Annotated in this window: 47 protein-coding genes and 1 tRNA gene (2 of these 48 cut by a window edge); 17 read left to right on the top strand and 31 right to left on the bottom strand. The window is 71.4% G+C overall.

Going from position 1 to position 57671, the window contains the following annotated elements; translation table 11 throughout:
• The 3 genes from OJ997_RS07890 to OJ997_RS07880 form a co-directional block, all read left to right on the top strand.
• Positions 1 to 2484, top strand: the 3' portion of a protein-coding gene (locus tag OJ997_RS07890; protein WP_270024523.1) for a M12 family metallo-peptidase. It extends 954 nt beyond the left edge of the window; the window shows 2484 of its 3438 coding nt (coding positions 955–3438); its start codon lies beyond the left edge, outside the window; its stop codon occupies positions 2482 to 2484.
• Between the two features lie 67 nt (positions 2485 to 2551).
• Positions 2552 to 3382, top strand: coding sequence for a patatin-like phospholipase family protein (locus tag OJ997_RS07885; protein WP_270024522.1), 831 nt, complete (start codon positions 2552 to 2554; stop codon positions 3380 to 3382).
• Between the two features lie 64 nt (positions 3383 to 3446).
• Positions 3447 to 4430, top strand: a complete 984-nt coding sequence (locus OJ997_RS07880) for a 1-acyl-sn-glycerol-3-phosphate acyltransferase (protein ID WP_270024521.1) — start codon at positions 3447 to 3449, stop codon at positions 4428 to 4430.
• Here the strand turns inward: OJ997_RS07880 and OJ997_RS07875 are convergent.
• Positions 4420 to 4974 carry a hypothetical protein gene (locus OJ997_RS07875; protein ID WP_270024520.1) on the bottom strand — a complete coding sequence of 185 codons (555 nt, stop codon included), beginning with the start codon at positions 4972 to 4974 and terminating at the stop codon, positions 4420 to 4422. The two genes, OJ997_RS07880 and OJ997_RS07875, sit on opposite strands and share 11 nt — an antisense overlap.
• 149 nt (positions 4975 to 5123) lie before the next feature.
• Complete coding sequence (locus OJ997_RS07870) at positions 5124 to 6701, bottom strand: S8 family serine peptidase (protein WP_270024519.1); 1578 nt, start codon at positions 6699 to 6701, stop codon at positions 5124 to 5126.
• A 123-nt stretch (positions 6702 to 6824) separates the two neighbouring features.
• Between OJ997_RS07870 and OJ997_RS07865 the strand changes: the two genes are divergently transcribed.
• A complete protein-coding gene (locus OJ997_RS07865) occupies positions 6825 to 8000 on the top strand; it encodes a four-carbon acid sugar kinase family protein (RefSeq protein WP_270024518.1) in 1176 nt (391 codons plus the stop codon).
• Positions 8001 to 8825 (top strand): class II fructose-bisphosphate aldolase, encoded by an 825-nt coding sequence (locus OJ997_RS07860; protein WP_270024517.1) that lies wholly within the window; start codon positions 8001 to 8003, stop codon positions 8823 to 8825.
• Here the strand turns inward: OJ997_RS07860 and OJ997_RS07855 are convergent.
• The gene (locus OJ997_RS07855) at positions 8809 to 9108 is read right to left on the bottom strand and encodes a hypothetical protein (protein WP_270024516.1); all 300 of its coding nucleotides are present in this window, start codon (positions 9106 to 9108) and stop codon (positions 8809 to 8811) included. The two genes, OJ997_RS07860 and OJ997_RS07855, sit on opposite strands and share 17 nt — an antisense overlap.
• On the opposite strand from OJ997_RS07855, the gene OJ997_RS07850 reads away from it, so the two are divergent.
• The 3 genes from OJ997_RS07850 to OJ997_RS07840 all read left to right on the top strand — a co-directional run bounded on the left by OJ997_RS07850 (position 9091) and on the right by OJ997_RS07840 (position 12927).
• Positions 9091 to 9933 (top strand): PucR family transcriptional regulator, encoded by an 843-nt coding sequence (locus OJ997_RS07850; protein ID WP_270024515.1) that lies wholly within the window; start codon positions 9091 to 9093, stop codon positions 9931 to 9933. The genes OJ997_RS07855 and OJ997_RS07850 overlap by 18 nt on opposite strands.
• A gap of 139 nt (positions 9934 to 10072) precedes the next feature.
• Positions 10073 to 11383 carry a proline dehydrogenase family protein gene (locus tag OJ997_RS07845; protein WP_270024514.1) on the top strand — a complete coding sequence of 437 codons (1311 nt, stop codon included), beginning with the start codon at positions 10073 to 10075 and terminating at the stop codon, positions 11381 to 11383.
• A complete protein-coding gene (locus tag OJ997_RS07840; protein WP_270024513.1) occupies positions 11383 to 12927 on the top strand; it encodes an aldehyde dehydrogenase family protein in 1545 nt (514 codons plus the stop codon). The genes OJ997_RS07845 and OJ997_RS07840 overlap by 1 nt, the downstream gene beginning before the upstream one ends.
• On the opposite strand, the gene OJ997_RS07835 is transcribed toward OJ997_RS07840, so the two are convergent.
• Positions 12924 to 13826 (bottom strand): TolB-like translocation protein, encoded by a 903-nt coding sequence (locus OJ997_RS07835; RefSeq protein ID WP_270024512.1) that lies wholly within the window; start codon positions 13824 to 13826, stop codon positions 12924 to 12926. The two genes, OJ997_RS07840 and OJ997_RS07835, sit on opposite strands and share 4 nt — an antisense overlap.
• A 187-nt stretch (positions 13827 to 14013) precedes the next feature.
• Here OJ997_RS07835 and OJ997_RS07830 point away from each other — a divergent pair, with 187 nt between their 5' ends.
• Positions 14014 to 16788, top strand: a complete 2775-nt coding sequence (locus tag OJ997_RS07830; RefSeq protein ID WP_270024544.1) for a M14 family metallopeptidase — start codon at positions 14014 to 14016, stop codon at positions 16786 to 16788.
• Between the two features lie 55 nt (positions 16789 to 16843).
• Positions 16844 to 17680, top strand: coding sequence for a hypothetical protein (locus OJ997_RS07825; RefSeq protein ID WP_270024511.1), 837 nt, complete (start codon positions 16844 to 16846; stop codon positions 17678 to 17680).
• Here OJ997_RS07825 and OJ997_RS07820 read toward each other — a convergent pair.
• The 9 genes from OJ997_RS07820 to OJ997_RS07780 all read right to left on the bottom strand — a co-directional run bounded on the left by OJ997_RS07820 (position 17677) and on the right by OJ997_RS07780 (position 24676).
• Entirely contained in the window at positions 17677 to 18063 is a 387-nt protein-coding gene (locus OJ997_RS07820) for a VOC family protein (RefSeq protein WP_270024510.1), read from the bottom strand. The genes OJ997_RS07825 and OJ997_RS07820 overlap by 4 nt on opposite strands.
• Positions 18060 to 18332 (bottom strand): ArsR/SmtB family transcription factor, encoded by a 273-nt coding sequence (locus tag OJ997_RS07815; RefSeq protein WP_270024543.1) that lies wholly within the window; start codon positions 18330 to 18332, stop codon positions 18060 to 18062. The genes OJ997_RS07820 and OJ997_RS07815 overlap by 4 nt, the downstream gene beginning before the upstream one ends.
• A gap of 32 nt (positions 18333 to 18364) precedes the next feature.
• The gene (locus tag OJ997_RS07810; protein WP_270024509.1) at positions 18365 to 19111 is read right to left on the bottom strand and encodes a hypothetical protein; all 747 of its coding nucleotides are present in this window, start codon (positions 19109 to 19111) and stop codon (positions 18365 to 18367) included.
• 44 nt (positions 19112 to 19155) lie between these two features.
• On the bottom strand, positions 19156 to 19809 hold the full coding sequence (locus OJ997_RS07805) for a hypothetical protein (protein ID WP_270024508.1): 654 nt from the start codon (positions 19807 to 19809) through the stop codon (positions 19156 to 19158).
• Between the two features lie 35 nt (positions 19810 to 19844).
• Positions 19845 to 21926 (bottom strand): hypothetical protein, encoded by a 2082-nt coding sequence (locus OJ997_RS07800; protein ID WP_270024507.1) that lies wholly within the window; start codon positions 21924 to 21926, stop codon positions 19845 to 19847.
• Positions 21927 to 21950: 24 nt separating this feature from the next.
• A tRNA-Arg gene (locus OJ997_RS07795) sits at positions 21951 to 22022 on the bottom strand.
• 17 nt (positions 22023 to 22039) lie between these two features.
• The gene (locus tag OJ997_RS07790; protein WP_270024506.1) at positions 22040 to 22642 is read right to left on the bottom strand and encodes a LutC/YkgG family protein; all 603 of its coding nucleotides are present in this window, start codon (positions 22640 to 22642) and stop codon (positions 22040 to 22042) included.
• Complete coding sequence (locus tag OJ997_RS07785; protein WP_270024505.1) at positions 22623 to 23999, bottom strand: lactate utilization protein B; 1377 nt, start codon at positions 23997 to 23999, stop codon at positions 22623 to 22625. Before OJ997_RS07785 ends, OJ997_RS07790 begins: the two co-directional genes overlap by 20 nt.
• On the bottom strand, positions 23996 to 24676 hold the full coding sequence (locus tag OJ997_RS07780; protein WP_270024504.1) for a (Fe-S)-binding protein: 681 nt from the start codon (positions 24674 to 24676) through the stop codon (positions 23996 to 23998). Before OJ997_RS07780 ends, OJ997_RS07785 begins: the two co-directional genes overlap by 4 nt.
• 78 nt (positions 24677 to 24754) lie before the next feature.
• Between OJ997_RS07780 and OJ997_RS07775 the strand changes: the two genes are divergently transcribed.
• Positions 24755 to 25519: a DeoR/GlpR family DNA-binding transcription regulator gene (locus OJ997_RS07775; RefSeq protein WP_270024503.1), complete on the top strand. Its 765-nt coding sequence runs from the start codon at positions 24755 to 24757 to the stop codon at positions 25517 to 25519.
• On the opposite strand, the gene OJ997_RS07770 is transcribed toward OJ997_RS07775, so the two are convergent.
• The 8 genes from OJ997_RS07770 to OJ997_RS07735 form a co-directional block, all read right to left on the bottom strand.
• On the bottom strand, positions 25516 to 27558 hold the full coding sequence (locus OJ997_RS07770; RefSeq protein ID WP_270024502.1) for a bifunctional aldolase/short-chain dehydrogenase: 2043 nt from the start codon (positions 27556 to 27558) through the stop codon (positions 25516 to 25518). The genes OJ997_RS07775 and OJ997_RS07770 overlap by 4 nt on opposite strands.
• Entirely contained in the window at positions 27555 to 28679 is a 1125-nt protein-coding gene (gene rhaI / locus OJ997_RS07765; protein ID WP_270024501.1) for an L-rhamnose isomerase, read from the bottom strand. Before rhaI ends, OJ997_RS07770 begins: the two co-directional genes overlap by 4 nt.
• Positions 28672 to 30003 (bottom strand): rhamnulokinase, encoded by a 1332-nt coding sequence (locus OJ997_RS07760; protein WP_270024500.1) that lies wholly within the window; start codon positions 30001 to 30003, stop codon positions 28672 to 28674. Before OJ997_RS07760 ends, rhaI begins: the two co-directional genes overlap by 8 nt.
• Positions 29996 to 30298 carry an L-rhamnose mutarotase gene (locus tag OJ997_RS07755; protein ID WP_272599477.1) on the bottom strand — a complete coding sequence of 101 codons (303 nt, stop codon included), beginning with the start codon at positions 30296 to 30298 and terminating at the stop codon, positions 29996 to 29998. Before OJ997_RS07755 ends, OJ997_RS07760 begins: the two co-directional genes overlap by 8 nt.
• Before the next feature lie 24 nt (positions 30299 to 30322).
• Entirely contained in the window at positions 30323 to 31402 is a 1080-nt protein-coding gene (rhaS, locus tag OJ997_RS07750; RefSeq protein ID WP_270024498.1) for a rhamnose ABC transporter substrate-binding protein, read from the bottom strand.
• A 16-nt stretch (positions 31403 to 31418) separates the two neighbouring features.
• Complete coding sequence (locus OJ997_RS07745) at positions 31419 to 32363, bottom strand: ABC transporter permease (RefSeq protein ID WP_272599497.1); 945 nt, start codon at positions 32361 to 32363, stop codon at positions 31419 to 31421.
• A 103-nt stretch (positions 32364 to 32466) separates the two neighbouring features.
• The gene (locus OJ997_RS07740) at positions 32467 to 33510 is read right to left on the bottom strand and encodes an ABC transporter permease (protein WP_270024496.1); all 1044 of its coding nucleotides are present in this window, start codon (positions 33508 to 33510) and stop codon (positions 32467 to 32469) included.
• A gap of 70 nt (positions 33511 to 33580) precedes the next feature.
• A complete protein-coding gene (locus OJ997_RS07735; protein WP_372517880.1) occupies positions 33581 to 35110 on the bottom strand; it encodes a sugar ABC transporter ATP-binding protein in 1530 nt (509 codons plus the stop codon).
• Positions 35111 to 35308: 198 nt separating this feature from the next.
• Here OJ997_RS07735 and OJ997_RS07730 point away from each other — a divergent pair, with 198 nt between their 5' ends.
• On the top strand, positions 35309 to 36085 hold the full coding sequence (locus tag OJ997_RS07730; RefSeq protein ID WP_270024494.1) for a DeoR/GlpR family DNA-binding transcription regulator: 777 nt from the start codon (positions 35309 to 35311) through the stop codon (positions 36083 to 36085).
• 3 nt (positions 36086 to 36088) lie between these two features.
• Here the strand turns inward: OJ997_RS07730 and OJ997_RS07725 are convergent, their stop codons facing one another.
• Positions 36089 to 36937: an MBL fold metallo-hydrolase gene (locus tag OJ997_RS07725; protein WP_270024493.1), complete on the bottom strand. Its 849-nt coding sequence runs from the start codon at positions 36935 to 36937 to the stop codon at positions 36089 to 36091.
• A 71-nt stretch (positions 36938 to 37008) separates the two neighbouring features.
• Between OJ997_RS07725 and OJ997_RS07720 the strand changes: the two genes are divergently transcribed.
• Entirely contained in the window at positions 37009 to 40692 is a 3684-nt protein-coding gene (locus tag OJ997_RS07720; protein WP_443732121.1) for an alpha-L-rhamnosidase-related protein, read from the top strand.
• Here OJ997_RS07720 and zwf read toward each other — a convergent pair.
• On the bottom strand, positions 40689 to 42107 hold the full coding sequence (gene zwf, locus OJ997_RS07715; RefSeq protein ID WP_270024491.1) for a glucose-6-phosphate dehydrogenase: 1419 nt from the start codon (positions 42105 to 42107) through the stop codon (positions 40689 to 40691). The genes OJ997_RS07720 and zwf overlap by 4 nt on opposite strands.
• A gap of 171 nt (positions 42108 to 42278) precedes the next feature.
• On the opposite strand from zwf, the gene OJ997_RS07710 reads away from it, so the two are divergent.
• On the top strand, positions 42279 to 44543 hold the full coding sequence (locus OJ997_RS07710) for an LVIVD repeat-containing protein (RefSeq protein WP_270024490.1): 2265 nt from the start codon (positions 42279 to 42281) through the stop codon (positions 44541 to 44543).
• A 28-nt stretch (positions 44544 to 44571) separates the two neighbouring features.
• On the opposite strand, the gene OJ997_RS07705 is transcribed toward OJ997_RS07710, so the two are convergent.
• From OJ997_RS07705 to OJ997_RS07675, 7 genes are all read right to left on the bottom strand, one after another.
• On the bottom strand, positions 44572 to 45819 hold the full coding sequence (locus OJ997_RS07705; RefSeq protein WP_270024489.1) for an ABC transporter substrate-binding protein: 1248 nt from the start codon (positions 45817 to 45819) through the stop codon (positions 44572 to 44574).
• The gene (locus tag OJ997_RS07700) at positions 45755 to 46768 is read right to left on the bottom strand and encodes a branched-chain amino acid ABC transporter permease (RefSeq protein ID WP_270024488.1); all 1014 of its coding nucleotides are present in this window, start codon (positions 46766 to 46768) and stop codon (positions 45755 to 45757) included. The genes OJ997_RS07705 and OJ997_RS07700 overlap by 65 nt, the downstream gene beginning before the upstream one ends.
• Positions 46765 to 47646 carry a branched-chain amino acid ABC transporter permease gene (locus OJ997_RS07695; protein WP_270024487.1) on the bottom strand — a complete coding sequence of 294 codons (882 nt, stop codon included), beginning with the start codon at positions 47644 to 47646 and terminating at the stop codon, positions 46765 to 46767. The genes OJ997_RS07700 and OJ997_RS07695 overlap by 4 nt, the downstream gene beginning before the upstream one ends.
• Position 47647: 1 nt before the next feature.
• Positions 47648 to 48352, bottom strand: coding sequence for an ABC transporter ATP-binding protein (locus OJ997_RS07690; protein WP_270024486.1), 705 nt, complete (start codon positions 48350 to 48352; stop codon positions 47648 to 47650).
• Positions 48349 to 49107: an ABC transporter ATP-binding protein gene (locus tag OJ997_RS07685; protein ID WP_270024485.1), complete on the bottom strand. Its 759-nt coding sequence runs from the start codon at positions 49105 to 49107 to the stop codon at positions 48349 to 48351. Before OJ997_RS07685 ends, OJ997_RS07690 begins: the two co-directional genes overlap by 4 nt.
• 39 nt (positions 49108 to 49146) lie before the next feature.
• The gene (locus tag OJ997_RS07680; protein ID WP_270024484.1) at positions 49147 to 50865 is read right to left on the bottom strand and encodes a putative bifunctional diguanylate cyclase/phosphodiesterase; all 1719 of its coding nucleotides are present in this window, start codon (positions 50863 to 50865) and stop codon (positions 49147 to 49149) included.
• A 73-nt stretch (positions 50866 to 50938) separates the two neighbouring features.
• A complete protein-coding gene (locus tag OJ997_RS07675; protein WP_270024483.1) occupies positions 50939 to 52069 on the bottom strand; it encodes an MFS transporter in 1131 nt (376 codons plus the stop codon).
• A 60-nt stretch (positions 52070 to 52129) separates the two neighbouring features.
• Between OJ997_RS07675 and tcuA the strand changes: the two genes are divergently transcribed.
• The 3 genes from tcuA to OJ997_RS07660 all read left to right on the top strand — a co-directional run bounded on the left by tcuA (position 52130) and on the right by OJ997_RS07660 (position 56909).
• Positions 52130 to 53590 (top strand): FAD-dependent tricarballylate dehydrogenase TcuA, encoded by a 1461-nt coding sequence (tcuA, locus tag OJ997_RS07670; RefSeq protein WP_270024482.1) that lies wholly within the window; start codon positions 52130 to 52132, stop codon positions 53588 to 53590.
• A gap of 66 nt (positions 53591 to 53656) precedes the next feature.
• Positions 53657 to 53956 (top strand): DUF4242 domain-containing protein, encoded by a 300-nt coding sequence (locus OJ997_RS07665; protein ID WP_270024481.1) that lies wholly within the window; start codon positions 53657 to 53659, stop codon positions 53954 to 53956.
• 82 nt (positions 53957 to 54038) lie between these two features.
• Entirely contained in the window at positions 54039 to 56909 is a 2871-nt protein-coding gene (locus OJ997_RS07660; protein WP_270024480.1) for a helix-turn-helix transcriptional regulator, read from the top strand.
• On the opposite strand, the gene OJ997_RS07655 is transcribed toward OJ997_RS07660, so the two are convergent.
• Positions 56895 to 57671: the 3' end of an AMP-dependent synthetase/ligase gene (locus OJ997_RS07655; RefSeq protein WP_270024479.1), read on the bottom strand. The gene runs 1026 nt beyond the window's last position; 777 of the gene's 1803 nt are visible here — the last part of the coding sequence; its start codon lies beyond the right edge, outside the window; it ends in the stop codon at positions 56895 to 56897. The two genes, OJ997_RS07660 and OJ997_RS07655, sit on opposite strands and share 15 nt — an antisense overlap.

Genomic DNA, 57671 nt, shown 5'->3' with positions numbered 1-57671 from the left:
ACCGGCCTCGCGACGCCGATCGGCGACTACTTCGCCGTGGACTACGTGGCGCACGAGATCGGCCACCAGTTCGCCGGCAACCACACGTTCAACGGCACGCAGTCCAACTGCGGTGGCAACCGCTCCGGCCAGACCTCGGTCGAGCCGGGCTCGGGCTCGTCGATCATGGCCTACGCCGGCATCTGCCAGCAGGACAACCTGCAGCCGCACTCGGACCCGTACTGGGCGCCGAAGAGCTACGAGGAGATCCTCGCGCTGGTCACTCGTGACAGCCCGCCGATCTCCGAGGTCCAGACCGTCTCGCTGCGTGACTTCAGCGGCACCGACTCGCTGACCCTGACCTACGACGGCAAGACCGTCGGCCCGTTCGTCAACGGCGCCAACTACACCGCCGCCGACATCCAGGCCGCGCTCGCGGGCCAGGAGGTCCAGGCCGTGCGCCTGGTCGGCTACGACACCAACGGCGACTCGTACCGCCTGGTCTTCAAGGGCGTCGAGAGCCACCCGATCGTCCGCGGCCAGAACAACACGGCGGCGGGCATCACCAACGCGCTCGTCGGCGGCAACGAGCAGCAGCAGGTCGTGCTGACCGGGTTCCTGCCCACGACGGGCTCGTTCAGCCTGCAGGTCAACGGCCAGACGACGCCGGCGTTCGGCCTCGGCGGCACGGCGATCAGCAACGCGAGCGTCGCCGCGGCGATCAACGCGATCCTCGGCGCGACCGGCACCGCCACGATCACGGGCGCGGGCAACACCGGCTTCACCGTCACGTTCGCGGGCGGCCTCGCCGGCACCGACGTGCCGTCGATCGCCGTCGTCCAAGGCACGGGCACGTACACCTCGGCCGTGCGTGAAGCGGCCAAGGGCGGCACCGGCATCCTGGGCGCGGGCGCGACCGTCGCCGTCTCGACCATCACCGACACGGGCTACACGTTGCTGCTCGGCGGCACGCTGGCCGGCATCGACGTCGACGCGCTGACGATCGCCGGCGCGACCGGCACCGAGGCCACGGTCGTCGAGACCACCAAGGGCGGCGCGGGCATCCTCGGCGCGGGCGCCACGGCGACCGTGACCGGCTTCGGCGGCGGCACGTTCGACACCACGGGCTTCCAGGTGACGTTCGGCGGCACGCTCGCCAACCTCAACCTCGCCCCGCTGACGGTCGCCGTCGAGGGCGGCACCGGCTTCGTCGGCGAGACCGCCAAGGGCGGCCCGATCGACAACAAGGGCAACACCATCACGCCCACGGGCAACCACGCCCCGGACGTGACCGTGCCCGGCGGCTACACGATCCCGCCGCGCACGCCGTTCGCCCTCACCGGCGCGGCGACCGACCCGGACGGTGACGCGGTCACGTACATGTGGGAGCAGAACGACCCGGCCGGCATCCAGGGCGGCAGCACCGCCGGCACGGCCCTGGTCAACCAGACCAAGACCAACGGCGTGGTCTTCCGCCAGCTCGGCGTCGGCGCCGACATCTCGCTGGAGGACTCGCTCAAGTACCACTCGCCGGGCCTGAACCTGGCCGGGACGAACCCGACGCGGACGTTCCCGGACATGCTCCAGATCCTGGCCGACAACACGAACGCGCGCACGGGTCGCTGCGAGGGCACGGTGCCGCCGGCGCCGACCGCGCTGCCGATCCCGCTGCGGGAGTGCTTCTCGGAGTGGCTGCCGACGACGGACTACGTCGGCTTCCTGTCGGACCGCTCGCTCACGTTCCGCCTGACGGCGCGTGACGGCAAGATGGCCGGCGGCGGCCTCGGCTTCGCGCAGACCAAGGTGACGATCGCGCCGCTCGCGAGCCCGTTCCGCGTCACCTCGCAGGCCGTCAACCAGGTGATCTTCGGGACCACCAAGCAGAACGTGACGTGGGACGTCGCCGGTACGGACGTCGCGCCGATCAACGTCGCCAACGTCAAGATCAGCCTGTCCACGGACGGCGGTCTGACCTACCCGACGGTGCTCGCCGCGAGCACGCCGAACGACGGCTCGGCCGAGGTCACGTTCCCCTCGGTCACCGCCACCAAGGTCCGCATCAAGGTCGAGGCGATCGGCAACGTGTTCTTCGACGTCAACCACGCCGACTTCTCGCTCACGGCCGCGCCGACGGCGCCGGTCGGCGGCACGGTGCCGGCGACGCTGAGCCTCACGCTCGGCGCGCCCGCGACGTTCCCGTCCTTCGTGCCGGGCGTCGCGCGCGAGTACACGGCGACGACGGAGGCCACGGTCCTCTCGACGGCGGGTGACGCGACCCTCACGGTCGCCGACCCGAGCACCAACGCCACCGGCCACCTGGTCAACGGCGCGTTCTCCCTGCCGCAGCCGCTGCAGGGCCTGGGCGTCGTCAAGACGTGGACCGCGCCGACCTCCAACGAGAAGGTGCCGGTCACGTTCAAGCAGCAGATCAACGCGAACGATCCGTTGCGCACGGGCACGTACAGCAAGACGCTCACGTTCACGTTGAGCACCACGAACCCGTAGGTCTCTGAATGGGCGGCGCGGTCAGCCTTTGACCGCGCCGCTCGTCGGTCCCGCTAACTTCGTGGCCATGACGACGGCGTTCGTGCTCGGCGGCGGTGGACAGCTCGGCGCGCACGAGGCCGGGATGCTGCGCGCGCTCGTCGAGCGCGGGATCGCTCCGGACATGGTCGTGGGCACGAGCGTGGGCGCGATCAACGGCGCCGCGATCGCCACCGCACCCACGGTCGAGCAGGCCCTGAAGCTCGGCGAGGTGTGGGGGCGGCTCGAAGGCTCCGACGTGTTCTCGGGCTCGCTCTTCAACCGTTTGGCGACGCTCGCCCGGACCGGGACGCACCTGCACGACAACGCCTCGCTGCGGGCGCAGCTGGACGAGGCGCTCGAGATCCCGCTGATCGAGGACCTGCCGGTGCGCTTCGAGTGCGTCGCCGCGAGCATCGAGAAGGCCGCGGAGCACTGGTTCACGTCCGGGTCCCTGGTCGACGCGGTGCTGGCGAGCGCCGCCGTGCCCGGCCTGCTGCCGCCGGTCGAGATCGGCGGCGAGCACTTCATCGACGGCGGGATCGTCAACTCGATCCCGGTCGGCCGCGCCGTCGCCCTGGGCGCCGACCGCATCTTCGTCATGCACGTCGGCCGCGTCGACCGCCCGCTGGAGCCGCCCCGGCGCCCCTGGGAGGTCGCGCTCGTGGCCTTCGAGGTCGCGCGCCGCCACCGCTTCGTCGGCGACCTCGCCGCGCTCCCGGACACCGTCGAGCTCCACGTCATGCCCACGGGCCAGATCGAGCCGCCGAAGTACAACGACCTCTCCGCGCTGCGCTACCGCGCCGGCGTGAACGTGACCGACAGCATCGCCCGCGCCCACGCCGCTTCGGCCGAGTACCTCCAGGCGCGCGGCCTGTGACGCCGCGCCCGCCCACGACGCGCGAGGGGGCCGCGCCCGCGCGCCTCGCCGAGGCCGCGGCCTGATGCGCGTCCCACCGCCGCGCGTCCGGCGTGTCACCGTCGCGCCGCTCGTGCTCGCCGTCGAGCTCGCCTTCATCGCCGCCGCGCCCGTGCTCACCGCGATCGCCGCCGCGCTGTCGCCGTTCGTCGGCGGGCGGCGGCCGCTGCGCGCGCTCACGCTCGCGCTCGCCTACGCCACCGGGCACGTCGCCGCGGTCGCGGCCTGCGCGCTGCTGTGGGCGTCCGGCCGGGGTGGCCGGCTGGGTCCGCACTACGCCGTGCTGCGCTGGTTCGTCGGCGGCATCGCCCGAGCGGCGCTGCGGGTCGCGCGCGTCCGGCTCGTCCTGCGCGGCTCGGAGGCGGCCGAGGCGGCGCTCTCCGCGCGTGAGCGGCCGCTGATCGTGCTGTCGATCCACTCGGGCGAGGGCGACTCGCTGCTCGTGCTCGACCATCTGCTGCGACGCCACCGGCGGCGGCCGCGGATCGTCATGCACCAGCTGCTCGCGCTGGACCCGCTGATCGACGTGATCGGCCGCCGGCTGCCGAACCGGTTCGTCGACCCGCGCGGCGGCGACATCGAGCGCGAGATCAAGGACATGAGCGAAGGCCTCGGCGCCGACGACGCGGTGCTGATCTTCCCCGAAGGCGGCAACGTCACGGCCGAGCGGCGCAAGCGCGCGATCGAGCGGCTGCTCCATCGCGGCCATCATCGCGAGGCCGAGCGCGCCTCCGCCATGGGCCATCTCGGCGCGCCGCGCCCGGGCGGGGCGCTGGCCGCGCTCGAGGGCGCGCCGGACGCCGACGTCGTGTTCTTCGCGCACGCCGGCTTCCCGGAGGGCGTGCGCGAGACCTGGCGGACGCTGCCGGACCAGAAGACGATCGAGCTCGAGCTCTGGCACGTGCCCGCGGAGGAGATCCCCGAGGGCGCCGACGCGCGGATCGACTGGCTGTTCGCGTGGTGGGCCGAGCTCGACGCGTGGGTCGCCGAGCGGCGCGCTACTCGCTGAAGATCGCCGCGGCGAGGAACTTCGTGGCGTTCGGGTCCTGCGCGCTGATCAGGACCGTGCGGCAGCCCTTGATGCCGACCGCGACGCCGCGGCCGTTGGAGAGCGGCACGATCACGTACCCGGCCTGGCGGTCGATCTTCGCCCCGCCGGTCTGGACGCTCGCGACGAGGTCCGCCGCGTACTTGGCCGGGTCCTTGCTCGGCACGCCGACGATGGCGCCGAGCGCGAGGCCGCTGCTCGACTGCTTGGCGTCACGGACGTCGACCTTGCCCTCGGCCTCGTCGAGCTGCAGGGCCTTGACGGTCTCCGCGCGCTTGGCCTCGTCGACCGGCGCGTACTCGAAGTCCTGCGGCGGGGAGCCGTAGGGCGGGTCGAGCTCCTTGCAGTCGTTCACCACGGCCGTGGCCGTCGGGGTCGCCGCCGCGCGGTCGTCTTCGCCCTTGGACGGCAGGAACTGCGCGATCACGACGATCGCCGCGATGGCGACGCCGAGGAAGATCACGGTGCCGAGCAGACCCAGCCGGCGATTGAGGAGCGACCGCAAACTCGGACTCACGGTAGCGGCGCGGCAAATCTTCTCATGAGCGATGAGTTCCGGGAGCGCGTGTCGTCTATAGGAGCAAGATGCCGCGCACGCACCACAACCGCCACGGGGACCGCGCCAGCCGCGACGACGAGCCCCCTCCCGTCAGCTCAACGCACGCGGAACGTCACCGAACGCGAGCCGGCGTTCGTGGCCACCGTCAGCGTGTACTTGCCCGCCTTGAGCGTGCGCCCGTTCACGCGGCGCCCGAGGGTGAAGGTCCGGGACCCGGCCTTCTCCGACTTTGACCACCGGCTCACCGCACTCGCGCAGGCCTTCGCGCCACACGCGCGGTGCACGGAGATCGAGACCTTGGCGTTCGCGGTGAGGGCGAACGTGACCTTCGCGGACCTGCGCGCCGTCACCTGACCGGCGACCGTGAGGCGCGAGACGACCGGCGCCGGGTGCGGCGTGGGCGTCGCGGACGGCACCGGTGCCGGCGGCTGCGGCGTGGGCGCGGGCGGCTGCGGGGTCGGCGTGGGCGTCGGGGCGGGCGGCTCCGGCGTGGGCGTCGGGGTCGGCGTGGGGGTGATCGCGAGCACCGCATCGGTCGCCGCGGCCGCGTTCAGGCGGCCCGACGTCACCGACAGCCCGGCGAACGCGGCGCGCACGTCGACCGAGCTGAGCAGCGCGCTCTTGATCGCCAGGCTGGTCGCGCCCGGCTTCGCGCCGGCGAGCAGCGCCGCCGCGCCCGCCACGTGCGGGGTCGCCATCGACGTGCCGTCCATGTACACGTAGCCGCCCGGCACGGTGGAGGCGATCTCCACGCCCGGCGCGAACAGGTCCACGTCGGTCGCGCTGGTGTTGGAGAAGTCCGCCGCGAGGTCGTCCTCGTCGCTGGCGCCGACGCACACGAGGTTGGCCGCCTCGGTGTTGCACGGGTAGTAGGCGGCGGCGTTCGCGCCGTCGTTGCCGGCCGCGATCACGTACAGCGTGTTCGGGTGCGAGTTGATGACGTTCTCGACCGTCACCGAGTAGCCGACGCCACCGAGCGAGGCGTTGACGACCGGCACGCCGAGCTTGCCGGCGTAGTCGAAGGCCTGCGCGATCGTGACGGACGAGGCCTGCGAGCCGGGCGCGGCGAACACCTTCACCGGCAGGATCCGTGCCGAGGGCGCGACGCCCGCAATGCCGACGCCGTTGTCGGCGACCGCCGCGATCGTCCCGGCGACGTGCGAGCCGTGCTGGTGCAGCTGCGTCTCGACCGTGTTGTCGTTGTTGGCGAAGTCCCAGCCCTGCCAGTCGTCGACGAAGCCGTTGTGGTCGTCGTCGACGGCGTTGGTCTCCTTGCCGCCGCCGCGCTCGCCCGGGTTGCCGGTGAACTGGCCGGCGAGGTCCGGGTGCGTGGTGTCGATGCCCGAGTCGACGACCGCGACCGTCGCGCCGGCGCCGGTCGTGCGCGTCCACGCGTCCGCGACGCTGATCTTCGGCAGGCCCCAGAGCAAGCCCCAGAGCGAGTCGTCGGTCGCCGGCGAGGCGGGCAGATCGCGTTCGGCGTACAGGACGTCCGGGTTCGCGTCCAGCTCCGCGAGCGCGCCGGCCACGTCGCCGTCACGCGGCGTCACGACCTCGGTGTTCGGGAGCGTCGTCGTCTCGACCAGCCGCACGTCCGCGTCGCTGCGCACGGCCGCGCGCTCGCTGGCGTCCAGCCCGCCGACGCGCTTGACGATGATCGCGTCGTCAGCCACAGCCGAAGCGGGAAACGCGAGCGCTGCGAGGGCAAGGCTGAGAACGAGGCGCACATCCAGTCAATCGGCCGATCCACCGGCATCGCGCAGCGCGTCGCCGCGATCTGGCCTACCGTTCGAGCCGTGATCGCGGTCCTCGACGACGATCCGACCGGCTCGCAGACCGTCTACGGCGCGACCATCGTCACCGCGCTCGACGAGCTGGCCGACGACCCGCTGACGTTCTACCTGACCAACACGCGTTCCCTGCCCGAGGACGCGGCGGTCGAGCTGACGTACGACCTCGCGCGGCGCCTGTTCGAGCACGACCCGGCGATCGAGCTCATCAGCCGCAGCGACTCGACGCTGCGCGGCCACGTGCTGCCCGAGGTGCGGGCGATCGACCGCGCGCGGCGTGACGTGCTGGGGGAGGGCTACGACGGCGTGCTGCTCATCCCGGCGTTCTTCGAGGCGGGGCGTGCCACCCGCGGCGACGTGCACTACGCGGGCGACACGCCGGTCGGCGAGACCGAGTTCGCGCGGGACACCACGTTCGGCTTCAAGGCCTCGAACCTCGTCGACTTCGTGGCCGAGCAGGGCGGCGGCGAGGCGCTCAGCCTGAGCGCCGACTCGACCGACGCCCTGGGCGAAGTCCGCGACGGCCGCTGGATCGTCGTCAACGCGGAGTCCTACGCCGACCTCGACGCGGTCGTGGCCGCCGCGCGCGCTTCCGGCCGGACGCTGCTGTACCGCACCGGGCCGTCGTTCGTGCGCGCCCTCGCGGGGCTGGAGGAGCGCCCGCCGCTGCAGCGGATCCCGCGCCGCAAAGGCCACGGCCTGGTCGTCGTCGGCTCCCACGTCGGCCTGACGAGCCGCCAGGTCGCGGCCGCCCAGGAGCGCTGCGGGCTGATCGAGGTCGAGCTCGACGTCACCGACCTCGACCCGGCCGGTGTGGGGGAGCGGGTGGCGCGCGCCCTCGCCGACGGCGACGTCCTGCTCTACACGAGCCGCGAGCGCGTCGACGGTGACCTCGCGTTCTCGCGTCGCGTGTCCGAAGCGGTGACCCAGGTGGTCCGCCGGGCGCTGAAGGCCAAGCCGGGGTGGCTGATCGCCAAGGGCGGGATCACGTCGCACGACGTCGCCGTGCACGGGCTCGGGCTGCGCCGCGCGGAGGTGCTCGGGCAGCTGCTCCCGGGCATGATCTCCGTCTTCAGACCGATCGACGCGGACCCCGACGCGCTCGGGATGCCGTACGTCGTGTTCGCCGGCAACGTGGGAGACGAGGGGACTTTGGCCGAGATCGTGGAGCGGATCAGGTAGATGCTCGCCACCGGAACCGATCTGCTCGCGCGGGATGGCGCGGCCGTCGCCGCCATCACCACCTACACGCTCGAGTCCACGCGGGCGATCGTGCTCGCCGCCGAGCGCGTCGGCCGGCCCGTGATGCTCCAGGCCGGCGCGAGCTCCTTCGGCGCCGTCGGGCGGGAGCCGCTCGCCGCCGCCGCGCTGGCCGCCGCCCGTGCGTCCTCCGTGCCGGTCGGGGTTCACCTCGACCACAGCCGCAGCGTCGAGGAGATCGAGGCGTGCATCGCGCTCGGCTACAGCTCGGTGATGATCGACGGCTCGCACGAGGAGTACGAGGCGAACGTGGCCGTCACCCGGCGCGTGGTGGAGCTCGCACACGCCGCGGGCGTGTGGGTCGAGGCCGAGCTGGGCGCGCTCGCCGGCGACGAGGACGCCTCCAGCACGACCGACCATGAGGCGGGCGCGATGACCGATCCCGACCAGGCCGCGGACTTCGTCGCGCGCACCGGCGTCGACGCGCTGGCCGTCGCGATCGGCAACGTGCACGGCTTCACGCCCAGGCCGGTGCGGCTGGACCTCGGGCGGCTGCGCGAGATCGCCGCCGCCACACCCGTCCCGCTCGTGCTGCACGGTGCCTCCGGGCTGCCGGACGAGGACCTCCTCGGGGCGGTCGAGCTGGGCGTCGTGAAGGTCAACGTCAACGCGGAGCTGCGCCGCGCGCACATCGGCGCGCTACGAGCCGACGTGGGCGACGACGTCCGCAAGCTCCAGCAGCTCGCGGTCGAGGCGATGGCCACCGTGGCGGCCCAAAAGATCGAGCTGCTCAGCGGTCGGTCATAGGCTTCTCCGCATCGCAGACCTGCAGGACATCGTCGACGACCTCGAAGCGGAGCTGCTCCGGCCGATCTCGGTCGAGGACCGCCGCTGGCGGCTGCTGGCCCACAGCGCCCAGCCCGACGAGACCGATCCGGTCCGCCGCAGCTCGATCCTGACCCGCGAGACCGCGCCGGAAGTCGCCGCGTGGCTGGAGGGCCTGGGCCTCCAGCGGGCCCGCGAGCTGGTCGACCTCCCGGAGAACGCCGCGCTGGGGATGACCCAGCGCGCCGTGCTGCCGATCCGCCACGGCGACGTCCTGCTCGGGTTCCTGTGGGTGATCGTCGGCGACCGCGAGCTCACCGACGCCGAGCGGGAAGCGATCACCCGCGGCGGCGCGGAGGTCGCGAACAACCTCTGGGGCCGCCTGCGCGAGGTCGACGAGCGCCGCGCCCGCGTCAACGCCCTGCTCGCCCGCGCGTTCACCGGCGAGGACGTGGCCACGGACCTGGCCTCCGCGCTGCGCTGGCCGCCGAGCGGCGCCTACGCCGTCGCGGTCTCGGCGGGCGGGGACGAGATCGCCGAGCGCCTGCGCCGCCGCCGCGGTGCCGCGGACTTCACCTGGCTCACCCAGGACGACCGGGTCGTGATCCTCGCGCGTGACCCGGCTCCGTCGCTGGCCACGGAGCTCGCGACGGCGGGCGCGACCGGCGGCTTGTGCACGTTCACCGCTCTCGCCGGTACCCACGAGGCGCTCCGCCACGCCGAGCTCGCCGCGCTGTGCGCCCGGGCCGACCGCGCGCTCGGCCCGATCGCGACCTGGGGCAAGCTCGGCAGCTGGGGCCTCGTCGCCGAGCTGTGGGTGGGCGCCGGCCGACCGCTGCCGGTCTCCCCGCTGCTGACGCTGACGACGCACCGGCGGGGCGACCAGTTGTTCGAGGCGCTCACGGCGTTCCTCGACGCGGGGGGGGACGTCGCCGCCGCCGCGAAGGCGCTCCACCTGCACCGAGCGTCGCTCTACCGCCGCATCCAGCGCATCGAAGAGGCCACGGGCCTCGACTTCAGCCGCGGCGACGACGTCCTCACCGCGCACCTCGGCCTCCGTCTGCTCCGCCTCTACGAGGCGCGTTCCTAAAGAGGGACTGTCCCTCTTTAGCGACAATTGTCGCGTTAAGGGGTCAGACCCCTCGGCGCGACAGGTGTCGCGTGTTCGTCCGCAATGACGCGACGGCGGGTACCCCCGGGATATGGGCGCTGACGCGAGGATTCCGGGTATGGCCGCAACGACCCAAGAGCGCCCGATGGACCTGGAGCGCCCCATCAAGGAGATCGGGACCGATCTCGCCGCGCGGATGCCGCGCCCGCGGCTCGTCTCGACCGCTCGGGTCGAGCAGCGGATGACCGAGATGCTGATGAAGGACCCGGCGCTGCGCGCGGCGCTGTTCCGCTTCGTGGACGTGCGCCCGGCGTGCGACACGCCCGCTGACCTGATCCGTCACCTCCACGAGTTCCTGGAGGAGGCCGAGTCGAAGACCGCCCAGCGCGCATCGACCTTCACCGGCCGCCCGCTCGCGCGCCGGCCGATCGCCGCCGTCGCCGGTGCGGGCGTCAAGCGCATGGCGCAGCAGTTCATCGTGGGGGAGGACGCCAAGGACGCGCTCCCCGAGATCACCAAGCTCTGGAAGCACGGGGTCGAGACGACCGTCGACCTGCTCGGCGAGGCCACCGTCTCCGAGACTGAGGCCGACGTCTACATGCGGCGCTGCGAGGAGACCCTCCGCGCGCTCGCCGGCGCCGCCACCAAGCCCGGCCAGGTCAACCTCTCGGTCAAGGTCTCCGCGCTCACCCCGCTGCTGCGCCCGACCGCGCCCGAGCGCGGCATCGAAGGCGCCCGCCCGCGCCTGGAGCACCTGCTGCGGGTCGCGAAGGAGGTCGGCGCGCACCTGCACGTCGACATGGAGTCCTTCGACACGCGCGAGGCAATCACCGAGCTCACGCTGGACCTGCTCAGCCAGCCCGAGTTCGCCGACGGCCCGAGCGCCGGCATCGTGCTGCAGGCGTACCTGGTCGAGTCGCCCGAGCACCTGGACCACCTGCTCGACTGGGCCGAGCGCACGCCGCGCACGCACCCGTTCGTGATCCGCCTGGTCAAGGGCGCCTACTGGGACCATGAAGTCGTCCAGGCGGCGCAGAACGGCTGGGCGCCGCCGGTCTTCACCGACCGCCGCGAGTGCGACCGCAACTTCGAGCAGCTGACGCGTCGCCTCATCGACGCCACGCCGACCGTCCGCGTGGCCATCGCTTCGCACAACCTGCGCTCGATCTCGCACGCCGCGGCCTACGCCGACGCGCGTGGGGTCGGCAACGCCGACCTCGAGTTCCAGATCCTCCGCGGCCTCGGCGACGACACGCAGGCCGCGATCGCCGCCACGGGCCGCCAGGTCCGCGCGTACTGCCCGGTCGGCGACCTCGTCGCCGGCATGGCCTACCTCGTGCGCCGCCTGCTCGAGAACACCGCCAACGACTCCTTCCTCGCCGCCCACGCGAGCGGCACCGACACCGCCGAGCTCCTCGAGGCCCCGTGATGAACACCTTCCGCAACGAGCCGCTGCTCGAGCTGCGCCGCAGCACCGTCCGCAACGAGGCGCTCGCCGCCCTCGCTGCGCTGGACGCCAAGCTCCCGCTCGAGGTGCCGATGCTGATCGGTGAGGACGTGGTCCAGGGCCAGGTCTTCTCCTCGGTGGACCCGAGCGCGCCCGCGACCGTCGTCGCCAACGCGCACGCCGCGACCGCCGCGCACGTCGGCGACGCGATCACCGCGGCGGAGCGCGGCCAGAAGGTCTGGTCCCAGCGTCCCGCGAGCGAGCGCGCCGCCGCGCTCTCCCGCGCCGCCGGCATCCTGCGCAGCCGCCGTTACGAGCTCGCCGCGCTCGCCGTCCGCGAGGCCGGCAAGCCGTGGGCGGAGGCCGACGGCGACGTCGCCGAGGCGATCGACTTCCTCGAGTACTACGCCCAGGGCGCGCTCGCGCTCGACGGTGGCCGCCCGCTGATCCAGATGCCGGGTGAGCGCAACGCGATGCGCTACGTCGCCCGCGGCATCACCGGCGTGATCGCGCCGTGGAACTTCCCGCTGGCGATCGCCGCCGGCATGGTCTCCGCCGCGCTCGCGACCGGCAACGCGGTGATCCTCAAGCCCGCCGAGCAGGCCCCGGCGTGCGCGAAGGCCGTCGTCGACGCGCTGCACGCCGGCGGCGTCCCGCTCGAGGCGCTCAGCTTCCTCCCGGGTGGGGACGAGCCGGGCAAGGCGCTCGTCGCCGACCCGCGCATCCACACGATCGTCTTCACCGGCTCCTGCGCCGCCGGCCTGAACATCCTGCAGACGGCCAACACGTTCGTCCCGGGCCAGCGCCACATCAAGAAGGTCATCGCCGAGATGGGCGGCAAGAACGCCATCATCGTCGACTCCGACGCCGACCTCGACGACGTCGTCCCCGGCCTGCTCAAGTCCGCGTTCGCGTTCGCCGGCCAGAAGTGCTCCGCCGCCTCGCGCGCGCTGATCCACAAGGCGGTCGCCGACGAGCTGGCCGAGCGGCTCGCGGGTGCGATCAGCACCCTGCGCGTCGGCCCGGCAGCGGACTTCGGCACCGACGTCCCGCCCGTGATCGACATCGCCGCCCAGCAGCGGATCCAGGGCTACGTCGACAGCGCGCGACCGCTCGCCCAGGGCGACACCCGCGACGACGGCTTCTACGTCGCCCCGACCCTCTTCCACGGCCTCCCGGCCGACCACAAGGTCATCCAGGAGGAGATCTTCGGCCCGGTCCTGTCGCTGGAGACGGTCGACAACGTCGAGCACGCCTGCGACCTCGTCGACGCCGGCGGCTTCGCCCTCACCGGCGGCCTCTTCAGCCGCTCACCGCGCACGATCGAGTACGTCTCCGACCGCACCCCAGTCGGCAACCTCTACATCAACCGTGAGATCACGGGCGCGATGGTCGGCCGCCAGCCGTTCGGCGGCGGGCGCCTGTCCGGCACCGGCCCGAAGGCGGGCGGCCCGGACTACCTGCTGCAGTTCGTCGAGGCCCGCGCGGTGACCGAGAACACCGTGCGCCACGGCCTCGTCGTCTAGCGCCACCTGAACCCGAACGCGTACCCGCACGGGACCGGCCCGATCTCCTTCACGCGGCCGGTCCTCGGGTTCATCATCCCGAGCGTCGTCCGGGAACCCCGGGCGCGCGTGACGAGCACCCGCTTGCCGTCCGGGGTCCAGGCGGTCGGGAACCAGCGCGTCGCGAACGACCGCAGGTGCTTGCCGCCGGGGCTGACGAACCAGATGAGCGCGCGATCGCCGACGTGGGTGTCCGTGTAGGCCAGCCGCCCGTCGGCGGCAATCGCCGCCGCGCCGATCGAGTAGCGCGACTCGCCCTTCAAGTGGATCGTGCGCTTGCGCTTGCCGCCCACGTCCGTGACGAGCGCCGAACGTGATCTGGGCAGGGTGGCGCGAGCGGTGAGCCGGCCGCGCACCCATTGCAGGTCCCACACGGACCGGTAGGTCGCAACGCGCCTGGCGGGAGAGCCGAGCCGCTTGATGTAGATCGCGTAGTTGATCAGGTCGCCCCGGCCCACCACCCGCCGCGCGAAGGCGATCGTGTGATCGTCGCGCAAGGCCACGTTGTGGGCCTCACCGACGCTCGTGCCCCTCGCCAGCGGCACCGGGCCGAGCGTGGTGACGTCGCCGACAAGGCCCCAGAACTCCGGCCAGCCGTCACGCGAGAGCGCGATCGTCTCGCCATGCACGTCGAACGAGTTCACGCCGCTGCCTTCTCGGCTGGCGGTCAGTCGCTGCAGGACGCCATCCTCGAGCGAGTAGACGTCGAGCGTCCTGTCCGGCTTGGGGCCGCAGAGCATCAACACCTTCCCGTCGACGCGCGGCCCGGGCACCGGCGCGAACGGGTCGGGCGCAGGCCGCGAGGAGCCGCCGCAGCCCGCCAACAGCGCGAGCCCGAGTAGTGAGGCGCGTTTCATCATCCTTGACCAGCCGCAGGGTACTCACCCGAACGGTGTCTGCGCGGTAACCGATTATTGACCTCAGATGAGAGCCGGTCGTATGATCCGGCCGATCGGGCCCTGGACGGTTGGAGGGGAGCGGGCTCGATCAATTGGGGGCCAATAGGGATGGGGGGCAGTGATGGCGCGTACGCGCAGCCGTTTGCTGGTGCTTGCCGTTTTATCGGTGGGCGTGTTGGGCGGGAGTGCTCCGGCATTCGCGCAGGACCCGGAGCCGACCAAGACCGTGCGGGTGAAGTTGGACGGCGCCGTGATGCTCGCGGAGGCGCAGAACGCGGGCTTCGACCTCGACCACGGCATCGAGCGGGTGCCGGACGGCATCGAGGCCGACATGCACGTCACGCGGGCGCAGGAGCTGCAGCTCGCCGCGATGGGCGCGAAGATCCTGGAACCCGGTCAGGAGTTCCGGTGGAGCCTCGCGAAGGCCAACACGGTCGCCGCGGACAGCCTGCTGGCGCCGCCGGCGCCGACCGTGCGCGTCGTGCGCGCGGACTTCTTCTCCACGAAGGGACAGGGGTTCCTGTACGTGGAGGCGCGCACGACCAAAGGCGCGCAGACCAACCCGATCGTCGGGATGACGCTCGAGAGCGACACGGGAGCGGAGACGGCGTTCGTGTCGCCGCGGACGATGAGCCGCTTCGTGGACTCGGGCGAGTACATGTTCCACCGCAACCTGTTCAAGGTCGACATCGACAAACGCCCGGATCGCATCCGCGTCACGTCGACGATCAACGGGGTCGCGGACGGCGTCGCCATCGGCAAGGTGTCCGACTGGCTGCAGGACGTCACGCCGCTCACGGCGGACCCGGAGTTCAAGGCGGACTTCGTCGACGACTACAAGACGCCGCAGCAGCTGTACGGGCGCTTCGAGGAAATGGCGCAGCAGTACCCGGACATCGCCGAGATCGTGGCGATGCCGTACAAGACGAACGGCTACCAGCGCAAGGCGCAGGCGACCGTCGGCTCCACGACCGGCACGGCCGCGAACTCGGCGGTCGTCGTCAGCTCCGCCGCCTGGGGCCACGAGGGCGGCAACGGGATCACGGTGGAGATGGTCAACCGGCCGGGCAGCGATCTGCCGCTCTCGGTCGAGGTCATCGACCGCAGCGTGCGCGTGCTGCTCGCCAAGAACGCGGCCGGCGCGGTCTCGAGCACCGCGGCGCAGGTCGCGGCCGCGATCGAGGCGGGCGCGCCGACGCTGATCGACCGCGCGCATCCGTACCGGGCGAACCTCGGCACGGGCATCGTGCCGGCGACGGCGGCCCCGGTGGTCCTCACCGACTTCCTCGACCAGAAGCGCACAGGTGCGCCCGCCGGCGAGGTGCCACGTGGGCCGTACACGATCCGCGCGCTGCGGATCGGCAAGCACCGTGACGGCTCCAAGCCCGGCGTGCTGATCCAGGCGTCCGACCACGCGCGTGAGTGGGTGCCGATGACGATCACGCTCGAGACCGCCGAGCGGCTCGTGCGCAACTACAAGACCAACGACGCGATCAAGGACATCGTCGAGAACACCGACATCTTCCTGGTCCCCGTCAACAACCCGGACGGCGCGAACTACTCGTTCTACAACTTCGCGTCCCAGCGCCGGAACATGACCAACCACTGCCCGGACACGGACGCCGACCCCGGTCGCCGCAACGCCTGGGGCGTGGACCTCAACCGCAACTACCGCGTCGGCTCCGGCTTCGACGGCTACGACGGCGCGTCCGAGAGCTGCACCAGCGACACGTTCCAGGGCCCGGCGAAGCTGTCCGAGCCCGAGGCCAAGAACGCGATCTGGCTCGTCGAGAACAACCGCAACATCAAGTTCATGATGTCCGTGCACTCCAACGGCGGCCAGCTGTTCTGGCAACCGGGCGCGTACATCGCCGACGGGCGCATCACCACGCCGCGGCCGCCGCTCGGGCACGAGTCGTTCTACTGGCAGTCCGCGAACCGGATCCTGTCGCAGGTGCGGGCCACATCGAGGCAGACCGTGGTCACGCCGGAGAACGTCGGCGGCTCGTCCGACGTCCTGTACTCGTCCGCGGGCAACGTGCGCGAGGACATGTACTTCAACTACGGCATCTTCGCGTTCGGCTGGGAGGTTGGCGGGTCGGTCTACAACCCGGCCACCGGCAACTGGCAGGGCGGCTCGTTCCAGCCGCCGTGGGTCGGTCAGCCCGACCTCGTCAGCGGCCACAGCGAGACGATGGAGTACTCGAACGGCATCATCGAGATGTTCCGGATCGCCGCGGACTTCGGTCGCGACAAGGCACCGGCAACGTCCTCGCTGCTGCCCGGCGGCCGCCAGTACGACTCGCCGACGGGCATGAGGTTCGAGACGAGCGAGCCCGCCACCGTCTACTACACGACGGACGGCACGCGCCCGACCCTGCAGTCGCCGCGGTACAAGCAGACGGAGTTCCGCGAGCCGGGCGAGACGCTGTGGGTGGACAAGACCACGACGTTCAAGTGGTTCTCGGTCGACGCGGCGGGCAACGTCGAGCCGGCGGGCTATGACCCGGCCAACCCGGCGACGGCGGACAGCTACCGCACGAGCACGGTCCAGATCGGTGAGAACGGCACCGTGGGCGGCACGGTCCCGGCGACGCTGAGCCTCGTGCTCGGCACGCCGGCGCAGTTCCCGCCGTTCGTCCCGGGCGTTCCGAAGGAGTACGAGGCCTCGACGACGGCCAACGTCATCTCGACCGCGGGCGACGCCGCGCTCTCGGTCAGCGCCCCCGGCCACCTGACCAACGGCGCGTTCTCGCTGCCCGAGCCGCTGCAGGTGCTGTTCTCGAAGGCGGCGTGGACCGCTCCGGTCACGAACGACCCGGTGACGATCACGTTCAAGCAGGCGATCAAGGCCAACGACGCGCTCAGGACGGGCACGTACAGCAAGACCCTGACGTTCACCCTGTCAACAAGCAACCCGTAAAGCTCAGGGGTCCCGCCCGATTGTCGGGCGGGACCTGACCGAGGAGGGTGGCGTGATGAAACGCCTCCTCACGCTCACCCTCCTCATCCTGCTGGCGCTCCTCACGCCGGCCGCCGCGGACGCGAACCGCGGCTACGGCGCGTTCGACCCCTACGAGGACCTCGCGGTCTTCGAGACCTCCGACGACGGTCGCGAGCTGCGCTCGCTGACCATGCGCGTCGAGATGCGCTGCAGCGACGACTACGTGTACCGCTGGGTCGTCAACGTCAAGGCCCGGCGCGGCGCGCTGAGCGCCAACACGCGCGACCGCAACGCGCTCGTGGTCAAGCGCGGCACGCTCCGCGGCAAGCTGACGGGCCGCTTCGGCACCCGCCGCGACTACGCCGAGTACACCGGCTCGATCGTCGTCTCCAACGTGCGCGAGAACTCCGCCCGGCTGAAGGTCTCGCTCCTGCGCACGGAGAGCCTGGACCGCGACGACCGGTGCCGCTTCGACGGCACGCTGCGCGCCGAGCGCGACCCGGGCACGCTGTTCGTGGGCTCGACCGACGACGACGAGCCCGTCTCCGTGCGCCTGACCGAGGACGGCACCGGCGTCGAGTGGCTCTCGGGCTACGGCACCGACTGCGATCCCGAGGGCTTCATGCAGGGCATCCACATCGGCACGGTCGCGCTCAACGACGACGCGACCACGTTCGGCTCCGACGAGCTGGTGCCCGGGTTCGAGTACGACCCGTTCGGCACGGGCACGTTCGAGCAGTCGATCCAGATCGGCGGGCAGCTGGAGAGCGACCGCGCCTCGGGCACCCTGCGCATCTTCGCCACGGGCGGCCCGGACGACGCCGACGCGTGCGACACGGGCACCCGCCGCTGGCGCGCGATCAGCTCCTAGTTGGGGGAGTGGAGCTGGATCAGGTTCCCGCACGTGTCGTCGAGCACGGCCGTGGTGACGGGCCCGACGTTGGTCGGGGCCTGAGTGAACGTGACGCCGAGCGCGGACAGCCGTTCGTGCTCGGCGTGCACGTCGTCGACCTCGAAGGACGTGAACGGGATCCCGTCCTCGGCGAGCGCCGCCTTGAACGGCCCGGCCGCCGGGTGCTCGTCCGGCTCGAGCGAGATCTCGGTGCCGCCGGGCTGCTCGGGCGAGCCCACGGTCAGCCACGAGTGCTCGCCCATCGGGATCTCGGTCCGCTTCTCGAAGCCGAGCACGTCCGTGTAGAACGCGAGCGCCTTCTTCTGGTCGTCGACCAGGATGCTCGTCAGGGTGATCCTCATGGCCGGGGCTCCTTCCAACGCCGCACGATCTCGTCCAGCGGCGCGGTGTCGAGGTGGTGGAACTTGTAGCGGCCGTCCCTGCGCGTGCTGACCAGGCCGGCCTGCTCGAGCACGTCGAGGTGCTGAGAGACCGCCTGGCGCGACATGCCCAGCCCCTTCGCCGTCAGCCGCGAGCAGAGCTCGAAGAGCGTCTGACCGTCGCGGTCGCTCAGCTCGTCGAGGATCGCTCGCCGCGCCGGGGCGGAGAGGGCGTGGAAGACGTCCGTGATGCGTCCACCATAGGCAAGTCGCTACTTGCCTGTCAAGCGCCCGCGTTCTCGGCGAGCCGGTCCACGGCCTTGTTCGTGAGCTCGTCGCGGAGCGAGGCCGCGAACGGCGCCTGCACGTCGAGGAACCCCAGCAGCGTGATGCCGCGGCCGGCGCGGGCGAACACGAGGTCGAGCGCGAGGTCGATCGACTGTCCGCCGGTCTCGAGCGGGATCGTCACGCGGCCGGCCTCGACCTCGTCTCCGACCTCACCGACCTCGAGGTACTGCTCGGTGACGTCGCCGACCTCGGGGCCGTCGCTCTCGCCCGCCAGCTGCTTGGCGAGCGCCTCGGCGAAGCACTCGCGCGTCTTCTCGGTGCCGACCGACTTGAACGCCTCGGTGGCCCCGGCCTCATCCTCGTAGATCCACACCGTGTTGATGGCGAACGTGGTCTGGCCCTTGGAGAAGTCGTCGGCGTCGACCCGCGCGGCGGCGTCGGCCTTTGCGGCCTCGAAGTCCTTGCAGCCGGAGTCGGTGTCGTCGCCGTCGCGCGGCTCGCTCGTCCAGTCCGAGGGGAAGTCCTCGGCCTTCAGCGTGGACGCCTCGGCGACCTGCTCGTCGTCGCCGGAAGCAGCCGACGGCGTCTCGGTCGCGGTCGCGGTGGCGGTCTCCGTCGCCGCTTCCGTAGCGGTGGCGGTCGCCGCGGGCGGCTCGGCGGCACGTTCCTCGGGTTCGTCTCCGCCGCAGCCGGCGGCGGCGAGCAACGTGGTGAGCGACAGCAGGACGAGGACGCGTCTCATAGCGCACTCAAGTACCCGTGAGCGCCGCGCGCGGAACGGCGAGGTCAACCGTTGGCGTTGCCGAGGCGCTTCGCGGCCCGCGCGAGCAGGTCCTTGCGCAGGGCGGCGTCGAACGGCTCGACGCCCTGCACGAACGCGACGAACGCCACCGCCCGCCCAGTGCGGATCGAGACGAAGTCGAGGATGATCTGGGAATCGATCGCGTCGCTGAGGAGCGGCATCGTGACGCGGGTGGCCACCGCGGCATCGCCGAGCCCGTCGCCGACGCTGAGCGGCTTGGCTGAGAGCTCGCCGAGCTCGACGGTCTCCTCGCCGTCGGCGACCGCGCGGCCGAGATCCTCGCCGATGCAGCTCGCGTTGCCGGCTCCGCCGAGCGCGTCGACGACCTCACCCGCGACAGCCTCGTCTTCGAACCGGTAGACGCGGGTGAGGACGTTGCTCGTGAGCTCGCCCTGAAAGCGCGGCGCCGTGCTCCGCGCACGCTGACGCTTCTCCGCCAGCGCCATCCCTTCGCACGTCGTGTCGTCGTCGCCCGTGCTGCGGTCGCTCTCCGTCCAGCCGTCGGGGAAGTCGCTGATCGCCAGCAGCGCGCTCTCCACCGCCTGGAACTCGCCCGCGGCCGCCGCCTCGTCCTGCTCTCCGTCACCGCACGCCGGGAGGGCGAGCGCGCACAGCGTGGCCAGCAGCGCCGTTCTCATCGCCGTCGCCGGTACCCGCAAGGGCTGTCGAGCAATCAGCGCCAGCCGAGGAACGGCTCGTCCGCTTCGAGCAGGTCCTGGAAGGGCGTGCCGGGCAGGTGCTCGCGGGCAAACGCCTCGTGGTCGGTGAAGGACAGGTAGAAGACGATCTGGCGCCACGCGAAGGCCAGCTTGCGGCGGTCGCGCAGGCGGCGGGCGCGCTCGACGGCGCGGCGTGCGACCGCGTCGTAGTCCAGCTGCACGCCCGCGCTGACGAGCGTGGCGAGGTTCTGGGTGGTGAGGATCTGGGCCTGCTCGATCACGTGGCCGTTGAACACGACGGGGCTCACGCGGTCCTGGTGCAGTCGTGGCGAGCGGCGATAGCAGAGCTGCGCGAAATCACCGTCGAGCGCGGCGGGATCGATCCGGTAGTAGCGCTGGTAGAGCGTGCCGCGGAGCACGTCGTCGGCGAGCCGGGCCGCGCGAGCGAACTTCGCGCTGAACTTGCCCATGAAGATGTCCGCGGCCAGCTCTTCGACGAGCGGCAGCTCGAGGTCGGCCTCGCGGGCGAGCGCTCCGAGCTCCGAGAGCAGCGTGTTCGGGATGATCGTCGCCGGGAACGCGTCCAGCGCGAGCTCGCCGAGCCGCACGAACGTCGCCTTCGCCTCGCTTCCGGCACCGCCGCGACGGTACGGCGCGACGGCCCGCACCCACGGCAGCTCGTCGACGCCGACCTGGTGCTCGAGGTCGGTGAGCAGCAGCGTGCGCCGGCGCCGGAACGCCTCGTAGTTCGCCGCCATCAGCTCGGCGAGGCGCTCGTCCTCGTACGCGCCGGCGACGGTCGCGGCGGCGAGCCGCGGCACGAGCTCGGCGAGCACCTCGGCGGAGGGGACCACGCCGCGCTCGAGCAGCGCGTCCGGCGTCCCGGCGAGCGCGCGCTCGACCACGGCCCGCAGCGAGCTCGGCACGGGCGTGCCGTCGATGGGGGAGAGGAACGCGTCCGTCGAGTCGATGCCGCGGGCGGGCGCCGCCTCCCCGAGCCGCGCGGCCACGACCCGCGCCAGCGCATGGTGCATCGGCCGGGCGGCGACCGCCGCCTGCTCGGCGCGCACGGCGACATTGCGCTCGCTGCCGGGCGTGCCGCGCTTGGCGAGCATCGCGTCGACGACGTGCTGCAGCAACGCGACCGAGATGACGGGCCCGACGCGCGCGGCCGGCCACGGGGTCCGAGCCGCGCCGGCGATCCGCGCGAGGCGATTGCTCCACGGCGGCGAGTCCGCGGGGGCAGGCGACGTCGCGCCGGATGGCGAGTCCGCAGGGGCGGGCGACGTGGCGTCGGATGGCGAGTCCGCGGGCGCGGGCAGCGTGGCGCCGGCCCCGCGCAGCTCGTCGCGCAACGCGCGCTCGATCGCGTGCCGCAGGATCGTCGCGTTCTCCTTCCGGTGGCGGTGGCCGCGCGGCGGCACGTGCGCCCGCGACAGCGCGTGGAAGCGGTCCAGCAGCGCGCGGCCGCGGTCGTCCCAGCCGGGCGGGAAGTGCGCGGCGACGCGGCCGTCGACAACCGTCTCGAGCCAGTGGTCGAGCAGCCGGTCCGCGTACGGGTTCCAGACCGCGAGCGTCGCGTTCATCGCCGCCACCCTCGACTGGGGGCGCTTGGCGACCAGCTGCGCCTGCGTCTCCGCGGCGGTCTGGCGCCAGACGATCTCGCGCGCGGTCGGGTCGGGCGCCGCGGGCTCGGGCAGGAAGCGCAGCTTGCCCGCGTACGGCGCGAGCTCGGCGACGAGCTGCGTGGCGGCGTCCATCGCCCCGGCGTCGACGAGCCACGCCACGACGAGCAGCGCCGCGTGCTCGGGCAGCGGCACGCGGTAGGCGCCGGAGTCGAGCAGACCGCTGAGCTCGTTCAGGCCCGGGTCGGTCAGCGCGCGCAGCCACTCGCCCTCGTCGCCCGGTCCGGCGGCGGGGCGCCCCGTCGCGAACCCGCCGCGCATGACCTCCGGGGTCACCCACGCGGGCAGGTCCTTCACGGGCGCGCGCGAGCCGATCTTCAGGGTGCCGCTCGCCATCCCGCGCAGCACGGACAGCCACCGCTCGGTCCGGCCCGGGTCCTCGGCGGCGATCGCCTTCGCGAGCTGCGCCAACGGATATCTGTCATCAACCGACAACCAGCGCGGCAGGTCCTGCCCCTGCGCCCTCCGGGTCCGAAGCCCGGTGCTCTACTGCTGAGCTACGCGCTGCACGCGGTGAGCGTACGTCAACCGAAGACGACGACGTCGAGCCTGCGCGGCCCGTGCACGCCCTCGACGCGGTCCAGCTCGATGTCCGACGTGGCGCTCGGCCCACTCACCAACGTGATCGGTGCGTCCGGTCCCAAAGCCGCGATCGCGTCCGGCACGGACGGCACGACCGAGGACGCGGCGACCAGGCACACGTGGTGATCGGGCACCAGCGTCAAAGCCCGCCGACCCGAGTTCTCCCCGGAGACGAGCACGATCGTGCCGGTGTCGGCGATCGCCAGCGCGCTGCCCGTGACCACCGCGTCGAGCTCGTCCAGCTCCGCCACGGACAGGCCGCGGTCCTCGATCACCGGGAGTCCGAGGTCACGGAACCCGGCCGGCACGCCGACCCGGAGCCCTTCGCCGAGGATGGCTCGAACCTTGTCCGGCAGCGCGGATTCGGCGACGCGATGGACGGTCGCCTTGTACTCGGACACGGTCTCGCAGAACAAGTCGACGACGGCGGCGTCACGCACCAAGGTCCCGGCGAGCCGGTACGTGCGCGGGATCTCCGGCACCACGGGCGACGGACCCAGCGCGCCCCGCACCCGGGCGAGGATGTCAGCCTTCGCCGTGCTCACGCTTCCACCAGTCCCGGAACGTCTCCTTGGGCGGCTCGGGCAGGTCCCGCATCGCGGTCCAGCCCGGGAGCGCGGCCTTGACGATCGGCCCGCGGCCGAGCTTCGCCAGCCGCTGCGCCGCCTCGTAACGCCGGCGCGTGCTGAACGCCGCGGCCATGCCCTTCATCGCCAGCGCCTCCGGGGTCAACCGCGACTTCTCCTCGCGCACGACGCGCCCGCGCAGGTGGATGAGGATCGACGGGATGTCGATCTTCACCGGGCAGACCTCGTAGCACGCGCCGCACAGCGACGACGCCCACGGCAGCGAAGGCGCACTGCCCAGCCCGTTCAGCTGCGGCGTCAGGATGGCGCCGATCGGGCCGGGATAGACGGACTCGTAGGCCTGCCCGCCGACCCGCTCGTACACGGGGCACACGTTCAGGCACGCCGAGCAGCGGATGCAGTGCAGCGCTGCACGCCCGACCTCGTCGGCGAGCACGTTCGTCCGCCCGCCGTCGAGCAGGATCAGGTGGAACTCCTGCGGCCCGTCCCCAGGACGAACCCCCGTCCACAGCGACGTGTACGGGTTCATCCGCTCGGCGGTCGACGACCGCGGCAGCAGCTGCAGGAACACCTCGAGGTCCTGCCACGCCGGCAGCACCTTCTCGATCCCCATCAGCGTGACCAGGACGCGGGGCATCGTCAGGCACATGCGCCCGTTGCCCTCCGACTCGACGACGCCGATCGTGCCCGTCTCGGCGATCCCGAAGTTCGCGCCCGACACCGCCATCGGCACGGTCAGGAACTTGTTGCGCAGGTGCAGCCGCGCGGCCTCGGCGATCGCCGACGCCTCGTTCCCCAATGATTGCCCTTGCGCGATCGTCTGTTCGAACAGGGTGCGGATCTCGGCGCGATTGCGATGGATCGCCGGCACGAGGATGTGCGACTGCTTGTCTTCCGGGTTGAGCTGGACGATCAGCTCCGCGAGGTCCGTCTCCAGCGCGTGGATGCCCTCGGCCTCGAGCGCCTCGTTCATCTCGATCTCGTCCGTGGCGAGCGACTTGACCTTGATGACCTCGTCCGTGCCGACCCGCTTGGCGATCGAGGCGACGATCGCGTTGGCCTCCGCGCCGTCGCGCGCCCAGTGGACCACGCCGCCGGCCGCGGTCACCGCGGCCTCGAGCTTCTCCAGCTGCTCCGGCAGCGTCGCCATGGTGTGCGCCTTGATCGCCTCGCCGGCGTCGCGCAGCGGCTCCCAGTCCGGCACCTCGGCGACCGCGCGCAGCCGCTTCTCGCGGATCAGCGTCGTCGCCTTGCCGATGTTCCGCCGCAGCTGGGCGTCTTTCAAAGTGACCTTCGCGGCGCTCTGGAAGCTCATTCTTGCGCCGCCAGGATCTCGGCGATGTGCATGGTGCGCACGCCCGTGCGCCCGCGCGAGAGCGCGCCGCCGATGTGCATCAGGCACGACGTGTCCGCCGACGTGCACACCTCCGCGCGGGTATCCAGCACGTGGCGGACCTTGTCGGAGAGCATCGCCATCGACGTGTCCGCGTTCTTGATCGCGAAGGTGCCGCCGAACCCGCAGCACTCGCGCGCGCCGTCCAGCTCGACCAGGTCGATGCCGCGCACCTCGCGCAGCAGGCGCAGCGGCCGGTCGCCGACGTTGAGCAGTCGGAGGGAGTGGCAGGTGGGGTGGAAGGTGACCCGATGGGGGAACGACGCTCCGACGTCCACGACCCCGAGCTGATCGATCAGGAACTCGGTCAACTCGAACACCTTGCCGCCAACCGACTCGATTCGCTCACGAACGTGAGCGGTACAGGACGCCGATGGTGAAACGACCGCGTCGTAGTCCGCGAACACGCGCGCAAACCGGTCATGCAATCCAGAGGCCTCGTGCTCGTACCCGGAGTTGACGTGCATTTGGCCGCAGCACGTCTGTTCCAGGGGAAATTCGACCTCGCAGCCCAGCCGCTGAAGCAGGGTCACGACCGCCTTTCCCGCTCCGGGAAACAGCGTGTCGTTGAAACAGGTGATGAAAAGCGCGACCTTCATCGGTACCGTCTCGGCACACTAACGATCACAGAGGAGCCCGAAATCAACCGCAGCCGTTCAGACCGGCCGATGCTGGCCATGGCGCGTCGCAGCGCGATCGCGGATCTGCTGCGCGACGCCGGCGCCATCACCGTGACCGAAGTGGAGAGCCGTTTCGGCGTGTCGCCGATGACGGCGCGCCGCGACCTCGCCGAGCTCGAGCGCCAGGGCATCGCCCGGCGCACCCACGGCGGCGCCGTCCTGCCGTCGATCTCCGCGCAGGAGGACTCCTTCGCGCAGCGCGTGGAAGTGGCCACCGAAGCCAAGATGACGCTCGCCGACGAGGCCGTGCAGCTGCTCTCCGCGCGCGAGACGATCTTCCTCGACTCCAGCTCGACGGCGTACTTCGTCGCGCGCCGGATCGTCGAAGAGGGGCTCGGGGTGACCGTCATCACGAACTCCCTACCCGTGATGGAAGCGATCGCGAGCCGGGAGACGCCGAACGTGAACCTGATCGGCATCGGCGGCACGCTGCGCCCGCTCACGCGCTCGTACGTCGGGCCGTACGCCGTGCACACCGTGCTCGGCCACTTCGCCGACAAGATGTTCCTGTCGGTGAAGGGCGTCACGCGCGACGGCGTGATGACCGACGCGGACGAGCTGGAGGCGGAGGTCAAGCGAGCCATGATCGCGCAGTCCGAGGAGTCCGTGCTGCTGCTCGACGACTCCAAGCTCGGTGCCCGCGGGCAGAACGCGATCGCCCGGGTGACCGAGGTCTCGAGCGTGCTCGCCCATGGGGCACCGGCCGCCGCGCTGGAACCGCTGCGGGCGACCGGCGTGAAGCTCAGAGTCGTGGGCGGCTAGCGCGAGTAGGCCGCCGGCACGCCTCCGTCGACGTTGAGGATGTTGCCGGTGCTCTTGCCCGAGCGACGCTCGGACGCAAAGTGCAGCACGGCCTCGGCGATGTCGCCGGGGTAGATGCTGACCTTCAGCGTGTTGCGCTGGCGGTAGTGCTCGTCGAGCTGCTCGGGGTCCAGGTTGTAGGCCGCGGCGCGCTCCTCACGCCACGAGGAGCCCCAGATCTTCGAGCCCTGCAGGACGGCGTCCGGGTTGACCGTGTTCACCCGGATGCCCTGGGCGCCTCCCTCCTCGGCCAAGCACCGCGCGAGGTGGAGCTCGGCGGCCTTGGCCGAGGAGTACGCCGCGGCGTTCTTGCCGGCCACGAGCGAGTTCTTGGAGGCGATGAAGACGACCGAGCCGCCCGTGTCCTGCGCCTTGAGCACCTTGAAGGCCTCGCGCGAGACGAGGAAGTAGCCCGTCGAGAGGATCGCGTGGTTGCGGTTCCACTCGGCCAGCGTGGTCTCCTCGATCGAGGAGCTGGACGCGATGCCCGCGTTGGAGACGACGATGTCGACGCCGCCGAACGCTTCCACGGCGGCGCGGAACGCGGCCGCGACGGCCTCCTCGGAGGTGACGTCGCCCGCGACGCTGAGCCCACGGTCGCCGTAGGCCGCGACGGCCTCGGCGGCGCCGTCGGCGTCGAGGTCGAACGAGACCACGCACGCGCCGGCCGAAGCCAGCGTGTCGATGATCGCGCGGCCGATGCCGCCCGCGCCGCCGGTGACGAGCGCGACCTTGCCCTGCAGCTCGCCGGGCTTGGGCGCCTGCGCGAGCTTGTAGAGCTCCAGCGGCCAGTACTCGATCGCGAACGACTCGCCCGCGTCCAGCGACACGAACTCGCCCAGCGCCTCGGCGCCCGCGATGACCTCGATCGCGCGGTGGTAGAGGTCACGCGAGACCTTGGAGAGCTTGGTCGTGGTGCCGGTGGAGACCAGGCCCATGCCCTCGACGAGCACGACGCGCGGGTCCGGGTCGCCGGCCACGTCGCCCTCGCCGGCGAAGGACTCGAAGTACGCGCGGTAGTCGGCGCGGTACTGCTCGGCCAGCTCGGCGATCTTCTCCGGCGTGGCGTTCTCGCGCGAGACCCACAGCGGCAGGCGCTTGGTGTGCACGAGGTGGTCCGGACACGGCGCGCCGACCTTCACGAGCCGCTCGGCCTGCTCGGAGCAGACGAACTCCATCACGCGCTCGGACGTGTCGACCGTCAGCACCTTCGCGCGCTCGGAGGAGACCGCGCCGCGGATCGCGGGCAGCAGCTCCGTCAGCGAGCCGGCCGGCTCGGCCTTCTGGCCGCCGAAGCGCGAGACGTCGCCCGTCTTCTCGTTGACGAACGCGACGGCCTGGTTGATGACCTCGATCGTCTTGCGGTACGCCTCCTCGGCGGTCTCGCCCCAGACGATCAGGCCGTGCTTGGCGAGCACGACGAGCTTGAGGTTCGGGTTCTCGCGCACGGCGAGGCCGACCTGCTTGGAGAGCGTGAAGCCGGGGCGGATGTAGGGGATCCACGCGGCCTCGTCGCCGAAGCACTCGGCGATCAGGCGCTCACCGTCGGCCGTGCCCGCGAGCACGTTGATGCCGTCCGGGTGCGTGTGGTGCACGTGCGGCGCGGGGACGAACGCGTGCAGCAGCGTCTCGATCGACGCGCGCGGCATCTTCGGGTCCAGCTGCGACTGCGCGAGGTAGGCGACCATGTCCTCGTCGGTCATCTCGTCGCGGTCCAGCAGCGGCAGGATCTCGTCGAGCTTGAGGCCCGTGAAGTGCTCCGGGCCCATCGTCGCGAGGTCCGAGCCCGAGCCCTTGACCCACATGGCGTTGATCTCGCGCCCCGTGTGGTCGACCGTCGTGCCCTTGGCGGACGTGTTGCCGCCGCCGAAGTTGGACACGGCGCGGTTGGCGCCGAGCAGGTGGGACGCGAGGACCAGCTGGCCCAGCGCGTCGTCCGGCGCACCCTCGGCCGGCCAGAGGTCCTCTACATGGTCGATGATCGGGGTGACGGTGCTCATCGGGTCAGCTCCTGCTCTGATTCACGTTCGGTGGCCATCCGGGCGGCGTAGCCGGACTCCCGGAGGGCGCGGATCGGGTTCTCGGCGCCGCCCAGAGCCACGCGCGCTTCGGCGCATGCAGGGCGGACGTCGGTGTTGAAAGCGTCGAGCAGGACCTCGTGGCCGCCGAGCACGTCGCCCGCGCGCTGATACGAGCTCAGCGCAGAGCGGTCGACGAGCAGCGCCTTGGCGTAGGCCTCCTGCAGGTTGATGACGGACAGCGTCATCGCCTCGACCTTCGCCTCGATGTTGTGCGACTGGTCGATCGTGAGGCGCGGCAGCTCATCCAGCGCCGTCAGCTCCACGAAGATCAGGAACAGCTCGAAGGGGTTCACCGAGCCGACGATCAGGTCGTCGTCGGCGTACTTGCGGTTGTTGAAGTGGAAGCCGCCCAGGCGTCCCTCATCGGCCAGCAACGCGACGATCTGCTCGATGTTCGTGCCCTGGGCGTGATGGCCGAGGTCGACCAGCACTTTCGCGCGCTCGCCGAGCTTCAGGCAGGTGAGCAGCGAGGAGCCCCAGTCCGCGAGGTCGGTCGCGTAGAACGCGGGCTCGAAGAACTTGTACTCGACGAGCAGCTCCTGCTCGGAGGGCAGCGCCGCGTAGACCTGCGTCAGCGCGTGGATCATCCGGCGGCGCCGCTCGCGCAGGTCGTCCTGGCCGGGGTAGTTCGTGCCGTCGGCGAGCCACAGCGACTGCGCGCTCGCGCCCAGCGCGGTCGCGATCTCCACGCACTCGAGCATGTGCGCGACGGCTTTCTCGCGCACGGCCGGGTTCGGATGGGTGACGGAGCCGAGCTTGTAGTCGGGGTCCTGGAAGAGGTTCGGGTTGACGGCGCCGACCTGCAGCCCGCGCGACTCGATCTCCGCGCGCAGCTCGTCGTAGTCGTCGACGGTGTCCCACGGGAAGTGCAGCGCGACCTTCGGCGCGGTGCCCGTCAGGCGGTGCACCTCGGCGGCGTCGTCGAGCTTCTCGAACGTGTTGCGCGGACGGCCCGGCTGGGGGAAGACGCCGAAGCGCGTGCCCGAGTCGGCATAGCCCCAGGACGGGGTCTCGATGACGAGCTTGGACAGATCAAGCATGGAGAGATTCCTTGGACGTGGAAGGCTCGTAGTGGACGGGCTCGAAGGACGCGGCGGACACGGCGCGCATGTCCGCGAGCGAGCCCAGCTCGCCGGTGGCGCGGGCCTGGACGAGGACGTTGCCGAGCGCGGTCGCCTCGACCGGGCCGGCGAGCACCTCGCGGCCGGTCATGTCGGCGGTGAGCTGGCACAGCAGCTCGTTGCGGGCGCCGCCGCCGATCACGTGGATCGTGCGGACGTCGCGGCCGGAGGCGCGCTCGAGGCGCTCCAGCACGAGCTTGTACTTGCAGGCCAGCGAGAGGTAGATCGAGCGGACGATCTCGCCCTGGGTCATGTCCGTGCGACCGGTGACCTCGGCGATCAGGAACGGCATGTCGCCGCCGCGCAGGAAGCGCTCGTCGTCGGGGTCGAAGATCGGGACCTCGGTCGTGACCTCGCGGGCCGCGCGCTGCAGCGCCGGGAAGTCCGCGCCCCAGACGCGCGCGCACTCCTGCTCGAGCCACAGGCCCATGACGTTCTTGAGCAGGCGGATCGTGCCGTCGACGCCGCGCTCGTTGGTGAGCGCGTCGTCGGTGAAGACGGGGCTCGGCAGCTCTAGGCCGAGCAGCGACCAGGTGCCGGAAGACAGGATCGCGGAGCCGGCGTCCCGCAAGGGCGCCGCGACGTAGGCCGAAGCGGTGTCGTGCGAGGCGACGGTGTAGACCGGCGCGTGGATGGCGAGGTGCGGCAGCACCGAACCGAGCTTCGTGCCGGGCTCCACCAGCGCGCCGAACGGGCGCGTGGGAAGGCCGAGGCGCTCGATCAGCTCCAGCGACCACTCGCCCGTGCGCGCGTCCAGCAGCCCCGTGGTGGAGGCGTTGGTGCGCTCGTTGGCGAGCTCGCCGCACAGCCAGTACGCGAGTAGGTCGGGGACCAGCGCGATCCCGTCCGCCTCGCCGACGCGGTCGTCCGCCATCAGCTGGTAGACGGTGTTGATCGGCATGTGCTGGATGCCGGTGATCTCGTAGCCCTCCACTCGCTCGACGCCTTCGGTGCGCGCGTCGCGGTAGTGGAAGGGGAGCCCCAGGACCCGATGCTCGGCGTCCAGGAGCGCGTAGTCGACGCCCCAGGTGTCGACCCCGATGCCGTCGAAGCGGCGGCCCTCCAGGGCGCTGACCGCCTCGGTGAACAGGTGCAGCAGGTTCCAGCGCAACCCGTCCGGCAGCCGGACCGGGCGGTTCGCGAACCGGTGGCACTCCTCGAGCGCGATCACCGAGCCGTCGTAGTGACCGCACACCACGCGGCCGCTCGACGCGCCGAGATCGATCGCGGCATAGCTAGTCAAGGTGGAACACCTCCTCCACCCGCTCGAAGGCGAGCTCGCCGTCAAACAGCGGCGCCATCTCGGCCTGCCAGCGTGCGTCCACGTCCGTCTCCTCCATCGCTCGCTTGGCGGCCTCGAAATCCTCCGTCTCGAGGTAGCCGATCAGCAGCCCGTCCGGGCGCAGGAACAGCGAGTAGTTGGTCCAACCCGCCGCGCTGAGCGCCGCGAGCATCTCCGGCCAGACGGCCGTGTGACGCTCGCGGTACTCGTCGAGGCGATCCGCGCGCACCCGCAGTTGAAAGCAGACTCGTTCCATGACGGATGCGCGCGCCGTTCGCTCTTAGAAGTCGAACTCGTCGATGTTGGCCTTGTCGAACACCGTCGGCGGGCCGAGGAGGACCTCGCCCTTGGCGCCGATCGTGCGCTCGCCCAGGTCGCCGGCGGTGAACGTCTCGCCCTCGGCGCCCGTGATCACGCCGGAGGCCAGCGCGCCCGCGGCGTACGCGGCGAGGTAGCCGAGCTTGCCCGGATCCCAGAGCTCGAAGCCCTCGATCGTGCCGTCCTTGACGAAGTCACGCAGCTGGTTCGGGGTGCCGAGGCCGGTCAGCTTGACCTTGCCCTTGGCGTCCGAGCCCTGCAGGTAGCGCGCGGCGGCGGCGATGCCCACCGTGGTGGGGGAGATGATGCCCTTCAGGTCCGGGTAGGCCTGCAGGAGGCCCTGCGTCTCCTCGAAGGACTTCTGGTCGTCGTCGTTGCCGTAGGCGGTCTTGACGAGCTTGAGCTTGGAGTACTCCGGCTTGGAGAGCTCGTCCTTCATGAACTCGATCCAGGTGTTCTGGTTCGTCGCGTTCGGCGTCGCGGAGAGGATCGCGATCTCGCCGCCCTCCGGGCCGATCTGCTTGGCGAGCAGCTGCACCTGGCTGCGGCCGAGGTCCTCGGCGGCGGCCTGGTTGATGAAGAGGTCACGACCCTCGGGCGCGGTGTCCGAGTCGTAGGTGACGACCTTGATGCCGGCGGCCTTGGCCTTCTCCAGCGCCGGGACGACCGCGTTCGCGTCGTTGGCGCTGATCACGATCGCGTCCTGCTTCTGCGTCGTGAGCGTGTTGATGTAGGACACCTGCGAAGAAGCCGCGGTGTCCGACGGGCCGACGCGCTTGAACTCGCCCCCGAACGCCTTCACGGCGTCCTCGCCGCCCTTGTCGGAGATCGTGAAGTACGGGTTGTTGATCTGCTTGGGCAGGAAGGCGATCTTCAGGCCCTCCTTGATCTCCCCGCCGGCCGCGGCCGCGCCCTCGGTGGTCGCCTCGGCGGCCGGCGTGGACGTCGCGCTCTCCTCGTCGTCCTTGGTGGAGCCGCAGGCGGCGACACCGAGCATGCTCGTCAGCGCCAGCGCCGCGAACGCCTTGTTGCGAATGGCCATCTCTCTCCTCACAGAGTTATGTGGTTGTGGGTGTGGGGGGTGCATCGACGCCGCGTCCCCTTCGCAGCGCCTCCCGAACGCGAGCCGTGACACTCGGTCCGAGCACGGAGAGCAGCAGCAGGCTGCCCGTGACGATGGTCAGCACCTCGGCGGAGACGTCATTGAGCGTCAGCGCGTTGCGGAGGGTGCCGAGCAGCAGCATGGCGCAGATCACGCCGAGCAGATGCCCCTTCCCTCCGAAGATGGAGACCCCGCCCAACAGCACGACGGCGACGACGGAGAGCTCGAGGCCGGCTCCGTTGTCGGCACGCGCCGAGGCGAAACGGAAGGCGTAGACGACGCCCGCCAGCGCGCTGATGGCGCCGGTGACGACGAACAGCCAGAACTTGATGCGCTTCACGCGGACGCCGCTGAACCGCGCGGCCTCCTCGTTGGCGCCCATCGCGAAGATGGAGCGCCCGATCCCGGTCATGTGCAGGACGACGAAGAAGACGACGGCCAGCACGATGAAGACGACGAACGGATTCGGGATCTGGGTCCCGGCGAACGTGCCGAAGCCCCATTCGGTGAACTTGGACGGGAAGTCCGCGACGGCCTGGTCACCGAGCACGACGTACGCGAGCCCGCGGTACATGGCGAGCGTGCCGATGGTGACCGCGAGCGAGGGCAGGCCCAGGCGCGTGACCAGCACGCCGTTGAGGGCGCCGGCGAGCGCGCCGATGACCAGGACCGCCGGGATGATCATCTCCATCGCCCAGCCGTGGTTCCACAGGTAGCCCATGAGGGCGCTGGTGAGGCCGAGCACCGAGGCGACCGACAGGTCGATCTCCGCGGCGACGATGATCAGGGTGAGCGGGAGCGCGATGATCGCGATCTCCGACATGTCGGAGAGAATCGAGTTCAGGTTGCCGCCCGACAGGAAGTCCGAGCCGCTGGTGGTCGCGCCGTACAGGATCGCCATCAGCAGCAGGAAGACGGTCACCGTCTCCCAGCGCCCGAGGCGCTTGATGTCGAACCCGCTGTCGCTGGTGCGCACGACGTCGCCCTCGACGTTGGTCTTGACGTCAGACACGGTGCGAGCTCCTCTTCCGCAGTTCGCGGGCCAATCGCATCGCCAGGTAGGCGTCGAGGCCGATGGCGAGCAGGAGCAGCGCGCCGTTGATGGCCTGCTCCCAGAACGGGTTGACCTGCAGGATCACGAGCGCGGAGCGGATCGTGGCCAGCAGCAGCGCGCCGAGCGCGGCGCCCCAGACGGTGCCGGAGCCGCCGAAGATGGCGACGCCGCCGACGACCACCGCGGACACGGCGAACAGCTCGATGCCGTTGCCGGCGACCGCGTCCAAGGTGCCGTAGCGGGAGGCGTAGAGCACGCCCGCGAGGCCGGCGATCGCGCCGGAGGCGACGAACGCGCCGAGCACGCGCCGCGTGACCCGGATGCCGGCCAGCACGGCCGCGTCCGGGTTGGACCCGATGGCGTACAGCTCGCGGCCCGTGCGGCTGCGGCCGAGCACGACGCCGACGATCACCATCGCGACGATCGTGAACAGCGGCAGGACCGGGAAGCCGAGGATGTTCTGCGTCGCGAGCGACAGGAAGCCGTCGGGCATGTCGGCCGCGTTGATCTGCCGGCCGCTGGCCCACCAGTAGTCGATGCCGCGGATCACGTACAGCGTGCCGAGCGTGATCACGAGCGAAGGTACGCGCGCGTACGCGACCATCACGCCGTTGACCACGCCGAAGCAGGCGCCGAACAGGATGCCGCCGATGAACACCAGCGGGATCGGCACGTTGTGGTCGGCGAACATGACGCCGGTCGCGAACGCGGTGATGCCGAGGATCGAGCCGACCGACAGGTCGATGTTGCGCGTGACGACGACGATCGTCTGCCCGACCGCGAGCAGCGCCACGATCGTGACGTTGAGCAGGATGTCGCGCAGGTTCTGCGCGTTGAGGAAGCGGGGCTCGGCGAGGCTGACCGCGATCACGAGGATCGCGAGCACGCCGATGAGGCTCACCTCACGCGCGCGGACGACGGTGTCGATCCACGAGGTCTTCTCCTCCGCCCGCGGAGCCGCGGGCGTCGGCGCGGCCTGGGTCGACGCGCTCACGGGCGCTTCCCGTCTGCGACCGGCTTCGCCGGTGCGTAGCCGGTTCGGCTGAGAGATCGCTTCGCGGATCTCATGCGGCGGCCACCTGACCCGTCGCGGCGCGGACGACGTTCTCCTCGTCGGCCTCCTCGCGGCTGAGCTCACGGGCGATCCGGCCCTCGTGCATCACGAGCACGCGGTCGGCCATCCCGAGCACCTCGGGCAGCTCGGACGAGATCATCAGCACCGCGAGGCCTTGGCCCGCGAGCTCGGACATCAACCGGTGCACCTCCGCCTTCGTGCCCACGTCGATGCCCCGCGTCGGCTCGTCGATGATCAGGACCTTCGGGCTCGTGGCGAGCCATTTGCCGAGGACCACCTTCTGCTGGTTGCCGCCCGACAGGAAGCCCACCGGGTCGCTCAGCTTGTGGTACTTGAGCTGCAGCTTGGTCGCCCAGTCCGAGGCCAGCTTGGCCTCCGAGCCCATGCCGATCACGCCGAGCTTGTTGCGCAGCGCCTGCAGCCGGGTGAGGCCCATGTTGCGCTCGATGCTCAGCTCCATCACGAGGCCCTGCTGGCGGCGGTCCTCGGGCACGAGCCCGATGCCGGCCTTCATGGCCCCGGTGGGGGAGCCGGGCTTGAGCGTGCGACCGTCGACGGTGACCGTGCCGGCGTCCGGCTTGTCGATGCCGAAGATCGCCCGCGCGACCTCGCTGCGGCCCGCGCCCACCAGGCCGGCGAGCGCGACGATCTCGCCGCGCCGGACCTCGAACGAGATGTCGACGAAGACGCCCTCGCGCGTGAGCCGCTCGACCTGCAGGACCGACTCGCCGATCTCGGCGTCGACCTTCGGGAACAGGTTCGAGAGCTCGCGGCCGACCATGCGGCGGACGAGCTCGTCCGTGTCCATCTCGGCCGTGCGGCCGTCGTGGGTGACCTCGCCGTCGCGCAGGACGGTGACCGTGTCGCAGATGGTGAAGATCTCGTCGAGGCGGTGGCTGATGAACAGCACCGCGGCGCCGCGCTCCTTGAGCGTGCGCACGACGTTGAACAGGCGGTCGACCTCGTGGCCCGAGAGCGCCGCGGTCGGCTCGTCCATGATCAGGACGCGCGCGTCGAAGCTGAGCGCCTTCGCGATCTCGACGATCTGCTGATCGGCGATGCTCAGGCCTTTGACCGGCTGCTCGGGGTCGAGCTTGACGCCGAGCCGGTCCAGCAGCTCCTTGACCGTGCGGTTGAGCGCCTTGAAGTCGATGCGGCGGCCGGACCCGAGCGGGTGGCGGCCCATCATCACGTTCTCGGCGATCGAGAGGTCGGGGAAGAGCGTCGGCTCCTGGTAGATCACCGCGACGCCCGCGTCGCGTGCGTCGGCCGGCCCGTGGAAGGCCTTGACCTCGCCGTCGACCAGCACGTCGCCCTCGTCGGGACGCTGCACACCGGCGAGCATCCGCACGATCGTGGACTTCCCCGCGCCGTTCTCACCCGCGAGCGCCCGGACCTCTCCGGAGCGCAGCGCGATCGAGACGTTCCTCGAGGCGCGCACGGCACCGTAGGACTTGCTGGCGCCTTCTAGGGCGATGATTGGCGTGCTTGTCTCAGCAGCTGTCGATTGCTGGTTGATTTGAGGCTCCTCCCCCTCGAAACAACAGAACCCGATCAAAACAGAGCGATCGGGGGCTGTCAAGAGCGATTGGTGATTCTTCGTGTTCGTTTCTCTGTGCGGCTATGACCGTTGTCTTGACAATCCGACCATACGATGGTTGTCTGAGGGGCGGAGGAGATCCCAATCGCACGTAGACGATCAGAAGACGGTCCCGGCGTGCTCGCCGAAACACGCCGCCGAGAGATTGCCGAGCGGTTGCGCGCGAACGGCGCCGTGACCGTGGCCGAGCTCGAGGAGCGGTTCGGCATCTCGCCGATGACTGCTCGCCGGGACCTGGCCGAGCTGGAGCGACGCGGCGTGGTCCGCCGCACGCACGGCGGTGCCGTGCTGCCGACCATCTCCGCGCACGAGGACTCGTTCGCGCGCCGCCTGGAGCTGGGCGCGGAGGCCAAGACGCGGCTCGCGCACGAGGCCGTGTCGCTGCTGACGCCGCGCGAGACGATCTTCCTGGACTCGTCGACGACGACCTACTACGTCGCCAAGCGCCTGGTGGAGACCGGGCTCGCGGCCACGGTGCTCACCAACTCGCTGCCCGTCATGGAGCTGCTGTTCCGCGAGGGCGGGCCCGGGCTCGAGGTGATCGGGATCGGCGGCACGCTGCGCCGGCTCACGCGCTCGTTCGTCGGCCCGTTCGCGGTCCGCACGGTCCAGGGCCACTTCGCCGACCGGTTGCTGTTCTCCGTCAAGGGCGTGGCCGCCAACGGGATGCTCACCGACGCCGATCCGCTGGAGGCCGAGCTCAAGCGGGCGATGATCGAGCAGGCGGGGGAGTCCGTGCTCCTGATCGATCAGTCCAAGCTCTCGGTCCGCGGGCTCTCGGTGATCGCCCCGCTCTCCGAAGTGCACACGACCCTCGCGGTCGGGCTCGAAGAGCGCGAGGCGGACGCGTTGCGCCTCGGGGGCACGACGGTGCGCCCGGTCGCGACCGCGTAGTCGCTACTCGTGCGGCAGCGTGGTGACCCAGAGGTCGCCGCGCCGAGCGACCACGCCGCGCTCCTCGAGCCCGTACAGCGCGACGTCGACGATCGCGCGTTCGTGCTCGTCCAGCGCCTGCGCGGCGATCGGCGCCCAGGGGAGGTCGGCGAGCTGCTCGCCGGTGAGCGGCGTGATCATCAGGTGTGAGACGAGCGCGCGGCGGATCGCGTGCCAGACGGCCTTCTCCGGATGCTTCTCGAACTGCGCGTAGCGGCGTAGAGTGAGCTCGACCGTGCCCGGCACGTCGTCGACCGGCGGCCCGTGCCCCGAGATGCAGCGCGCTGGTCGTAGGGACGCGATCGTTCGCACAGACTCGATCATCGTCTCCAGCGCGCCCTCGGCCCACGGGCCGCCAAAGGGGACCCACGCGACGTCGCCGCGCTGCATCAGGTCGCCGGTGATCGCGGTGCGCGTCGGCTCGTGCCAGTACGCGACGTGCCCCGGCGTCTGGCCGGGCGTGTGGACGACGACGAGCTCGCCGATCGTGTCGCCGTCGCGCAGCGCGCGGTCGACGCGGTAGGGCGGGATCGCGAAGCCCAGCCACGGGTCGCCGGTGCGTGGATCGCTCGTGTCGGCCTCGGCGGCGTGCGCGGCGACGGGCAGGCCGAGCGCGGCCGCGCCACCTGCGTGGTCGGCATGGAAGTGCGTCAGGGCCACTTCGGAGACCCCGGCGGCGAACGCCCGCAGGCGTGCGATGGAGGCCGGCGTGCCGCTGCCCGTGTCGATCAGCACCGAGCCGACGCGGACGACGTTCGCGCTCGGCCCGGGGCGGAGGTCGATGATGGGAGCAAGCTCATCTTTGCTTGACATGTGCGCGGTTCGTGGTTAGTTGTTCCCCAAATCGATCGCGTTCGCCCATGAACGCGTAGGGGGAGAGCCCTATGAGACGTTGGTCCTTTGGTGCAGCCGTGCTGCTGTGCCTCGGCGCACCCGGTATCGCGCAGGCCGCCGGTCCACCGACGCAGCTTACGGTCGGCGATCAAGCCCGTCCGTTGAACGTCGAGGGCGCGCCGCAGTTCGGCTGGATGCCGGGCTCCGACCGCGGCAACGACGTCCAGTCGGCCTACCGGCTGACGGTCACCAAGGCCGACGGCACGGCGCTGTGGGACAGCGGCAAGGTCGCGTCCGACGCGCAGTCCTACGTCCCGTACGGCGGCCCGGCGCTCGCGGGCGGTGAGGCGTACACGTGGTCGGTCAAGACGTGGGACGCCGGCGGCGTCGAGTCCCCGGCGGCGAGCGCGGCGTTCGAGACCGGCCTCGGCGACGGCGGCTGGTCGGGCGCGAATTGGATCCGCCGCGTGACCACCGGCAACGACTCCACCGACGACTGGACGCTCGCGCGCAAGACGTTCCCGGCGCTCGAGACCAGCCCGGTCACCCGCGCCCGGGTCTACGCGTCGGCGATGGGCAACTACCGCATCCAGGTCAATGGCAAGAGCGTCGGCATCGGCGACAACTTCGACCATCCGACCGAGGCGCAGTACTACGCGTTCGACGCCACCGACGCGGTCAAGGCCGGCGAGCCGCTCGCGCTCGGCGCGCTCTACCACTACTGGACCTGCACCTGCCAGGGCCGCGCGAACGGCCCGATCGCCAACACGACGCTGTCGGCGGCGCAGGCCGTGGACGCCACGAACCTGAAGGTCGCGAGCGTGTCCGTGTTCGACGTCGGCGACCAGATCACGGTCGGCACCGGCGCGGCCGCGGAGACCGCCACCGTGACGAAGATCGGCACGGCGGGCGCGACCGGCACCGGCATCGACGTCAGCGCGCCGCTCAAGACCGCGCACGCGAGCGGCCAGGCCGTGCTCGACCACGCCGGCCCGACCGGCCTGATCGTGAAGGCCGTCGTCGACCACGCCGACGGCACGCGCGAGACGTTCGTCTCCGACGGCACCTGGAAGGTCAGCAAGGCCAACGAGTTCACGAACGCGACCATCACGCGCCGCAACGGCGACTCGGGCGACAACGCCGAGCGCTACGACGCGCGCGGCGAGCAGGCCGGCTGGGACACGGCGAGCTTCGACGACTCCGCATGGCAGCCCGCGTACGCGATCGGCCCGCACCCGCGCCCGCTCAACCCGCTGCGCGAGACGTTCAGCCACCTCGATCCGGCGATCAGCCACCTCGACTACGAGACGGTCAAGCCGAAGACGTTCACCAAGCTCGCCGACGGCTCGATCGTCGTCGACTTCGGCAAGGTCCAGTCGGCGATGCCGCGGATCGCCTACAAGAGCGGCGTCTCCGGCCGGCAGGTCGTCGTCCAGACGAGCTACCGCCTGAACAACACGACGCTCGCCGCCGCCGCGACCGCGGGTTCCACGAACCTGAAGGTCGCCGCGGTCACCAACTTCGTCGTCGGCGACAGGATCACCGTCGACCAGGCCGCGAACGGCTACGGCGCGGGCGATCCCGAAACGCGCACGATCACCGCGGTCGGCACGGCGGGCGCGACCGGCACGGGCCTCACGCTCGACGCGCCGCTCGCGCGCGACCACGCCAACGCGCGCTTCGTCGAGGGCTCGCGCGCGGGCACGTCCACGCACGACACGCAGGGCTCCAACCTCGGCTACTGGTACACGCAGAAGGATGGGGCGCAGGTCGCGCAGCCGTTCCAGTACTGGGGCTGGCGCTACCTGCAGATCCTGCCGCCCGGCCCGGGGGAGGACCTGACCGCCGACGACATCAGCGCGGTCGTCCAGCACAGCGCGACGCCGGAGGACCGGCTCGCGACCTTCGACTCCGACAACGAGACGCTCGACGCCGTCTTCGACCTGATGCAGCACTCCGGCGTGGACTCCTCGCAGGAGGTCTTCCTCGACACGCCGACGCGTGAGAAGGGCCAGTTCACCGGCGATACGGTCGACATCTCGTTCGCGAACATGATCGCGGCGGGCGACCGCAACGCCTCCAAGCGCGCGATCCGCGAGATCATCGACAGCGCGACCCATTCGTGGAAGGCGGCATCGAGCGGCTACTGCACCGCCGCGCAGCTGCCGTGCTCGTACCCGAGCATCGGCACGCCGGGCCGCGTGAACGCCGTCTACCCGAACGGCGACAACATGCGCGACATCCCGGACTACACGCTGATGGTGCCGGACTGGGTGTGGCGCTACTACGAGCAGTCGGGCGACACGTCCGTGCTGACGTCGAGCTACGACACGCTCAAGGCGATCTCCGAGTACGTCAAGACCAACATCGCCACGTCCGGCAACGCCGCGGGCCTGGTCTACAACCTGCTCGGCGGCACCAGCTCCTACCAGTACGGGATCATCGACTGGCCGGCGCCGATGCGCTACGGCTACACGTTCACCAACAACGCGGCGCGCACGATCCATAACGCACACGCGGTCGGCACGCTGCGCAGCACCGCCAAGGTGGCGGCCGCGCTCGGCAAGACCGACGACGCCGCGGCCTACACCGCCACGGCCGACGCGCTCAGCGCCACGATCAACGCCAAGCTCCTGCGTCCCGACGGGCTCTACACCGACGGCCTGAGCTCGGCCGCCGGCAACCCGCAGATCGACAACACCGCGCAGCACGCGCAGAGCTACCCGATCTACTACGGCGTCGCGCCCGCCGACAAGGTCGCCAAGCTCGCCGACACCATCACCGCCCAGGGCATGAAGCAGGGCCCGATGACGTGGCACGTGCTGCTCAAGGCGCTCACGGACGCCGGTCGCTACGACCAGGTCGTCAAGCTCATGACGGACCCGAACGCCGACGGTCCCGCTCGCACGCTCGCCCAGCAGGGCACGTACATGTGGGAGCAGTGGAACCCGGGCTGCGCGACCACGTGGCCGTGCGTGCCGACCAACAACGAGTCGATGTCGCACGGCTGGGGCTCGTGGGGCATCGTCGACCAGATCGAGTCGCTGCTCGGCATCAGCGTCACGAGCCCGGGCGCGGCGACCGTCCGGATCGAGCCGCCCGCCGTCGAGGAGGCCGACCTGCACCGCGTGAGCGGCTCCGCCTGGACCCAGCGCGGCACGGTCACGACCGCCTGGAAGAAGACCAACGGCTCGTTCGTGCTCGACGTCAACGTCCCGGCCAACGTCAAGGCGACGGTCGCGATCCCGAACGCGAGCGCCGCCAAGTACGTCGGCGTCGGGGCCGGCGCGCCGCGCTACGTCGGCGAGCAGGGCGGTTACGCCGTGTTCGCGGTCGGCTCAGGGGCGACGCACTTCAGCGTCGGCGCGACGGCCGACACGCCGGTCGGTGGCACGGTCCCGGCCACGCTGTCGCTCTCCCTCGGCACCCCGGCGAGCTTCGGCCCGTTCACGCCGGGCCTCGACAAGGACTACACCGCCAAGACCGACGCGACCGTGATCTCCACCGCCGGTGACGCGGCGCTGACGGTGTCCGACCCCGGTCACCTCACCAACGGCGCGTTCAGCCTGCCCGAGCCGCTGCGGGTCGCCTTCAGCAAGTCGACCTGGAGCGCGCCCGTGTCCAACGACAAGGTCGACATCACGCTGCACCAGAGGATCAAGGCCAACGACCCGCTGCGCACCGGCAGCTACAGCAGGACGTTGACCTTCACCCTGTCGACGACGAACCCCTAGATCTCGGGAAGCCACCAGCGCCGGGGCGCGATGAGCTCGTTCATCTTCTGCGGGCCATAGCTCCCCGGCGCGTACCGGTGCAGCGGCGGCGGGTCCTCGAGGAGGCGCGAGGACGCCGCCCACAGGTTCTCGATGCCGTCGGAGTCCGTGAACAGCGTGCGGTCGCCGAGCATGGCGTCGTACAGCAGGCGCTCGTAGGCCTCCAGGCCCTCGGTGTTGAAGGACCCCTCGTAGGAGAACTTCATCTGGGCCTGGCCGAGCCGCATCCGCGGGCCGGGGACCTTGGCGAGGAACGAGGTCGTGATCCCGCCCGGGTCGCCGAAGTCGAAGGAGATGTGGTCGGGGCCGTAGTCCTCGACGAACGCCTTCACGTCGCGGAACATCTTGCGCGGCGGCTCGCGGAAGGCGATCGTGATCAACCGCTTGGACTCGCCCAGGGACTTGCCGGTGCGCAGGAAGAACGGCACGCCGGACCAGCGCCAGTTGTCGATCTCCGTCCGCATGGCGATGAACGTCTCGGTCTGGGAGTCCGGGTCCACGCCGTCCTCCTCGCGATAGCCCGCGTACTGGCCGCGGATCACGCAGGCGGGGTCGATCGGGCGCATCGAGCGGAAGACCTTGCCGCTCTCCTCGATGATCGAACGGCCGTCGAGCGCGGTCGGCGGTTCCATGGCGACGAAGCCGAGCACGTGGAACAGGTGCGTGACGACCATGTCGCGGTAGGCGCCGGTGCCTTCGTAGAAGCCCGCGCGGTCGATGACCGACAGGGTCTCGGGCACGTCGATCTGCACGTGGTCGATGTGGTCGCGGTTCCAGATCGGCTCGAACATGCCGTTCGCGAACCGCAGCGCCAGCAGGTTCTGAACCGCCTCACGGCCGAGGAAGTGATCGATCCGGAAGACGCGCTCCTCCGGGAAGACGGAGTGCACGAGCGCGTTGAGCTCGACCGCGCTCTTCAGGTCAACGCCGAACGGCTTCTCCAGGACCACGCGCGCGCGATCGTCCAGCCCCGCGTCGCCCAGCGCCTTGACCGTCGCGCCGAACGCCCCGGGCGGGACGGAGAGGTAGAACAGCCGGCGCGGCTTGTCGAGCTCCTTGTCGGCGTCCGCGAGCGCGCTCACCAGCGGCGCCGGGTCGTCGGCGTTGAAGGCGCTGAAGCCCAGCCGTGAGGAGAAGCGATCCCAGACCTCGCCCTTGGCGGCCTCGCCGATCGCGGTCTTCGCGACTTTGACGAAGTCCGCCTCGGAACCACCCTTGCGGGAGGTGCCGATGATCTTGTAGTTCGCGGGCATCAGCCCGGCGCGGTCGAGGTGGAACAGGCCCGGCAGCAGCTTGCGACGCGAGAGGTCGCCCAGCGCGCCGAACAGCACGATCACATGGTCGTCGGGAGTAGTTGCGCCGTCAGCTCGGGTCATCTGGCGCACGAGTATGCCAGCGGGGTGTTGAGGGACCTCCACGACCAAGGGGCTTCATTAAGGGCTCATCAACCCCGTAGGGTCCCGTGGATGGTCCATGAGGGGGCCGTGAACGAGAGGGGTTCAATGCGTTTCAAGAAGGGTCTCGCCGGTCTTGCCGGCGTAGGCGCGATGCTCGTAGTCGGGGCATTCGCTCCGTCCGCGGCGCTCGCACATCCGTGTATCTCTGAGACCGAGGCGACGCTGGGCAAGTCGCTCACACTGCACACGGGTGGCAACTGGGCCGGCGCCATGCCGACCTTCAACGAGCTCGAGCACGAGTGTGCCGAGGATCTCGACTCTTACCTGTACGACGCGTCGAAGGTCAAGACCTCCGCGGTGGGCGAGCCCGTCGGCCCGGTGGTCGCGGCCGCGGGGTACGCGATCAAGAACCTGACGCCGGTCGGCTACAGCCGTCGCGACGTGCCGCTCACGGGCGATGGTTCCGGCGTCTACAACTCGGACCTGGCCTTCAAGGACAACCTGGTCATCGCCGGTACGTACGAGGGCTTCCGCATCCTCGACTTCACGGACAAGGCGAACCCGACGGAGGTCGTGAACTACACGGGCTGCAACGTCGGTCAGGGCGACGTGATCGTCTACGGCAACCTGCTGATCCGCTCCTGGGACTCGCCGAACCACACGAACGCGATGTGCGCCGGCCAGCTCGTCGGCGCGGGCTTCGAGGGCATCCACGTCTTCGACATCTCCAACCCGGCGCAGCCGCAGCTGGTCAAGCAGTTCCGCTTCGCCGCGGACAACCCGGGCCTCGTGGGCTGCGGCTCGCACACCGCGACCGCGGTGCCGGATCCCGCTCGTGACGCGCTCTACGTCTACAACGGCGGCTCGTCCGGCACGTGCGAAGGCATCGACATCTTCAAGATCAAGATCTCGGACCCGACGCAGATCAGCGTGATCGGTCGCGCCTCGAACGAGGGCATCGACGCCAAGACCGGCGTCACGCGCGTGGGCAACAACTCCTGCCACGACAACAACGTGCTGCTGAACGTCGGCGGCACGAGCACGAGCTACGCCATGTGCGCGGGCGGCAACGGCCTCGCCATGTTCAAGTTCGACCTGACGAAGGCCGTCACCGAAGAGGGCTCGGTCGAGAAGCCGACGCAGCTCTGGACGCAGCAGATGACGTCGGTCACGACGGGCCACTCCGGCTCGTTCACCTACGACGGCAAGTACCTCATCTACGGCCACGAGCCGGGCGGCGGCTCCGCGGCCCAGTGCCAGGCGAGCAGCACGATCATCAACCGCACGCTGTACTTCATCGACCCGGTGACGGGCCAGACGAAGGGCGAGCTGCTGCACCCGCGCCCGCAGGGCTCGCGTGAGAACTGCACCTGGCACAACTTCAACGTCGTGCCGACCAAGGCCGGCTACTACGCGACGTCCGGTTCCTACCAGTCGGGCATCTCGGTGTTCGACTTCACGAACGTGGCCGCTCCGAAGGAGATCGCCTACGCCGACCCGGCTCCGCTGGAGCTGAACCCGCCGACCACCGGCATCGTCCTCGGTGGCGACTGGTCGACCTACTGGCACAACGGCACCATCTACCAGTCGGACATCAAGCGCGGTGTCCTCTCCTGGCAGCTGAACCTCGGCGGCGACGCGACGGCCACGCAGGCCAACGCCCACCTGTCGAAGATCAACACGTCCACGCAGTCGAACCCGCAGACGCAGCTGGGCTCGTACGCGCCCGACTCGCAGCCCCCGACGATCACGGCGGCGGTTGACGGCGGGAGCTTCAAGGTCGGCGCCGTCGGCACGGCCGACTACACGTGCTCCGACAACTTCGGGATCGACTCCTGCACCAGCCTGGTCGCGAGCGGCTCGCCGCTCGACACCGCGAAGCTCGGCACCAAGAGCTTCACGGTCACGGCCACCGACACCGCCGGCAACATCACGACGAAGACCATCAGCTACAAGGTCAACAGCGTGGAGTTCCCCGTGGCGATCAACGCCTCGGTCGAGGCGACGATGGGCCTGTCGCTGCCGGGCACGCTGAACTTCGGCGCGTTCGTTCCGGGCATCGCCAAGTCCTACGAGGCGAACATCGCGGCGTCGATCACGACGAACACGGCCGACACGACGCTGAGCGTGTTCGACCCGTCGGCGACGAACACCGGGCGCCTCGTCAACGGCACCCGCGCGCTCGCCACGCCGCTCACGATCAAGTTCGCGAGCGGCAACGGCGCGACCGGCCTGGCCGGTGGCCCGGTCGGCGGCACCGCGGCGCCGACGCCGCTGCTGTCGTACGCGTCGCCGTCCAACACGGCTCGCTCGGCCACGCTCTTCTTCCAGCAGAAGATCGCGGCCAACGAGACGCTGCAGAGCGGCACCTACGGCAAGACGCTCGTGTTCACCATGAGCACGACGACCCCGTAGCACCCTGATGTGACGGGCGGGAGGCGGTCTACTCGACGCCTCCCGCCTGGATCACGTCACCCTGCAGCTTCCAGTTGCCGTCCTCGAAGCGCATGATCTGGACGGCCTGGATCGGGTACGTGTCCTGCTCGCCGTTCATGACGACCTTGACCCCGGGCAGGAGCATCGGGAGCTCGAGGTCCATGGTGCGCACGGACTCCATCAGCGCCTCGCGCGTGGGCTCCTTCATCGCCTTCAGCGCCTCGATCATCGTCGAGGCCGCGGTCCAGCCGTAGGTCGTGAACGTGTCCTGCGGGTCGGCCTTGGGCTCGTGCTCCGCAATCCCCGCCTTGTACTCCTGCATCGCCGGATCGCTGTCCCACTGCGGATCCTCAGGGTCTTTGACGTAGGTCATCGACACGATCCCCTCGGCGTTCTCGAGCCCGACCGGAGCGAGGACGAGCTTCTTGGACGCGCCGACGCTGTTGAGGATGTGCAGCGGCTTCCAGTCGCTCTTGGCGATCGCCGCGATCGCCTGCGCGGAGAACTTGGGCGTCGTGATGTTCAGGAACGTGTCCGCCTTCGAAGCCGCGAGCTTGCGCATCTGCGACGTGATCGTCGGGTCGGTCACCTCGTAGCTCTCCTCGGCGATCACCTCGATGTCCGAGCCTTCGAGCGCCTTCTTGAAGCCGGTGAGCAGGTCCGAGCCGAAGCCGTCGTTCTGGAACAGCGCCGCGACCTTCGCGCCCGGCTTCTCCGCCTTCAGGTACTCGGCGTAGGCCGTCGCCTCGGACACGTAGTCGGGCTGCCAGCCCGTCGTGTACGGGTGCGCGGCGATGTCCGCGCCCCAGGCGGAGGCACCGGTGGCGACGTACACGTGCGGGACCTGCTTCTGGTTCGCGTAGTCCCAGATCGCGAGGTTGTTCGGCGTGCCGAGCGTGTTGAAGAGGGCGAACACCTGGTCCTGCTCGACCAGTCGGCGCACGTTGGTGATCGCGCGCTGCGGCTCGTAGGCGTCGTCGAGCGTGACGAACTCGATCTTGCGCCCGTCGACGCCGCCCTTGGCGTTCTCGGCCTTGAAGCGCGCCTGCGCCCCGAGCGCGATGCTCGCGTACGCGGACGCCGGCCCGCTGAACGGGTACGAGCCGCCGAGCTTGATCGAGCGGTCCGTGATGCCGGGCGCAGCCTTCGCCTCACCGCCGCCCGCGTTCGCGCCGACACCGCCGTCGGAATCACTGCGCCCGCACCCGCTCGCCAGCACCGCCGCCAGCAACGCCACGATCGACAACCACCGCATCACGCTCTCCCTCCTGTTTCGGTCTCAGGCGGACGCGGCGCGCCAGCCCGACCACACCTGTCGGCAGCACGTACATGAAGAGGATCAGAACCCCGCCGTAGATGACCGCGGCCAGCGCCTCGTTGACGTCGGCGGCGTAGACGGGGACGAATTCGATGAACAGGGCGCCGAAGATCGCTCCGGCGACGGTGGCGAGGCCGCCGACGACGACGGCCGCGAGGAACGAGAAGCTGAGGGCGAAGCCGAAGGACTCGGGCGCGACGAAGCCGACCGTGATCGTGAACATCGAGCCCGCCACGCCGGCGTAGGCGGCGCTGACGGCGAACGCGCGCGTCTTGTAGGCGGCGAGGTCCACGCCGAACGTCTTGGCGGCGATCGGGTTGTCGCGCACGGTCACGAGCGCGCGGCCGACGCGGCCGCGGACGAGCCCGGCGGCGAGCACGAACATCGGCACGAGGATCGCGAGGTTCAGCAGGTACAGCCACTGGTCGTCGGCGAGGAAGTCGAGGAAGCCAGGCACACTGGGCGAGGGCGCGGCGAGACCCTGCGTGCCGCCGGTCAGCCCGTCGAAGCGCTTGATCAGCTGCGGCGTGGCGACCGCGAGCCCGAGCGTGACGAGCGCGAGGTAGAGCCCGTGCAGGCGCAGCGCGGGGATGCCGACGGCGAACCCGGCGGCGGCGCAGATCGCGGCCGCGACGGGGATCGTCGCCAGGTGCGGCCAGCCGGACTTGGCGACCAGGATCGCGGTGACGTAGGCGCCGAGCGCGAAGAACGCGCCGTGCCCGAGCGAGATCTGGCCGCTGTAGCCGAGCAGCAGGTTCAGGCCGAGGGCGGCGACGGCGTAGGCCAGCACGAGCGTGAACTGCGTGACGCGGTAGCTGCTGAAGAAGAAGGGGAGGAGGATCGCGAGGACGAGGAGGACGATCCAGGCGATCCGCGTGCGGCTCATGCCCGCGCCACCTCCGGCGAGCCGAACAGGCCCTGGGGCCGGATCAGCAGCACGGCGAGGATCACGCCCAGCGGGACGAGGATCTTCAGGTCCTGGCCGATGAAGTCCACGTAGCCGCCGGCCAGCGCTTCGGCGACGCCGATGATCCAGCCGCCCAGCACGGCGCCGAACGGCGAGTCGAACCCGCCGAGCGTGGCCGCCGCGAACGAGTAGATGATCACCGGGCCCATCAGGTTCGGGTCCAGGAACAGGCGCGGCGCGACGAGCACGCCGGCCAGCGCGCCGCACACCGCGGCGAAGCCCCAGCCGAGCATCAGCATCCGGCCGACCGGGATCCCGACGAGCCGGCTCGCGGCCGGATCGACGGCCGCGGCGCGCATCGCCAGGCCGAGCGTCGTGTGCTGGAACACGAGCCACAGCACGCCGACGACGCCGAGCAGCACCGCGACGAGCCCGAGCGACTCCCAGGCCACGCCGATCCCGACCAGGTTGGCGCTGCCGTCCGGGAACAGGCTCGGGAAGCCGCGGTTGGTCGAGCCCCAGATCCAGCGCGCGAGCCCGTTGACGAGGATGAACAGGCCGAGCGTGACCGTCACCAGCGTCAGCTCCTGGCCGCCCTCGACGGGCCGGATCAGCACGCGCTCGATCACCATCCCGCCCACGAGCGAGACCGCGAGCGTGAGCAGGATCGCCAGGCCGAGTGGGATCCCGGCCTCGACGAGCCCCCAGGCGATGAAGGTCGAGAACATCGCGAGCTCACCCTGGGCGAAGTTGACGATCCCGGTCGAGCGGTAGATCAGTACGAGCGCGAGGGCGAGCGCGCCATAGATCGAGCCCGTGGCGATGCCGTCGATCAGGGTCTCGACGAAGCGCTCCACGTCAGTAGCCCAGGTAGGCCTTGCGCATCGACTCGTCCGCCGACACCTCGTCGGCGGTGCCGGAGAGCACGATCCGGCCGGTCTCCAGCACGTGCGCGGCGTCCGCGAACTCGAGCACGAGGTTCGCGTTCTGCTCGACGACGAGCATCGCCGTGCCCTCGTCCTCCTTGACCTGGCGCAGCACCTTGAACAGCTCGCGCGTGAGGTTCGGCGCCAGGCCGAGCGACGGCTCGTCGAGCAGCATCAGCCGGGGCTGGAGCATCAGCGCGCGGGCGATCGCGAGCATCTGCTGCTCGCCGCCGCTGAGCGTCCCGGCCCGCTGGTGCCGGCGCTCGCCGAGGCGGGGGAAGAGCGTGAAGGCGCGCTCCAGGTCCGGGCCGCCGTTGCGCCGCGCGTAGGCGCCGAGCCGCAGGTTCTCCTCGACGGTCAGCGGCGCGAACGTGCCGCGGCCCTCGGGCACGTGGGCGACGCCGAGCTTGACGATCCGCTCGGTCGCGCGGCCGGTGACGTCGTGCCCGGCGATGCGGATGCGCCCGCGCGGCTTGAGCATGCCGGAGATCGCCCGCAGCGTCGTCGTCTTGCCGGCGCCGTTGGCCCCGAGCAGTGCCACGGTCTGCCCTTCGCCCACCTCCAGCGAGATGTCCTCGAGCACGTTGACCGGCCCGTAGCCGGCGTGCACGCCTTCGACCTCCAGCAGCGCGCTCACGCCGCCGCACCCAGGTAGGCCTCGATCACGCGCGCGTCCTGCTGGACCTCGCGCGGCGGGCCGGCGGCGATCACCCGCCCGAAGTCGAGCACGACGACCTGGTCGGAGACCTGCATCACGAGCGCCATGTGGTGCTCGACCAGCAGCAGCGTCAGCTCGAGCTCGGCCGCCAGGCGCTTGAGCAGCGCGGCCAGCTCGGCGACCTCGCCGTGGCTGAGGCCGGAGGCCGGCTCGTCGAGGCACAGCAGCCGCGGCGTCTCGCACAGCGCGCGGGCGAGCTCGACCCGCTTGAGCTGCCCGTACGGGAGCCCGGCGGCGGGATGGTCGGCGAGGTGGCTGAGCCCGACGCGCTCGAGCGCGTCCTCCGCGTCGGTGGTCATCGCCCGCTCCTCGCGGCGGACCATCGGGTGATGCAGGGCGGCGGCGAGGAACCCGGAACGGCCGCGATGGTGCGCGCCGAGCATCACGTTCTCGCGCACGCTCAGCGACGGGACGAGCGCGAGGTGCTGGAACGTGCGCGCGATTCCGAGCCCGGCGATCTCGTGCGGGCGGCGGTCGAGCAGCTCGACGCCGTCGAAGCGGATCGAGCCCTGGGCCGGCTCCACCAGGCGGCTGACGCAGTTGAAGAGGGTGGTCTTGCCGGCGCCGTTGGGGCCGATGAGCCCGCACACCTGGCCGCGCTCGACCGTGAGCTCCACATCGTGGAGCGCGGTGAGCCCGCCGAAGCGGACGGTCAGGCCGGCGACCTCCAGCATCTCTCCTCCGCGAGGATCAGTACTCCTGTGAGAGCGAGATTAGACCAGTGCGGGGTGATTGAGCCAGCCGGCGAACTCCACCGCCGACAGCGGGCGCGAGATGAAGTAGCCCTGGGCGAGGTCGCAGCCGAGCGCCTCCAGCGCGTCGAGCGTGCGCTGATCCTCGACGCCCTCGGCCACCACGCGCAGCCCGAGCGTCTGCCCGAGCTGGATCGAGGTGGCGACGATCGGTCGCTCGGCGTCGTGCATGCCGGCCACGAACGTGCGGTCGACCTTGAGCTCGGAGATGGGGAAGTCGGCGAGGCGCATGAGCGACGAGTGCCCCGTGCCGAAGTCGTCGACGGACAGCTCCACGCCCAGCTCGCGCAGGGCGCGCAGCACGTGGCCGGTCATCGCGTTGTCCTCGACGGCGGCGGTCTCGGTGATCTCGAGCGTGAGGCGGTGGGCGGGGAACTCGTTGCGGCGCAGCGCGGTGAGGACGCGTCCGGGCAGGTCGGCCTCGGTGAGGTTGCCCGTGGCGAGGTTGACGCTGAGCCCGATCCGCCGGCCCGAGCGGTGCCAGCCCGAGGCCGCGGCCAGCGCGCGGTCGATCACCCAGTCGGTCAGGGGGCCCATCAGGTCGCTGCGCTCGACGGCGGGCAGGAACGCGTCGGGCGGGACGAAGACGCCGTCCGGCCGGCGCCAGCGCAGCAGCGCCTCGGCGCCGACGACCTGGCCGTCGGCGACGTTGACCAAGGGCTGGAAGTACAGGTCGAGCTCGCCGTTGTCCATCGCGTCGCGGACGTCGTCGACGAGATCGCGCTCGCGGGCGACCTCGAGTGAGTTGCGCAGGCTGAAGGCCAGCGCGCGGCCCGTGCCCTGCGCGGTCGCGAGCACCCCGAGGGCGGCGAGGATCACGGACGCGGCCGGGATCGAAAGCCACTCGTTCGCGATCAGCAGGCCGATCGAGGTGCAGGCGGCGATAAGCGCGGCGGCGTGCGTGCCGGCCCCGCCGCCGAAGAAGCTCGGGCGCGCGACCGACCTCGGCCGCCACGCGGCGACGGCCGCCAGCGCCGGCCACAGCGGGAAGATCGCGTTCGAGCCCATCACGGGCTGCCACGTGCCGTTGGCCGCGGCGAGCGTCCACAGGCCGTCGCCGATCACGAGGGCCAGCGCGCCGGCGGCGAGCAGCATCCACGTGTGCGCTCCGCGGCGCCCGGCAACGATGGCGCCGATGATCGCCACGGCGAGCAGACCGCAGTCGGCGAGCGGGTAATAGAGGTTCACGACGCGCGCGAGCTCGCTCATCGCGCCCGCGTTCTCGTTCACCCACGGCACGACGGCGGCGCTGGCGAGCGCGGTGGCGCCGAGCGCGACCGCCAGCGTCTCGAGTGCCACGGCCTTCGGCGTGCGCCGCAGCCACGGCCGCGCGAACAGCCCGCACGCGACGAAGACGAACGGATAGGACGCCAGCCAGAAGCCGTCGGCGACGTTCGGGAAGGTCAGCGTGACGCCGTGCAGGTTCCCGATCACCTGCCAGATCGAGCCGAAGCTCCAGGCCACGAGCCCGATGCCGAGCGCGCCCCAGGCCAGGCGGTCGTCCGCGACGAGCACCGCGCGGGCGACGACCGCGAGGCTCGGCACGGTCAGCAGGACGAGGTACGTCCAGTGCGTCACCAGCGGGCTCTCCACGCCAAACACCAACGCCGCCCAGTAGGCGGCGATGATGGTGCCCGACGCGATCATCGCGGCACGGGCGAGCTGGCGGTGCGGAACCATTGTCCGGTGAATCGGTCGAGCGGACCGGATCCGCAGCGCGCGGGAGGTTTGGGGGCGAACCGCGAGGTTCGCGCTAATTACCACTTGCGGCCCATGCCTTCACCTCCTTCGGACGGAGGGAGGCGATGAGCACGAGCGTGGCGCCCGTGCCGGCGATCGCGAAGGTCATGCGGCCGCCGACGCTCGCGGCGAGCGCGCCGCCGGCGAGGATCGCTGCTCCGAAGGCCCACGAGTCGAGCGCGTCGAGCAGGCCGAACGCGCGGCCGTGCGAGCGCTCGGGGACGGTCGTCTGCACGAGGTGCCGGACCGTGACGATGAACAGGCCGTTGCCGATGCCGGCGACCGCGAAGGCGAGCATCGCGAGTGGCAGGTTCGGCGCGGCGGCCGTGCCGAGCAGCCCGGCCGCGAGCAGCGCGATCGAGAGCAGATAGCGCGGGCGGGTGAGGGTGCCGGCGAGCATGCCGCAGCCGAAAGCGGTGACCAGCAGGGCGAAGCCGCTGCCGCCGGCGCCGAGCTCGTCCCGGGCGAGGACGAGCTCGGCCACGTTCGTCGTACCCGCCACGAGCATCACGGCGCCGGAGCTGGCGAAGAGGGTGCGGGTGGTGCGGTCGCGCAGCAGGGCGGCGGTGCCGCGCTCGGGCTGGTCGTCCGCGCTCGTCGTCGCCGTCGGCCGCAGCCGGGTGAGCAGCAGCGCCGAGACGGCGAAGGTGAGCGCGTTGAGGGCCAGCAGCGCCGACGGCTCGGCGACGAGCAGGACGCCGGCGGCGAGCGCCGGTCCGGCCAGCTGCCCGATCTCCCGCATCGCCCCGAAGACGCCGTTCGCGCGCATCAGCTGGTCGGGCGTGACGAGCGCGGGCAGCAGCGCGCAGGACGCGGGGCGCAGGAGGGCGGTGCTCAGGCCGGCCAGCAGCGCCAGCGCGACGAGCGAAGCCGTGCTGTGCGGGAGGAAGGCGAGGCCGGCGAAGGCGAGCGCGCCGAGCACGTCGGCGGCGATCGCGCAGCCCAGCCGGCTCGTGCGGTCGATCAAGCCGCCCAGGAGCGGGCCGAGGAACATCGCGGGGGCGAGGTCGGCCAGCAGCACCGCGGTCGCGCCCCACGCGCTGCCCAGCACCTCGTAGGCGAGCAGCAGGATCGCGACGTAGCCGGCGCCCGTGCCCAGGGAGCTCTGGAGGTGAGCGGCGAAGAAGGGACGGGCGCGGTGCATGGCGGCCATATTCGGAGCGGCCGGCTATGGCTCGGTTATGTCCGGGTAAAGGCAGTCGGGATGGACGCGGACGTGATCGTGGTCGGGGCGGGCAACGCCGGGATGTCGGCGGCGCTGGCGGCGCGTGAGCGCGGCGCGTCGGTGCTCGTGCTGGAGAAGGCAGCGCGCGAGTGGTCGGGCGGGAACTCGGCGTTCACGGCGGGCGCGACGCGGCTGGCGCACGGCGGCCTCGAGGACGTGCTGGATCTCGTCGAGCAGGACGAACGCCACGCCGTCACGGACCTGCCGCCGTACACGGACTTCGCCGCCGACCTGGAGCGCGTCACGCTCGGCCGCGGCGACCCCGACATGGCGCGCGTGCTCGTCGGTGATTCGGGTGACGCGCTGCGCTGGCTCGCGGGCCGCGGCGTGCGCTTCCGGCTCATGTACGAGCGCCAGGCCCACGAGACCGACGGGCGCTGGACGTTCTGGGGCGGCCTCGCGGTCGGCGTCGTGGACGGCGGGCGCGGGCTGGTCGACCAGCAGGCCGCCGCGGCCGCGCGCTTCGGCATCGAGGTCCGCCACGAGGCCGCGGTCGAGTCGCTGGCCGAAGATAAAGCCCCAGGTCCTTTAAGTTTGGTCATTCGCCGGCCGGATGGCTCGCGGGCGACGCTGAGCGCGCGGTCGGTCGTGCTCGCGGCGGGCGGCTTCGAGTCCAACCCGCGGCTACGGGCGGGCTATCTCGGCCCGAACTGGGACGTGGCCAAGGTGCGCGGGACGCCGCACAACACCGGCGAGGTGCTGGAGGCGGCGCTGGCCGCGGGCGCCGCGCCGTACGGGCACTGGAGCGGCTGCCACGCGATCCAGTGGGACGCGGGCGCGCCGCCGACCGGCGACCTGGAGCTCACCAACCGCTTCTCCCGCCAGTCGTATCCGGTGGGGATCGTCGTGAACCGCGACGGTGAGCGCTTCATCGACGAGGGCGCGGACTTCCGCAACTACACCTACGCCAAGTACGGCGCGGAGGTGCTGCGCCAGCCCGACGGCGTCGCGTTCCAGGTCTTCGACGCGCGCTCGGCGAAGCTGCTGCGCGGGATCGACTACGACGCTCCCGGGAACACGCGCGTCGTGGCCGAGACGCTGGGGGAGTTGGCCGCCGCGCTGCGGATCGACGGTGAGCGCTTCGAGCGCACGGTGCGCGATTTCAACGCCGCGATCACCGGCGGGCCGTTCGATCCCGCGATCAAGGACGGGCTGCGCACCGACGGGCTCGCGGTGCCCAAGTCCAACTGGGCGCTGCCGGTCGCCGAGCCGCCGTTCGTCGCCTTCCCGGTCACGTGCGGGATCACGTTCACGTTCGGCGGGCTGCGCGTGGACGAGCAGGCGCGGGTGCTCGACCTGAGCGGCAAGCCGATGCCGGGGTTGCACGCGTGCGGGGAGCTCGTCGGCGGGCTGTTCTTCCACAACTACCCCGGCGGATCGGGGCTCACCGCGGGCACCGTGTACGGGCGCCGGGCCGGCTACGCGGCCGCTACGGCGTAGCCCGGCGGCGAAAATACGGCAATCCTGCCGCTGCTACGGCGGCCACGACCCGAGATGGTTGACGGCATGAACCTCTACGCCATCCGCCGCCGTGACTTCTGGGGTACGCCCGAGGAGCTGCAAGAGACCGCCGCCCGCTCCGCCGAGGTGGGCGCGGAGATGTCCGAGGACGTCCGCTGGATCCGCACCTACGTCGTCCAGGAGGAGTCGGGCAAGCTCGGCACCGTGTGCCTGTACGAGGGCACGAGCGCGGCCAAGGTCCGCGAGCAGGCCGAGCGCACCGGCATGCCGGCCGACGAGATCACGCTCGTCGCGGACACCGTCATCGTCAACCCGGATCCAGTCTCGGGCAAAGCCCTCGCCTAACGGCTTGCGCTTTGCTGGGAGTACTCGCCTGGCGGCTCGTACCTCCCGCGCGGATTGGTCGGCGTGGGCGTAGGGTTTGCGCGTGCCTAGCCAGCCGTTGATTGGACGCCGCCGCGAGCTCGCCTGGCTCGGTGAGGCGGCGAACGAGGCGCTCGCCGGACGCGGCGCGCTCGTGCTGCTGGCGGGCGAGGCCGGGGTCGGCAAGACCCACCTGGCCGAATCCGCGTTCGCCGGCGGACCGGTCCTGCGCGGCGCGGCTCTCCCCCCGGGTGCCGCGCCGTACGGGCCGATCGTGGCCGCCCTCCGGTGGCGGCTGCGCGACGTTCCCGACGCGCTGGACGGCTGCGGGCCATTGCGCGCGCACCTCGCGCGGCTGCTGCCCGAGCTGGGCCCGGCGGCGGAGACGAGCGACCGCGCGACGATGTTCGAGGCGATCCGCGCGGCCCTCGCCGCGGTCGCCCCGGCCGTGATCCTGCTCGACGACCTGCAGTGGTCCGACGGCGCGACGCTCGAGCTGCTCTCGGCGCTGGCCGCGCCGGTCCAGGAGCTGCCGATCCTGCTCGTGGCCACGTACCGCTCGGACGAGATCGGCCGCGGCCACGCGCTGCGCCGACTACGCGCCGACCTGCGCCGAGCCCGCACGCTGCGCGAGCTCGTGGTCGGCCCGCTCGACGCGCAGGCGAGCCGCGAGCTCGCCGAGCGCACCCTCGGCGCCGCGCCCGCCCCGGCGCTCGCCGCGGCCCTGTACGACCGCACGCAGGGCATCCCGTTCTTCATCCAGGAGCTCGCGGCGGTCCTGCAGGCGGGCGACCGCCTCAGCGCGGGCCCCGACGGCCTCGAGCTGCTGCACGACACCGAGGTCCCGATCCCGGAGACGATCCGCGACGCGGTGCTGGCGCGCACGATGGGCCTGTCCGACGCGGGCCGCGCCGCGGCCGAGGCGGCGGCGGTCGTCGGTCCGGAGTTCCGGCTCGACCTCGCGCCGGCCCTCGACGAGCTGCTGGAGGCCGGGCTCATCGTCGAGTCCCGGCCGGGTCACGCCGCCTTCCGCCACGCGCTCGTGCACGGCGCGATCTACGAGGACGTCCCGTGGCGGCGGCGCCGCGACCTGCACGCCGCGTTCGCCGACGCGCTCCAGTTCGGCGGCGCCCCAAGCCGCGAGATCGCCGCCCATCGGCTCGCCGCCGGCGACCGCGAGCGCGCCCTCGACGCGTTCCTGGCCTCCGCCCGCGAGCTCGCCTACGTGCACGCGCACCGCGACGCCGCCGCGGCCGCCCTGCAGGCGCTGGACCTGTGGCCCGACGGCGAGCGTCCCGAGGAGCGGCTCGCCGCGCTCGACGTCTACGCGCAGTCGGCGGAGCTGGCCGGTGACCTGCCGGAGGCCACGCGCGCGCTCCGGGAGGCGATCGCCGTGCGCCGCGCGGGCGTGATCGGCGGGCTCAGCGCGGAGACGCCCGACGCCGAGGCCGTGGCCGCGCTCGCCACCACCGAGCGCCGGCTCGCCGGGCTGTTCGAGCTCCAGGGCGACCGCGAGCACGCGCTGCTCACGCGCCGCAGCGCGGCTGCCGCGTTCGACCTCGCGCACCTCCCGGGCGAGGCCGCGGCCGAGCGGCTGCTGCTCGCCGCGTACGGGCAGAGCGCGGGCCGGCATGCCGAGGCGGCCGAGCTGGCGCGCACCGCGCAGGCCGACGGCGAGCGCGCCGGCCGCAGCGACCTCCGCGCCCGCGCGCTCGGCCTCGAAGGTGTCGCGCGGGCCAAGCGCGGCGAGTTCGCGGAGGGCGTCGAGACGATCCGCGCGGGGCTCGCGCTCGCGCTCGAGCACGAGCTGACGACCGAGGCCGCCGAGCTCTACCAGCGGCTCGCGACCGCGATGGAGACCGCGGCCGACTACGGCGGCGCGCGCGAGGCGCTCAGCGCGGCAGTGGCCCTCTGCGAGGTGTCGGGCGCGAGCGGGCAGGAGCAGACATGCCTGAGCTGCATGGCCTACGTCCTGCGCGAGCTCGGCGACTGGGACCAGGCCGCCACGCTCTGCCAGGAGCTGGGCGCCGGCACCGCCCGCGCGGACGACGCGCTCGTCGCCGACGGCATCCTCGGCTCCGTCCTGGCCTTCCGCGGCGATACGCAAGCCGCCGAGCCGCTGCTGATGCGTTGCCGCACGACCTCGGTCCGGCTGGACGTCGTCTCGATGGGCGTCGACAGCGCCTCGGTCCTCGCGTGGTCGGCGGCGCAGGCCGGCGACCTGGCGAGCGCGAGCGAGCACGCCCGCGCCGTGCTGGCCCGCTGGGAGCGCAGCGAGGACCACCACTACGCGATCTGGGGCCTGCGCTCGGCTGCGGCGATCTTCGTCGCGCACGGCGATCTCGCCCGGGCGCGCGCGTGCGCGGCCGCCCTGTCGAGCATCGCCGCCGCGACCGGCCACGCGGACGCGCTCGCCGCCCTCGCGCACGCCCTGGCCGAGGTCGCGCTCGCCGAGGGGGAGGCCGACGCCGCCGCCGACAAGCTCGGCCGCGCGCTCGAGCTGCACGCCGACCTCGAGCTGCCGTTCGAGCGCGCGCAGATCGCGTTGCGCGCGGGCGTGGCGCTCGCCGCGGCCGGCCGTCGTGAGCTCGCGCTCCAGCGCCTGGAGGAGAGCTACCGGACCGCGCGCAGACTCAATGCGCGCCCGCTGGTCGCCGCCGCCACCGCGGAGTTCGAGCGCCTGGGGGAGCCGCTGGAGCGCCGGCTCGGCCGCCGCGCCGCCGAGCAGCACGCCGCAGCTGGGCTCTCCCGCCGCGAGCTGGAGGTCACCCGGCTCGTCTCGCTCGGGCGCACCAACCGCGAGATCGCGCGCGAGCTGTTCCTCAGCCCGCGCACGGTCGACATGCACGTCCGCAACATCCTCGCCAAGCTCAGCTGCCGCACGCGGACCGAGGCCGCGAGCCGCGCCGCCGAGCTCGGCTTACTCGGTGGTTGAGCCTTCGTACAGCGAGTCGACGTCGCCCGCGTACTTGTTGTAGACCACCGAGCGCTTGACCTTCAGCGTCGGCGTCAGCTCGCCCTCCTCCTGGGAGAGGTCACGCGGGAGGATCGCGAAGCGCTTGATCTGCTCGATCCGGGCGAAGCGCTGGTTGATCTTGTCGATGTCCTCCCAGATGCGCTCGCGGACCTTCTCGTCGCGCGCCATCGTCTCCGGGTCGGCGGACACGCCGAGCTCAGCGGCGAGCTTGGGCGCCTCGTCGGGGTCGATCGTCACCAGCGCGACCAGGTACGAGCGGCGGTCGCCGGCCGCGATCGCCTGCGAGATCCAGCGCGTCTCACGCAGCGCCGACTCGAGCATCTCCGGCGAGACGTTCTTGCCCGAGGACGTGATGATCAGGTCCTTCTTGCGGCCCGTGATGCGCACGTAGCCGTCGACGATCTCGCCGAGATCGCCCGTATGCAGCCAGCCCTCGCGGTCGATGATCGCCGCCGTGGCGTCCTCGTTGCGGTGGTAGCCCTTGAACACGAGCGGGCCGCGCACGAGGATCTCGCCGTCCTCCCCGAGCGAGACCTCGACGCCGGAGAGCGGGCGCCCGACCGAGCCGACCTGCACCTCGGTCAGCGTGTTCAGCGTCGCCGCCGCGCACGTCTCGGTCAGTCCGTAGCCCTCGAGCACCGGCACGCCACACGCGTAGAAGAACTCGATCACCTCGGCGCCGATCGGCGCCGCGCCGGTGATCAAGACCGGGTCGTTCGG

Origin of the sequence: Solirubrobacter phytolaccae (assembly GCF_027587195.1) — a bacterium.
Lineage (GTDB): Bacteria > Actinomycetota > Thermoleophilia > Solirubrobacterales > Solirubrobacteraceae > Solirubrobacter > Solirubrobacter phytolaccae.
Note: the sequence above shows the minus strand (reverse complement) of the source record. Positions and strands in the feature narration are given on the sequence as shown.

Excerpts from the sequence above, each read along its gene's own strand:
- OJ997_RS07665 (WP_270024481.1), top strand. The coding sequence starts at position 53,657 with ATGAACCTCTACGCCATCCGCCGCCGTGACTTCTGGGGTACGCCCGAG.
- OJ997_RS07820 (WP_270024510.1), bottom strand. The coding sequence starts at position 18,063 with ATGAGGATCACCCTGACGAGCATCCTGGTCGACGACCAGAAGAAGGCG.
- OJ997_RS07685 (WP_270024485.1), bottom strand. The coding sequence starts at position 49,107 with ATGCTGGAGGTCGCCGGCCTGACCGTCCGCTTCGGCGGGCTCACCGCG.
- OJ997_RS07710 (WP_270024490.1), top strand. The coding sequence starts at position 42,279 with ATGCTCGTAGTCGGGGCATTCGCTCCGTCCGCGGCGCTCGCACATCCG.
- zwf (WP_270024491.1), bottom strand. The coding sequence starts at position 42,107 with ATGACCCGAGCTGACGGCGCAACTACTCCCGACGACCATGTGATCGTG.
- OJ997_RS07785 (WP_270024505.1), bottom strand. The coding sequence starts at position 23,999 with ATGAGCTTCCAGAGCGCCGCGAAGGTCACTTTGAAAGACGCCCAGCTG.
- rhaI (WP_270024501.1), bottom strand. The coding sequence starts at position 28,679 with ATGCTTGATCTGTCCAAGCTCGTCATCGAGACCCCGTCCTGGGGCTAT.
- OJ997_RS07720 (WP_443732121.1), top strand. The coding sequence starts at position 37,009 with ATGAGACGTTGGTCCTTTGGTGCAGCCGTGCTGCTGTGCCTCGGCGCA.
- OJ997_RS07675 (WP_270024483.1), bottom strand. The coding sequence starts at position 52,069 with ATGCACCGCGCCCGTCCCTTCTTCGCCGCTCACCTCCAGAGCTCCCTG.
- OJ997_RS07725 (WP_270024493.1), bottom strand. The coding sequence starts at position 36,937 with ATGTCAAGCAAAGATGAGCTTGCTCCCATCATCGACCTCCGCCCCGGG.
- rhaS (WP_270024498.1), bottom strand. The coding sequence starts at position 31,402 with ATGGCCATTCGCAACAAGGCGTTCGCGGCGCTGGCGCTGACGAGCATG.
- OJ997_RS07705 (WP_270024489.1), bottom strand. The coding sequence starts at position 45,819 with ATGCGGTGGTTGTCGATCGTGGCGTTGCTGGCGGCGGTGCTGGCGAGC.
- OJ997_RS07885 (WP_270024522.1), top strand. The coding sequence starts at position 2,552 with ATGACGACGGCGTTCGTGCTCGGCGGCGGTGGACAGCTCGGCGCGCAC.
- OJ997_RS07755 (WP_272599477.1), bottom strand. The coding sequence starts at position 30,298 with ATGGAACGAGTCTGCTTTCAACTGCGGGTGCGCGCGGATCGCCTCGAC.
- OJ997_RS07775 (WP_270024503.1), top strand. The coding sequence starts at position 24,755 with ATGGCGCGTCGCAGCGCGATCGCGGATCTGCTGCGCGACGCCGGCGCC.
- OJ997_RS07880 (WP_270024521.1), top strand. The coding sequence starts at position 3,447 with ATGCGCGTCCCACCGCCGCGCGTCCGGCGTGTCACCGTCGCGCCGCTC.
- OJ997_RS07780 (WP_270024504.1), bottom strand. The coding sequence starts at position 24,676 with ATGAAGGTCGCGCTTTTCATCACCTGTTTCAACGACACGCTGTTTCCC.
- OJ997_RS07835 (WP_270024512.1), bottom strand. The coding sequence starts at position 13,826 with ATGATGAAACGCGCCTCACTACTCGGGCTCGCGCTGTTGGCGGGCTGC.
- OJ997_RS07745 (WP_272599497.1), bottom strand. The coding sequence starts at position 32,363 with ATGGCGATCCTGTACGGCGCGACCACCAGCGGCTCGGACTTCCTGTCG.
- OJ997_RS07700 (WP_270024488.1), bottom strand. The coding sequence starts at position 46,768 with ATGAGCCGCACGCGGATCGCCTGGATCGTCCTCCTCGTCCTCGCGATC.
- tcuA (WP_270024482.1), top strand. The coding sequence starts at position 52,130 with ATGGACGCGGACGTGATCGTGGTCGGGGCGGGCAACGCCGGGATGTCG.
- OJ997_RS07680 (WP_270024484.1), bottom strand. The coding sequence starts at position 50,865 with ATGGTTCCGCACCGCCAGCTCGCCCGTGCCGCGATGATCGCGTCGGGC.
- OJ997_RS07845 (WP_270024514.1), top strand. The coding sequence starts at position 10,073 with ATGGCCGCAACGACCCAAGAGCGCCCGATGGACCTGGAGCGCCCCATC.
- OJ997_RS07840 (WP_270024513.1), top strand. The coding sequence starts at position 11,383 with ATGAACACCTTCCGCAACGAGCCGCTGCTCGAGCTGCGCCGCAGCACC.
- OJ997_RS07805 (WP_270024508.1), bottom strand. The coding sequence starts at position 19,809 with ATGAGAACGGCGCTGCTGGCCACGCTGTGCGCGCTCGCCCTCCCGGCG.
- OJ997_RS07860 (WP_270024517.1), top strand. The coding sequence starts at position 8,001 with ATGCTCGCCACCGGAACCGATCTGCTCGCGCGGGATGGCGCGGCCGTC.
- OJ997_RS07770 (WP_270024502.1), bottom strand. The coding sequence starts at position 27,558 with ATGAGCACCGTCACCCCGATCATCGACCATGTAGAGGACCTCTGGCCG.
- OJ997_RS07825 (WP_270024511.1), top strand. The coding sequence starts at position 16,844 with ATGAAACGCCTCCTCACGCTCACCCTCCTCATCCTGCTGGCGCTCCTC.
- OJ997_RS07810 (WP_270024509.1), bottom strand. The coding sequence starts at position 19,111 with ATGAGACGCGTCCTCGTCCTGCTGTCGCTCACCACGTTGCTCGCCGCC.